Raw genomic sequence first — 57,671 nt, 5'->3', positions numbered from 1 at the left:
GTCTCATCGAGCCGTGATCCGCGCGCCCTGTCCATCCGGCACGCCGTCGGGCCGGGTGGACGGGGCTACGGTCAGCCGCAGTTGGTGAAGCGGCCGTTCCCGCCCCGAGCGAACTGCGCCTTGGTCGGGCGGTTGGCGATAGCGCCGGAGAACCGCACGCACATGCCCTTGCCCTGGAGCTTCACCGGGCCGGCGTAGAACTTGTAGCGGTTGGAGTCCTCAGCCTTCTCGGTGTACGGCGGGGTGTTGTTGGCGAAGGGGCGCGCCACCTCGAGCACCACCGAGGTGCGGGTGCTGACGCCCGTGTGCTTCGACTTGATGGTGACCGCGCAGTTGAGCCCGTTCCTGCGGTTGTACAGGAGGTAGACCGTGCCCCACGAGCCGACGGGAGCCCTGTTGACGACGGCGAACCCCTTCCCGCAGATGCCCTCGGGGGTGTAGCCCGCGGCGTTCGCGGCCGCGGGAGCCACCAGGATCCCGCCCAGGGCCAGCGTCGCCGCCAGAACCGACTTGATCACGCTCAGCTTCCTTTCGTCAGATCAAAGGGATCATCATGCCGGACATCTCCTGACAGCGGAGGAGATACGCGGAAAAAGGGGTGGTCAATTCCGCTAGGTTTTCTCCATGAACATCGCGATTACCAGCGGATACGTCGTGCCCGTCGACGGCGATCCCATTGACGGCGGCACTGTGCTCATCCAGGACGGCAAGATCGTGGCCGTCGGGCGGGACGTCGAGATCCCCGACGGGGTCCAGGTCGTCGATGCGCAGGGCCGCTGGGTGCTGCCCGGATTCGTCGAGGCCCACGGCCACCTCGGCGTCCACGAGGAGGCCGACGGCTGGGCCGGCCAGGACACCAACGAGATGACCGACCCCAACGGTGCCAGGTTGCGCGCCCTGGACGCGATCAACCCGGGTGACCTCGGCTTCGCCGACGCGCTGTCGGGCGGCGTCACGACGGCGGTCATCAAGCCGGGCTCGGGCAACCCGATCGGCGGCCAGACGGTGGCGGTGAAGTGCTGGGGCAGGACCGTTGAGGAGATGCTGGTCCGCGAGCCCGTCAGCGTGAAGAGCGCGCTGGGGGAGAACCCCAAGCGTGTGTACGGTGACCAGAAGAAACTGCCGTCCACCAGGCAGGGTGTGGCCGCGGTGATCCGTGACGCCTTCCGCAAGGCCCAGGACTACCAGGCCAGGCGCGACCATGCCGCCGGCGAGGGCAAGCCGTTCGACCGTGACGGCACGCTGGAGATCCTCGGCAGGGTCCTGGACGGCGAGCTGCCCTGGTGCCAGCACACGCACAGGGCCGACGACATCGCCACGGCGCTGCGCCTGGCCGACGAGTTCGGCTACCGGTTGATCATCAACCACGGCACCGAGGGACATCTGATCGCCGACGTGCTGGCCGAGCGGCAGATCCCGGTGATCATCGGCCCGCTGTTCACCAGCAGGTCGAAGGTGGAGCTGCGCAACCGCTCGCTGCGCAACCCCGGCATCCTGGCCAGGGCGGGCGTGGAGCTGGCGATCACCACCGACCATCCCGTGGTGCCGATCCACTTCCTGGTGTACCAGGCGACGCTGGCGGTGAAGGAGGGCCTCGACCGCGACACCGCGCTGCGCTCGATCACCGTCAACCCCGCGAAGATCATGGGCCTGGACGACAGGGTCGGCTCACTCAGGCCTGGCCTGGACGGCGACGTCGTGATCTGGTCCGGTGACCCGCTGGACATCATGAGCAGGGCGCTGCGCGTGTTCGTCGACGGGCGCGAGGTCTACGTGTTCTCCGACGAGCGCGGCGAGGGCGTCGTCGCCGACCCGTACTACCGCGAGTCCTGACCTCGCCTCCAGGCCGGAGGGCCCCCACCCCTCCGGCGCCCCTGCCCCTCGCCGGAGGTCAGGGGAGGGGGGTGAGCATGCGGTGCGGCTCGCGCAGGGCCACGCTGACCGCGTCGTCCCTCGAGCTCTCCAGCCCCGGGCCAGGCCGTACCTCGAGGTCCTCCAGCGGAGGCCGCGTGCCGCACGCCGGGCAGTACGCGGTGGGGTCGAGCCTGGTCCCGCACGTCAGGTGGAAGAACAGCCGCCGCGGCCCCGTGCCGCTGAGATGGCGCTCACCCCAGTGGGCCAGCGCCTGCACCGGCGGCCACAGCTCCCTGCCCACGTCGGTCAGCACGTACTCCTCCCTGGGCGGATGGTCCTGATAACGCCGCTTGTCGAGGATGCCCGCCTCCACCAGCGCGCCCAGTCGCTGTGACAGCACCGCGCGCGGGATGTCTAGGTGCGCGAGGAAGTCGCCGTAGCGCCGCACGCCGTACATCGCGTCTCTGATCACCAGCAGGGTCCAGCGCTCCCCGATCAGTTCCAGGGCCTTGGCCAGCGAGCAGTCCTGCCCCTCGTAGTTCTTTCCCAGCGCCATGCCCCCCACTTTAGTTCATTGATTGAACCGTGCTAGGTTCGTTCAATGAACCAACTGAACGCGGTGCCGTTCCTCGTGCTCGCCACCTACACGCTGCCGATGGTCACGCTGGCCGACACCGCGCGCGACCTCGGCGCGGGGCCCACGGGCCCGGTGTGGATCCTCAGCTCGATCGCGCTCGGACTGTCGGCGTTGTTGCTGGTCGCGGGCGGGCTGGCCGACGACTACGGACGCAAGAGGACGCTCGTCATCGGCACCGGCGTGCTCGCGGTGGCAGGCGTGGTGGCGGCGCTGGCGACCAGCGTGCCGGTGTTCGCCGGCGCGCGGCTGGTGCAGGGCGGGGCCGGCGCGGCGATGCTTGCCGCCAGCCTCGGCATCGTCGGCCACACTCATCCCGCGGGCGGGCCGCGGCTCAGGGCCACCGCCGCCTACGGCGCGATGATGGGCCTGGGCACCACGGTGGGGCCGCTGCTGTCGGGGATGCTGACGCTGGCATGGAGCTGGCGGACGGTCTACTGGCTGACGTCCGCGCTGGCACTGGCGCTGGCGATCGTTTCGGCCCTGACGCTGAAGGAGTCGCGATCCGCCGAGCCGCGCAGGCTCGACCTGCCCGGCGTGGTCCTGCTGACTCTGGGCGTGGCGGCGCTGGTCACGGGCGTGACCGAGGGGCGTCAGGGCTGGACGCGTCCGGTCGCGGCCGTCGCCTTCGTCGCCGCCGCGCTGCTGCTGGTCGCCTTCGTCGCGGCCGAACGCCGCCGCCATGAGCCGCTGCTCGACCTGGACCTGTTCAGGCGCCCCTCGTTCCTGGTCTCCACGGGCGGCGCGATGATCGTCGGCGTGACCGTGGTCGGCGTGCTCGGCTTCCTGCCGAGCGTGCTGCAGGCGGCGCACGGCATGACCCCGATGGGCAGCGCCTTGCTGCTCGCCATCTGGTCCGGCCTGTCGTTCCTGACCCCTCTGCTGGCAGGCAGGGTACGGCTCGGCGCCGGCTCGCGCCTCTCCCTCGGCCTGCTGCTGAGCGCCGCCGGATACGCGGGACTGCTCGGCGTGGCGGGCCACCTCTCGCTCCCGTTGACCGTCGCGGGCCTGCTCGTCAGCGGCGTGGGGAGCGGACTGATCAACTCCTCGCTGGCGCACCTGGCCATCGAGAGCGTGCCGCGGCATCGCGTCAGCATGGGGTCGGGCGCGAGCAACACCGCCCGCTACGTCGGCTCCTCCCTCGGTGCGGCGGCCATGGCCACCCTCGTCGGCACGCTGGGCCTGCAGATGGGGGTGCTCGTGACGCTGATCGCGTCCATCGTGCTAAAGCTCGCCGCGGCGGGCGCGGTGCAGGCGCACCTTCTCGCGGTTCCCGCACCGCTTCATCGAGCACCACTGCCTGGACCCCGCGTTTGACCGGTCGGCGAAGCGCAGCCCGCACGTGGGGGAGGCGCACACCCGCACCTGCCGCAGGTCAGGGCCGCCGATCAACTCGATCGCGTCGCAGGCGATCTCGGCCAGGGCCGCGACGACAGGGTCGCGCGGCGGGAGCCGTACGACCGAGAGGTCGGACGAGAGCCGCACCAGGGACGGCTGCCGCCGGGCGGCCCACCGGTTGATCGGCTCGGGGAAGCCGCGCTCGCCCGCCATCGCCGCGTCGAGGCAGCGGCAGATGGCCTCCCGCAACTGCCTGGCCTCCACCAGCAACGCACCGGCACCGCCTTCACCCGCTTCGCCGGCTACACCCCCGACGGAGTCGTCCCGGCCGTTCCCGTGTGCCTCGCTCGTCCCCGCCAAGGGTCCGGTCGCGGCGGGTCCCTCCCCTGGGGATGAGCGCGGGGCGCTTTCCGGCGGGGTGGGGGCGGCTGTGCCGGTGTCCAGGGGGAGGTCCTCGGGCAGGCCGAGCCAGGCCAGGAGGTCCGCGGGTTCGCGCAGCAGCTCCCGGCCTTCGCCCTTACGGTCTCGGTAGGTGTTGACGAAATCAAGCGAAGGTCGCCCGCCATCCCAGACCCAGTCTCGCGCTCGCATACCCCTAACCCTATGATGAGGTTAACCATGTAACCACACGATGGAGTTACACCATGGCGGAATCACGGATGGCCGACGTCGGCGGCCTGCGCATGCACTACCTGATCGAGGGCGAAGGACCGCTGGTGATGCTGGTGCACGGATGGCCGCAGACCAGTCATTGCTGGAGGCACCTCATCGGCCCGCTGGCCGAGCACTTCACGGTGGTGGCGCCTGACCTCAGGGGCTACGGCCGCACCGACAAACCGCTCACGGGCTTCGACAAGCGCACCATGGCCTCCGACGTACGGGAGCTGGCCAGGCAGCTCGGCCACGAGCGCCTCACGCTGGTCGGCCACGACAGAGGAGCGCGCGTCGCCCACCGCTACGCCCTCGACCACCCGGACGAGGTCGAGCGGCTGGTCGTCATGGACATCATCCCCACCAGGGAGATGTGGCGCCGCTTCGACATGAACTCAGGCATCGCGCTCGGCACCTGGCACTGGACCTTCCACCTGCAGCCCGACCTGCCCGAACGGCTGGCGGGCGCGGACGTGCGCGGCTACCTCGGCTACTTCTTCGAGAAGTGGACCGTGCAGCGGGCCGCGCTCGACGCCGAGGAGTACTACCGCGCCTTCTCCCAGCCCGGCGCGCTGAGGGCGGGCTTCGACGACTACCGCGCGTCCTTCCCCGACGACGCGGCGCACGACGACGCCGACTACGACGCTGGGAGGCGACTGGAGATGCCGGTGCTGGCGCTGTGGGGTGATGCGGGGCTTCCCGCGAGGGTGGGGGTGGAGGAGGTGTGGCGCGACTACGCCCATGACGTGCGGGGTGCGGAGATCCCCGACTGCGGCCACTTCCTGGCCGAGGAGCGCCCCGACCTGGTGCTCGATCACCTGCGCGACTTCCTCAAGCTCTGACCGGGGCCGGGCCGGCTGCGCGCGGGTCGGTGCGGAGGGCCGCCGGGGGGCCGCTGACGAGCGCTGCTACCAGCGTCTGGAGGCGCCCATCACGTGGAGCAGCGCCTCCCTCTGCGTCGTGAACTCCTCGGCGGGCATGGCCTCCCGCTCCGCCCGCAGGTGCAGCATGGCCAGTTCGGTGGCCGCCTGCTGGTAGTCGGCCATCGGCTTCGCGAGCCCGTGCCCCTTCGCCCACCGGCGGGCGTCCCTCCTCGCCCCGAGCGAGCTGAGCATGCCGACATCCTGAGGAGAGAGCACCCCCGTGGGCAGGTACGCGGGCAGGATGCCGCCGATCTTGGCGAGCACCGCCTTGCGCTCCCGTACGGTCACCACGACCAGCGCGATGATCACGCACAGGTCGAGCAGGTAGACCACGCCCAGCGCAGGGAGCGAGCCCAGGGTCGCCGCGCCGTTCCACAGTCCGTGCAGCACCACCGCGCCCAGGTAGCCGAGCGGGATGGCCAGGAACCTGACCGGGGTGCGGCGGGTGGCGGCGTAGGCCACACCGATGCCGATCATCGAGGTGTAGACAGGGTGGCCGAGCGGGGCGATCAGGCCGCGGAAGACGAACAGCCCCACCGCGCCGTCGGTCCCGTTCTCGGTGTAGGCGCTGAGGTAGTAGCCGACGTTCTCCACGGCGGCGAAGCCCAGCCCCGCCATGGCGGCGTAGATGATGCCGTCGGTCAGCCCGTCGATCTCCCTGCGCCTGCGCAGGAGCAGCAGCAGCGCCGCGCCTTTCAGGCCCTCCTCGATCACCGGCGCGAGGATGACGGTGCCGAAGTCGTCGGCCACCGTCTTGCCGTACCCCGCGCTCAGCACCAGCGCCTCGCCCGCCAGGCTGAGGGCGATTGCCACCACCACGGCCACGCCCGCACCCCACACGAAGGCGAACGACAGGTGGAGCCTGGGCTCGGGCTCCAGCCTGTCGAGCGCCAGCACCGCGGCCAGCAGCACAGGAAGCGGGGCCACGGCCATCACCGCCGACAGGCCGAAGCCCTTGGGATCGCTGGAGACCAGCATGAGGGCCAGCATGAGCAGGGCGCAGGCGCTCGAGATCACCAGGCCGATGATGAGCGCCTTGCTCGGCCGTGGCGAGAGCACAGGGGGGCGGGTCACCGCAGTCACATTGCCACACTGCGCCACCGCGATGGAAAGACGGTTGACGGCTGGTTGCCGCTCCGAGCGCGCGACCGCCTGCTCGGCCGCGCACCCTCGAATCCCTGTCACACCCGCGAGGGGCGCAGCATCGTGTGGATCCCTGCCGCCATCGCCAGCGTGATCAGAGCCACCGCCCAGAGCACGAGGTGGAAGGCGCCGGTGAACTGCTCAGGCGCGGCGCTCGTGCCCGCGGCGATCCTGTCGGCCAGCTCAGGGTCGCCCACGTCCGCCTGGACCAGGCTGACCAGCGCCGAGCCGTACACCGCGATGACGATCGCCTCGCTGCCGATCCGCATCGTGTTGACCAAGCCCGCGGCCATCCCCGCCCGCTCGGGCGCCACCATGCTCATCGCCAGTCCGTCGCCGACGCCGAAGGCCAGGCCCGCGCCCGCCCCTGCCAGCAGCATCGGCACGGCCGGCAGGGCCGCGTCCGTCGTCGCCAGCCAGGCATTGCCCGCGCCGAGCATCACCACCGCCGCGGTGACCAGTGTTCTCGGGGACACGCCGCGGTTCAGCAGCCAGCCGCCCGCGGGAGGGGTGAGCAGCACGGGCGCGGTGAGCACCAGCATCCACAGGCCCGCCTGCTGCGGCGTCGCGCCGTGGACGCCGACGAAGTAGGTGGGCAGGTAGGTTAGCAGCGTCACCATGCCGAAGGTGGTCGCGACCGGCAGGAGGCTGAGCGCGAGGAAGCGGCGGTCGCGTACCAGGGTGAGGTCGAGCACGGGATGGGGGCTGCGCCGCTCCGTCACCACGAACGCGCCGAGCAGCACGGCCGCCGCTCCTGCCAGTGCGAGCACGCCGGGGCTCGTCCAGCCCGACTGCGGTCCCTGCACCACCGCGATCGTCAGGACGGCCAGCCCGGTGACGAAGGTCAGCGCGCCTCGGACGTCCACCTTCTGCCGACGGGGCGCCCGTGACTCGCCCACGAAGGGCAGGCCGAGCAGGGAGACCACCAGAACCAGCGCGTGCGACACGAAGATCGCCCGCCAGCCCAGGCCGCCGACCAGCCAGCCCGAGATCGTCGGGCCGAGCGCGAGGCCGACCCCCGCGACGGTGCCGAGCAGGGCGAAGGCCCTGGTTCTGGCCTGGCCGTCGAAGGTCGTGGCGAGGATGGCCGCGCCGCTTGCCATCACGCCCGCCGCGCCCACGCCGGACAGGGCCCTGGCGGCGTCCAGAAGCCAGATCTCTCCCGCGAAGGCGGCGGCGACCGAGCCTGCCGCGAAGATCGCGGCGCCCGCGGCGAACACCCTGCGGCGGCCGGCGAGGTCGGCCAGCGAGCCCGCGACCAGGGTGAAGGAGGCGAAGGTGAGGTTGTAGGCGTTCATGACCCACTGCAGCGGCGCGCCGGCCGTGTGCAGGTCGGCGCCGATTCCCGGTAGCGCCACGGCGGCGCCCGAGATGGACATGGGGACGACGAGGAAGCCGAGCAGCACCACCGTGAGGGTGAGCGCGGAGCTCCGGGTCCGTAGTTGGATTGCCACTCGGCCGAAAATGCCACTTAGTGGCGTTAGCTGTCAAACGGCGATTGCGGATAGAGTGGGCCCATGGATCTGCGCGAGCTGCCGCTCAGGGAGCGAAAGAAGGCCCGCACCAGGCAGGCCCTGACGGAGACGGCGTTGCGGCTGTTCACCGAGAAGGGGTTCGACCAGACCACGCTCGACGAGCTCGTCGACGCCGTGGAGGTGTCCAAGCGCACCTTCTTCCGCAACTTCCCCTCCAAGGAGGACGTCGCGCTCGCCGCCGACACCGAGCTGTGGTCGACCTTCCTTTCCGAGGTCGACACGATGCAGGTGCGGGGCCTGGTGCTCGACGCCTTCCTGACGGCGCTGCGGGCGAGCCTGGAGCGGATGGACGACGGGTGGGACGCCCGCTTTCTCGCCACCAGGGCGCTGTGCGGGCTCACCCCCGCGGTGGAGGCGCACAGCCTGCGCTACTGCAACGAGACCACACAGGCCGCCTTCGCCAGGATGGGCGCCAGGCTCGGCGTCGACCCGGGCGACGTGCGGTTGAAGCTGGTCATCGAGGTCGCCGTGGCGGCCTGGCGGCACGCCGCCCTGAGCTGGGCGGCCGCGGGAGGACAACAAGGGCGGGCAGGGCTGCGCAGGCGGCTTGACGAGGCCTTCGCCGCCGTCCCCGAGAGCATCGCCCTCTCCTCGGGCGGCTGAGCGCGACCCCCGATGCCGGTGATGACCGTCCGATGGTCAAAGATGGGCAAGGCCGGACGAACTGCAGAGGGGATCGCATGGACTGGGCGGAGATCAAGTCCGAGGAAGAGCTGCGCGAGCTGCTCGGCGAGGTGATGCCGCGCGCCGTCACCAAGGAGCGGGCGGTCCTGCACGAGCGCGACAGGGAATGGCTGGCCAACTCGCCGTTCTGTCTCATCGCCACCGCCGACGCGAGCGGCGCGTGCGACGTCTCACCCAAGGGCGACCCCGCGGGCTTCACCCATGTCATCGACGACACCACGATCGCCATCCCCGACAGGCCGGGCAACCGCAGGGCCGACGGCTTCCACAACATCCTGCAGAATCCGTACGTCGGCCTGCTCTACCTCGTCCCCGGCAGGGGCGAGACGCTGCGGATCAACGGCAGGGCCAGGCTCGTCAGGGAGGCGCCGTTCTTCGACGAGCTGATCGTGAAGGGCAACCGTCCCAAGCTCGCGATCGTCGTGGAGATCGAGCAGATCTTCTTCCACTGCGCCAAGGCTTTTCTGCGCTCGAACCTCTGGAAGCCCGAGACCTGGAACCCCGACGCGCTGCCTTCGCACGCCGCCATCGTCAAGAGCGTGCAGAAGACGGAGGAGTCCCTCGAGGAGCTCGAGCGCTACTACGGGGACTCCTACGCCGAGAAGCTCTACAAGGTCTAGGCGGCGGGGGTGGGGCCCGAAGGCAGGCGGATCACGTTCCGGCCGCTGTAGGCCCCCAGGTCGACCACCTTCGGATCGGCCTTGCCGCTCTCGCGGCGGGCCGATCCGATGTCGCGCACCTTGTGCCGGGCCACATGCGCCGGCACCACCACCAGCCTCGTCATCAGAGCGCCCCCCAGCGTGATGTTTTCGTGACATCACATTACATATCGGGCACCGCGTAAAACCCTCGTAAAGATCACATCAGTAGGGAAGTTGCCGCCCCGACGGGGACCGCAGGTCAAGGTCCGGTGTGCGGGTCAGCCGCCGTCTGGCCGCCGTCCTGGCTCTCCTGATGCGTCGCATGGTCTGCCCCCCTTCCGCGTGCTCCCACTCTCTGCCCCGCCGCTTGACAGGAGCTTGGCGAATGGTTGCGAACCGCCATGCGCGCCAACCTACGGGGCCGCTCGCCCCCGTTCAATGCATTTTGACCGCTCGGCCATGACCTGACGCAGGAGCCGAGTGGCGGATGTAGTAGCAAAGGCGCATATATCAGCCAGGTTGGCCCCCTGCCGGCGGCCTGAGTTCAACCCGGCGGCTGCTGCCCGGCCACGCATCGAGGCCGCGGCGGGGCCCGTCGCGGCGACGAGATGGACGGCGCTCCTCCGACGTGGCGCTGATTCTCCTCGTGATCTGCCTCGTCTCCTTCCTCAGGGCAACTTCACCTCGGCGCGCGGCATCTAAATCCTCGTGGGGGATCCTGAGCGCATCGGTGACTACTGGCTGGCCGGACGACTGGGCGAGGGCGGCCAGGGGGTCGTCTACGAGGCCTACGACGGCGAGGGCCGCAGGGTCGCGGTGAAGGTGCTGCACGCCGCGGGGGCGGGACGGCTGGCCAAGGAGGCGAGCGCGGCCGAGCGGGTCGCCCCCTTCTGCACCGCCCGCGTCCTGCACGTCGAGACCGAGGGGCCCAGGCCGCACATCGTCTCCGAGTACGTGGAGGGCCCCAGCCTGCGCGCCGCCGGGCGCGTTTTCTCGGGCGACGACCTGCACCGCCTGGCGACCGCCGTGGCCACCGCGCTGACCGCCATCCACGAGGCCGGAGTGATCCACCGCGACCTCAAGCCCGACAACGTGCTGCTCGGCCCCGACGGGCCCAGAGTGATCGACTTCGGCATCGCCAGGACCACTGACATGTCGCTGACCAGGAGCGGCGAGGTCGCGGGCACGCCCAGCTACATGGCGCCCGAGATCCTCACGGGTGCGCGCGCCACTCCCGCGGTGGACGTCTTCGCCTGGGGCGCCGTCGTGCTCTTCGCCGCGACCGGCCGCGACCCCTTCCACGCCGACCACCTGGGCGGCGTCATGCACAGGGTGCTGTCGGACTCCGCCGACCTGAGCCCGCTGCCGCCCGAGCTGCGCACGCTGGTGGGCGCGGCCATGGACAAGGAGCCCGCCGCCAGGCCGACCGCGCGCGAGCTGCTGCTCGCCCTGGTCAGCGGCGGCGCCCGCGACACACCCGGCCTGCTGGCGGCAGGAAGCCGGACGGCCAGGGGCGTGCACGTCCACGACACGGACGATCCCTCGCTCGGCACCATCGCCGAGGACGCCTACACGGGGCTCGGCCCGCGCGAGCGCGAGCTGGCCGCCGAGGTCTTCCTCCGCCTGGTCGCCGTCGGCGACGACGGGCAGGAGACCGGCAGGTGGGCGCCCAGGGCCGAGCTCGTGGACGGCAGGCCGCAGGAGGCGGTCGAGCGCGTCCTGCGCGCCTTCTCCTACGTCGTCACCGAGAGGGACGGCCTGGTCGCGCTCTCCCGTCCGGCGCTGCTGCGCGCCTGGCCGAGGCTGCGCAGGTGGGTCGAGGCGGACAGGGAGGGCCTCGCCGTCCTCAACGGGCTCAGCGCCGCCGCCAGGCAGTGGGCCGAGCACGGGCGCCGCGACGGCGACCTGTTGCAGGGCAGCCGCCTGGAGAACGTGCTGAACTGGGCGGCCACCGGCCGCAAGCACGTCACCCTCACCCCCACCGAACGCGACTACCTGCGCGCAGGCACCGAGCTGACCAGGAGGCGGACCCGCCGCCGCAGGCTGACCACGCTCGCGCTCGCAGGGTCGCTGGCCGTGGCGCTGGTCGCGGGCGGCCTCGCGGTCTGGCAGGGCAGGAGGGCCGATGCCCAGCGCGACACGGCCACGGCCAGGAACGTCGCGCTGGAGACGGCCGCGCTGCGGGCGGGCGACCCGGTCAAGGCGATGCTGCTGGCCGTCGCGGCCTGGCGGATCTCGCCGGGCCCCGACACCCGCTCGGCGCTGATGTCGGCCTTCCAGCAGAGCGAGCGGGCGGCCTTCCGCGATCCGCCGGTCAACGGGGTGGCGCGGCGGGTGCTCAGCCACGACGGGCGCTCGCTGGTCAGCGTCAGCGAGAGCGGCGTGGCCGTCCACGACGTGCGGACCGGCGGGAGGACGGCAGGCTGGGTCGTACCCGGCCTGGAGAGCGAGCACCTGTCGGGCGTGTCGGTCAACGGCAGCGGACGCAGGGTCGCCGTGACGACCGACAAGTGGATCACCGTATGGGACGTCGCGACGGGCGGGCTCGTGGCGCGCAAGGCGATGCCCGAGGGCTCCGGCGGACGCTCGGCGGAGTACGGCGACAGCGAGTCCACGCTGGCGGTCAGCCTCACCGACGAGGTGATCCACCTGTGGGACCACGAAGCGGACCGCACGTTCGGCACGCTCCTCGACGAGGGGTACGTCGGGCGGCAGCACCCACTCGTCGACAGGACGGGACGGCTGCTCGTCGTGCCGGGCGATCCGCGCTTCTACGTGCGCCGCCTGCCCTCCTGGACCACCGACGACCGGCTGAGCGCCGCGTGCGGGGACCAGCCGTACGCGGCGGCCTTCAGCCCCGACGGCGCGACCCTGGCCTGCGCGGGCAGGGAGATCAAGCTCGTCGACCCCGCCACGGGACGGCAGCGCCCGCTTCCCGGAGGCGAGCACGAGTACTGGCCGGCCGCGCCGTCCTGCGAGCTGTGCGGGGCGACAGCCAGGGGACTGCGCTTCAGCCCGGACGGCCGCCACCTGGCCGCCTTCGCCGACCGCTCCCTGCGCGTCTGGCGGGTCGCCGACCAGCGAGAGATCCTCGCCTACCGGGCGGAGGGGGAGGTGAGCGACGTCCGCTTCGACGGGCAGGACCTGCGCTACCTGCTCGACGACACGGTCGTCACCCTCGACCTGACCCCGCGCGTCACCGACTTCCGCCTGGACCGCGCCCCGTACGGCACCCGGCTCAGCCCCGACGGCCGGTGGGCGGTCACCATGCCGGACGACCACACCACGGTGCTGTGGGACGTGGCCCGCCGCCGCAAGGTCTGGGTCCTCCCCGCCACCGGGCAGGCGACCTTCGCGCACTCGGGCGATCGGCTGCTCACCGTCGCCGACGACGGGCCGATGACGCTGTGGGACCTGAGCACCCGCCGACGGCTCTGGACGGCGCCCCAGCCGTACGGCATGCCGCCGTCCGGGACGCAGTTCACCCGCGACGGCGGCACGCTCGTCGTCACCACCGCCCTCACGCAGGCGCCCGTCGACTTCAGGCTGACCAGGATCGACGCCAGGACAGGTCGCCGGCTGGCCACCCTCAGGACCCGCAGTCCCGGGGGTGTGCTGACGCCCGACGGCAGGCGCGAGGCCTCCTTCGACGGCCGCTTCTACGACGTGGCCACCGGCAGGCCCCTCGGCGACGGGTTCGGCGAGGGTGTCCTGGCCATCAGCGGCAAGGGCGTCATGGCCGTCAGCGGCGACAGCATGGGAAGGATCGCGCTGCGCGCGATCGACGCAGGCGGCAAGCCGCCGCCGCCGCTCAGAGGCGTGGCCGAACGGGTCGCGCACCTGGCCTTCTCGCCTGGAGGCGACCTGCTGGCCAGCGTGGGCGACGCCCCCGGCACCCTGCAGGTGTGGGACGTGGGGGCGCGCAGGCGGCTCGGCGGCGCGATGAGCGCCTACTTCGCGGGCGTGCCGGGCGGCGGCGGGGTGGCCTTCAGCCCCGACGGCGGCCTGCTCTACGTCGCCGAGGCCGACGGCCTGGTCCACGAGTTCGTGGTGGACCCCGCCAGGATGACGCGGCTGGTCTGCGGGCGCGCGGGCAGGGAGCTCACCGAGGCCGAGTGGCGCGAGCACTTCGACGAGGTGCCCTACCGCGAGGTCTGCGCCGGATAGAGGAGCACCTGTCCTGGCTCCAGGCGGAGTGGCCCGCCGCCAGGGCCCGCGACGGTGTGCGGCAGGTCCGTGTGGTTGATCGCGAACACGGTGTCGCCGCGCCTGACCAGCTCGACGGGCGAGTCCGGCATCGCCAGCCCCGCCTGCCGCAGCACCCACGCGTATCCGGCGTCGTCGAGGCGGGTGGACAGGTAGAACGCGCCCTGCCTGCGGGTGATCGCGGGAGCCCCGTCGGGGTAGGCGGCCACGGCCGTCGCGCCCTCCAGGTGGACGACCTCGCTCCACAGCGTGCCGGTCAGGCCGTGCGTCAGCGACACCGGCGCGTCGAGGGGGCGCAGCTCCTCCACCCTGACGCCCAGCACGTCGCGCAGGGCTCCGGGGTAGCCGCCCAGCCGTACCCTGGCGTGCTCGTCGGCCACGCCGCTGAAGAAGGAGACGACCAGGGTCCCGCCCGCCTCGACGTAGCGGGCCAGATTGGCGGCGTCGGCATCGGAGAGCAGGTAGAGGCTGGGCACCAGGACCGCGCGGTAGCGCGACAGGTCGGCCGAGGGCGCGGCGAAGTCGGCGGTGTGGCCGTGGTGGTAGAGCACGCGGTGGGCCTGCCGCAGCGCGTCGAGGTAGTCGAGCTCGAGGGAGGGCAGGCCCGGCGATCCCAGCGCCCACCACGCCTCCGCGTCCCAGAGCAGCGCGACCTCGGCGGCGACCTCGCCGTCGGCCTCGGTGTCCGAGAGCAGCGCGCCGAGCTCGCAGATCTCGCCGAACAGGCGGGAGGAGGGGCCCGCGTGCGGCACCATCCCCGCGTGCCACTGCTCGGCGCCGCCCCTCGAGGCGCGCCACTGGAAGAACAGCACGCCGTCCGCGCCTCTCGCCACGTGCTGCATGCTGTGCCTGATCGTCTCGCCCTCGCGCTTGGCCGCCATCCGGGCGCCGGTGTAGACCACCCCCGCCGCCTGCTCCATCAGCAGCCACGGCCGTCCTCCCGCCCACGAGCGCGCCAGGTCGGCGGCGAACGCGCCCTCCTCCACGGCCGTCGTGCCGGGTCCCGACGGGTAGTGGTCGATCGCGACCACGTCCACCTCTCTCGCCCACCTGTGGTGGTTCACCGGCACCCAGTCGCCGAAGACGAAGTTCGTGGTCACCGGCAGGTGCGGCGTGAAGGACTTCAGCAGGTCCCGCTGCGCGGTGAAGTGGCCGAGCAGCTCGTCGGACAGGAAGCGCCTGAAGTCGAGGGCCTGCGAGGGGTTGGGCAGGTACTGGGTGGCACGCGGCGGCGTCACCTGCTCCCACGCCGAGTAGCCCTGGCTCCAGAACGCGGTCGTCCACGCCTCGTTCAGCGCCTCCAGCGCGCCGTACCTGGTCTCCAGCCATTGCCTGAACGCGGCGGCCACGTGGTCGCAGTGGCACCGCGTCCCGTACTCGTTGTGCACGTGCCACATCGCCAGCGCCGGATGCGCGTGGTAGCGCTCGGCCAGCGCCCTCGCGATGGACATCGAGGCCTGCCTGTACGGCGGCGCGCTGACGCAGTAGGTGTCCCTGCTGCCGTGCGTCAGGCGCGTCCCCTCGGCCGTGACCGGCAGCGCGTCCGGGTGCAGGAGTGAGAACCACGGAGGGGGAGAGGCGGTCGGCGTGGCCAGGTCCACCTGGACGCCGCCTTCGTGCAGCAGGTCCATGACGGTGTCGAGCCAGGTGAAGTCGTACACGCCCGGCGAGGGTTCGAGCCTGGCCCACGAGAAGACGCCCACGGTCACCAGGTTCACCCCGGCGCGCCGCATCAGCGCGACGTCCTCCTTCCAGACCTCCTCCGGCCACTGCTCCGGGTTGTAGTCGCCGCCGTAGAACATCGCACTCCCTGGGATTCCCGTTGACGTTTGTTGGTATAGCAAGCAAACTAATTAAAGCTCAACGCAGCCCCTCGAAGGAGTGCCCCATGCCGTACCGGCCCCCGCTGGTCCCCCACGAGTATTTCGTCGCCGACCCGCCCGAGTTGCCGGTCCGCGAGCGCGGCGAGGAGGGGCTGTCCGCGGTGACGCGCGCCGAGGTCGTCGCCGCCGACGGGGAGGGCGTCACGCTCAAGGCGTTCACCGGCGCGGAGGAGACGCTGGTGGTGCAGGTGGGAGCGGCGGGCGAAGGCGTGATCAGGGTGCGGCTCGCCCAGGACGCCGACGCCAGGACCCGCTCCTCCCACGCCATCGCCCTGGTCAGTCCCGGCGCCCACCCCGCCACACTGGAGGGGCTCGACGGCGGCTCCGGCCGGCTCGTCGTGGACGCGGGAGCCGTCCGCGCCGAGATCACGCTGGCCCCCTTCCACCTGCGTTTCACCGACGCGGCCGGCAGGCTGCTGACCGAGCAGGACCCTGGCCACACCGACATCAGCGGCAGGCTCAGGACCCTGCCCTTCGGCCGCTCCCTGGCCACGGGCCCCGTCGCCTACCACGAGAGCCTCGTGGCGGCGCCCGACGAGGCGTTCGCGGGCTTCGGTGAGTCCTTCACCCCGCTGGACAAGCGCGGCCAGCGCCCCCTGATGTGGAACTTCGACGCCTTCGGCGCCGAATCGCAGCGCGCCTACAAGAACGTGCCGTTCTACCTGTCGAGCAGGGGCTACGGGCTGCTGGTCGACAGCGGGCTGCCGACGGAGTTCGACGTCTGCCAGTCCACGCACAGCACCGTGCAGATCATCGTCCCCGACGACCTCATCGACTACTACGTCATCGCGGGGCCCACCCCCTCGGAGGTGCTCGACCGGTTCGACCTGCTGACCTGCCGTCCGGCGCTGCCGCCGAAGTGGGCGTTCGGCACCTGGATCTCCTCCGGCTTCTTCGTCGACACCCAGGAACGCGTGCTGGACAGGGCGAAGAAGATCCGCGAGCGCGGCATCCCCTGCGACGTGCTCCACCTCGACACCTACTGGCAGACCGAGGGCCACTGGTCCGACCTGCGCTGGGACCCCGACCGCTTCCCCGACCCCGACGCCATGCTGGCCGAGCTGGACGGCATGGGCTTCAAGGTCTGCCTCTGGATGAACCCCTACGTCTCCCACCTCAGCCCGCTCTTCGCCGAGGCCACCGACTACTTCCTGAAGAACCAGGAAGGAGAGGTGTACGTCGCGGACTGCTGGCACGGCTCCTACCCCGCCTGCGCCTTCGTCGACCTCACCAACCCCGAGGCGGTCGCCTGGTTCCAGGGACTGCTCAGGCCGCTGCTCCAGCAGGGCGTGCAGGTCTTCAAGACCGACTTCGCCGAGGGCGTGCCGCACGACGCGCGGGCGCACAACGGCATGAGCGGCCTCGAACTGCACAACGTCTACTCGCTGCTGTTCAACGACGCCGTGGCGGAGGTCACCAGGGAGGTGCACGGCCACACCCTGGTCTGGGCCCGCTCCTCCTTCCTCGGCGGCCAGCGGCACAGCGCGCAGTGGAGCGGCGACATCGCCACCAGCTACGCCGCCATGGGCTCGACCATCCGCGGCGGCCTGTCGCACGGCCTGTCGGGCATCCCGTTCTGGAGCCACGACGCGGGAGGCTTCACCGGCACCCCCTCCGACGACCTCTACGTGCGCTGGGCGCAGTTCGGCGCGCTGTCGCCGCTGGTCCGCTTCCACGGCACGACCAGCCGCGAGCCGTGGGAGTTCCCCGCCGTCGAGGAGGAGGTCAGGGCGGCGATCAGGCTCAGGTACTCGCTGATGCCCTACCTCTACTCCGCGGCCGTCGAGTCGGCACGCACCGGGGCGCCCATGATGCGCGCGCTGTGCGTCGACCATCCGGACGACCCCGTCGCCTGGCGCGCCGACCTGGAGTACCTGCTGGGCCGTGACCTGCTCGTGGCGCCCATGACCTCGCCCACCGGCGAGCGCCAGGTCTACCTGCCGCAGGGCGACTGGGTGGACTGGTGGAGCGGCGAGACGCTGACCGGCGGACGCTACGTGACCGTGGTCAAGCCGCTCGACCAGATCCCGCTGTTCGTCCGGCACGGCGCCCTGATCCCGACCGCCGAGCCCGGCGACACCGTGGGCGACCACCCCGAGATCACCGTCGTCTCCTTCGGGGACGGCGACGGCCGTACCACCATCCACGACACCGACGGGGAGACCACGGTCACCCGCACCGGCGGTGTCCTGACGAGCACGGGGCCCAAGCGGGTCTCGTTCAGGAGATGACGATGCGCAGACTAGCGCTGGCCGTCGCGGCCGCCCTGGTGCTGACCGCCTGCGGCGCCACGGCCGAAGCCCCCGCGCCACAGGAGGCCAGGACCCTCACCTTGTGGCACTACGAGGGCCCCGACAGCGCCATGGCCAAGGCGTGGGCCGAGGCGATCAAGAAGTTCGAGGCCACGCACCCGGGCGTGAAGGTGAAGTTCGAGGAGAAGGGGTTCGAGGCGATGCAGAAGACCGCCTCGCAGGTGCTCAACTCCGACGCCGCCCCCGACCTGACCGAGTACAACAAGGGCAACGCCACGGCGGGCGCGCTGGCCAAGGCCGGACTGCTCACCGACCTCAGCACCGAGGCGGCCGAGCGGGGCTGGGACAAGCTGCTGACCGGCAGCCTGCAGACCACCGCCAGGTACGACGAGCGCGGCATCATGGGGTCGGGCAACTGGTACGGCGTGCCCAACTACGGCGAGTTCGTCATGGTCTACTACAACAAGCAGCTCTTCGAGAAGGCCGGGCTCGAGGTGCCCACGACCTTCGAGGAGTTCACGAAGGTGATGGACGCCTTCGTGGCCAAGGACCAGACGCCGCTGGCCATGGCCGGCGCGGAGTACCCCGCCCAGCAGGTCTTCTACCAGCTCGCGCTCAGCAAGGCGCAGCGCCCGTGGGTCAACGCCTACCAGCTCTACCAGGGCAGGACCGACTTCAAGGGCCCCGAGCTCACCTTCGCCGCCCAGACCATGGCCGACTGGGTCAAGAAGGGCTACATCAGCAAGGACGCCGCCGGGCTCAAGGCCCAGGACATGGGCGACGCGTTCATGGCCGGCAAGTTCCCGATGATGGTGTCGGGCAGCTGGTGGTACGGCACCGTGCAGTCCACGGTGAAGGACTTCGAGTGGGGCACCTTCCTGTGGCCCGGCAGCCGCATGGCGCCGGGCTCCAGCGGCAACCTGTGGGTCGTGCCCGAGCGCGCGAAGAACAAGGAGCTCGCCTACGACTTCATCGACATCACGATGAGCAAGGAGATCCAGAACCTCCTCGGCAACTCGGGCGGCATCCCCGTGGCCGCCGACACCGCGGCCATCACCGACCCCAAGAGCAAGGAGCTGATCGAGAACTTCGGCAGGCTCGCGGGCCAGGACGGCCTCGCCTTCTACCCCGACTGGCCCGCTCCCGGCTACTACGACGTGCTCGTCGCGGGCGTGCAGGAGCTCATCAACGCCACCAAGACGCCCCAGCAGGTGCTCGACGAGCTGGCGGGGCCGTACAACGACAATCTCGCCGATGTCGGCGACTAGGGCGGGCAGGGGCTACTGGCTCTACCTGGCGCCCAGCGCGGTGCTGGTCCTCGCCGTCATCGTCGTGCCGTTCGGCATGAACGTGGCGGCGAGCTTCACCCGCTGGTCGGGGGTGGGGGCGCCGCGCTGGATCGGCCTGGACAACTACGCGCGGCTGCTGAGGGACGAGCGGTTCTGGCAGTCCTTCCAGCACAACGTGGCGCTGATCGTCGCCATGGCGGTCGTGCCGACGCTGCTCGGCCTGGTGCTGGCGGCCGCGCTGTTCACCCTGCGCGGCAGGCGCCTGCCCAGCGTGCTGCGCGCCGCCTACTACCTGCCCCAGGTGCTGCCGGTGGCGGTCGCGGGCGTGGTCTGGGGCTGGCTGCTCAACCCGTCGTACGGCGCGCTCAACGAGCTGCTCGGCCCGCTCGGCCTGGACCGCAACTGGCTCGGCGACCCCGGCTACGCCCTGCCCACCGTCATGGCCGTCATGGTGTGGTTCCAGCTCGGCTACCCCGTCGTGATCTTCATGGCCGGGCTCCAGCGCGTCGACCCCGCCCTCTACGAGGCCGCACAGCTCGACGGGGCCTCCTGGTGGCGCAGGTTCTGGCACGTCACGATTCCGCAGATCAGGCCCGAGATCTTCGTCGTGCTGCTGACCTGCACGATCGCCGCGCTGAAGGTCTTCGGCCCGATCTACGTGCTGACCAGGGGAGGGCCTGGCAACGCCACGATGGTGCCCTCCTACTTCTCCTATCTCAACTTCTTCGAGCGGCTCAACGTCGGCTACGGCTCGGCGATCGCCACCGTGCTCGCGCTGGTCATCCTGCTGGTGACCGTCGCCTTCCTACGCCTGCAGGAGCGCGAATGAGAAGGGGCGCCCTGACGGCCTCGCTCGCCGTGCTCGCGCTGGCCATGGTCGCGCCGTTCGTGATCGTCGCGCTGAACGCCGTCAAGTCCAAGCGCGACTACACCGCCAACGGCCCCTTCTCCCTGCCCGAGGGGCTCTCCCTCGAGGCGGTCGCCGACTTCTGGATCAGGGTCGACTTCGGGGAGAAGCTGTTCAACAGCGCGCTCATCAGCGGCAGCGTCGCCGTGCTCGCGGTGCTGCTGTCGGTGCTGAACGCCTACGCCATCGGCATCGGCAGGGTGCGCGGCAGGATGTGGGTGCTCGTGGTCTTCCTCGCGGCCAACACCCTGCCGCAGGAGGCGCTGGTCTACCCGCTCTACTACCTGGCCAAGGCGACGGGCCTCTACGACACCAGGCTGGCCGTGATCATCATCTTCACGGTGATCCAGTCGGCCTTCGGCACCTACCTGCTCAGCGCCGTCCTCGGCCAGTTCCCCAGGGAGATCCTCGACGCGGCCCACATCGACGGCGCGGGTCGTTTCAGGGCGCTGTGGTCGGTGGTGGTCCCGATCAGCCGCCCGACGCTGAGCGTCCTGATGATCTTCTTCTTCATCTGGACGTGGAACGAGTTCTTCCTGCCTTTGATCTTCCTGGTCTCCAACGACAACCAGACCGTGCCCGTCGTCCTCGGCCTGCTCCAGGGCGAGAAGATGATGGACGCCACGATGTCCAGCGCCGCCGCGCTGCTCGGGATCGTCCCCGCGGTCGCCTTCTTCCTCATCTTCCAGCGCACACTCACCCGCGGCGTCACCGTAGGAGCCCTCAAGTGAAGCGAGCCTTCCTAGCCCTTGCCCTCGTCGTGTCGTTATCGGCCTTCACGACCGACGCGCCCGTCTACCAGGATCCGTCCAGGCCGCTGGCCGAGCGGGTGGAGGACCTGCTCGGCAGGCTCACGCCCGACGAGAAGATCTCGCTGCTGCACCAGTCGCAGGAGGCGATACCGCGCCTTGGCCTGCCGTACCACAAGAACGGCACCGAGGCCCTGCACGGCGTGGGCTGGTCGAACGACCACGGCGACGGGTGGAAGCAGAAGTTCGCCAGCGGCACGATCTTCCCGCAGGCCGTGGGACTGGCCTCCACCTGGAACCCCGAGCTGATCAAGCGGGTCGGCGCGGCCACCGGCGACGAGGTGCGCGGCTACGCGGCCGAGAATCCCGAGCTGTGGGGCACGCAGGTGTGGGCGCCGGTGGTCAACCTGCTGCGCGACCCGCGCTGGGGGCGCAACGAGGAGGGCTACTCCGAGGACCCGCTGCTGACCGGCGCCATCTCCACCGCCTACGGCAAGGGGCTGTCGGGCGACGACCCCGTGTACCTGAAGACGGCCCCCGTGCTGAAGCACTACCTGGCCAACAACAACGAGTACCAGCGCTCCCTGACCTCCTCCAACCTGCCGCCCAGGGTCAGGCACGAGTACGACGAGGCCGCCTTCAAGCCCGCCATCAGCGCGGACGCCGCCACGGGGGTGATGGGCTCCTACAACCTCGTCAACGGCCGCCCGAACACCGTCAACCCCGACCAGGACGAGGTCGTGCGCACCTGGACCGACAAGGTCCTCTACAACGTCAGCGACGCGTGGGCGCCCCAGGCCCTCTACCAGGTCGAGAACTACTACCCCGACGAGCCGACCTCCTACGCCGCCACGCTCAAGGCCGGCCAGGACAGCTTCACCGTCGACGGCATGGACACCGCCCCGATGACCGCCTCCATCAAGGCGGCGCTGGAGCGCGGCCTGATCACGCAGGCCGACATCGACACCGCCGTACGGCACGTCCTGTCGATCAGGATCAGGCTCGGCCACGCCGACCCCGGTGGCGGCCCCTACGCGAAGATCACCAAAGAGGTCGTGGACTCGCCCGCGCACAGGGCGCTCAACAGGCGCACCGCCGCCGAGGCCATGGTGCTGCTGCGTAACGACGGCAGGCTGCCGCTCGACCAGGACAGGACCAGATCCGTGGCGGTCGTCGGACCGCTGCAGGACAAGCTGCACCGCGACTGGTACGGCGGCGCGCTGCCGTACCAGGTGACCCCGAAGCGGGCTCTGGCCGAGCGCGCCCAGGTGACCGGGCTCGACGCGCTCGACAGGGTCGCGCTCAGGCACACCGCCACCGGCAAGTACGTCACCGCCTCCGCCGACCTCGCGCAGGCCGTCACGGTCGGGGCCGACAGGACGGCCGCCGCCCAGTGGGACCTCACCGACTGGACGGGCGGCGTCTCCACCCTGCGCAACGCCGCCAGCGGCAAACTGCTGACCGGCAACTGGGGCACCTTCCTCGCCAACTCCGACGAGCCCGACGGCTGGTTCGTCCAGCAGCAGTTCCGCTTCGAGAAGCAGGGCGACGGCTCCTACCTGATCCAGTACGTCGGCTACGAGGTCAACGAGAGCTGGTGGTCGATCCCCGAGCACTACCTCACCGTCCGCGAGGACGGCACGCTGGCGATGGGGGCGAAGGCCGACGCGGCCCGCTTCGCCATGGAGGTCGTCTCCGACGGCGTGAAGCAGGCCGTCGAGGCGGCCAAGGGCGCGGACGCGGCGGTCGTGGTGGTGGGCAGCCACCCGTTCGTCGCGGGACGCGAGATCCACGACAGGGCCGACCTCACCCTCGGCGCCTCCCAGCTGCGCCTGATCGAGGCCGTGCAGCGGGCCAACCCGAACACGGTCGTGGTGCTGGAGACCGGCTACCCGGTGACGGTCACCGCCAAGGCGCTGCTGTGGACCACGCACGCCGGCCCGGAGACGGGGCACGCGGTGGCCGACGCGATCTTCGGCGAGATCAACCCAGCGGGACGGCTCACCCAGACGTGGTACCGCTCCAGCGACCTGCCCGACATCCTCGACTACGACATCACCAAGACCGGGATGACCTACCTGTACCACCGGGGCGACCCCCTCTACGCCTTCGGCCACGGCCTGTCCTACACCACGTTCGGCTACCAGGGACTGAAGGTCACCAAGGACGGGCAGGTCAGCGTCAGGGTCACCAACACAGGGTCGAGGGCGGGCGACGAGGTCGTCCAGCTCTACACCCACCAGCAACGCTCCCGCGTGGTCCAGCCGGTCAAGCAGCTGCGCGGCTTCCAGCGCATCTCGCTGCGGCCCGGCGAGAGCCGCGAGGTGCGGTTCACGCTCAAGAAGGAGGACCTGGCGCTCTGGGACGTCACCAGAGGCAGATGGACGGTCGAGAGCGCCACCCACGACGTGCTGGTCGGCGGCTCGTCCTCGGCGATCAGGCAGCGCGCCACCCTCCAGGTCGAGGGGGAGCGGATCCCTCCGCGGGAGCTGTCGAAGCCGACCAGGGCCATCGACTTCGACGACTACAAGGGCGTGCGGCTGGTCGATCTCAGCAAGGAGCGCGGCGAGGCCGTGGGCGGCAAGGCGGGGGACTGGCTGGCCTTCAAGGACTCCAGGCTGGGCTCGGCCTTCACCGCGCAGCTCGCCTCCGTGACCGGCGGCTCCGTCGAGGTGCGGCTCGGCTCGCCGACGGGCAGGCTGCTCGGCACGCTCCAAGCGCCTGCGACGGGTGATGTCTACACATACGCTACGGCCATGACACCGATCACTCCCGTCCGTGGCGTCCACGACGTCTACCTCGTCTTCACCGGCGACGTCAGGGTCGGCACCTTCACGCTCGCATGACGCTTGCCAGGCTCGTCGCGGTCTGCGCGGTCTGGGGTGTCTTCTGGGGGTCGTGGTCGGCGCTGCTGCCGGCCGTGCAGACCCAGGTCGGCGCCACCAACGCCGACCTGGGTCTGGCGCTGGCCGGTGTGCCCGTGGGCGCCATCCCCGCGATGGCGCTCACCGGCCGGCTGGTCAGGGGCAGGGAGCGGATCGCGCTGGCCGTCAGCACCGCGCTGTTCGCGCTGGCGGCGGCGGGCATCGGGCTGGTCACGACCCCGCTGGCGCTGGGCATGGCCCTGGTCGGGCTCGGCGCGGCCAGCGGCGCCCTCGACATCGCGCTCAACACCGCGACGGGCAGGGCCGAGCGCGAGTCCGGCGGCAGGCTCTTCCAGACCGTGCACGCCGCCTTCCCCGTCGCCGTGATCGTGGCCGCTCCCGCCACGGGGCTGGCCCGCTCTCTCGGGTACGGCCCCGCGCAGGTGCTGGCCGTGATCGCCGTCCTGGTGCTGGCCTGCGCGGCGCTGGCGATGGGGCTGCCGCTCGGCAGGGGCGTGCAGCCGGTGGCCGACAGCAGACCGAAGGGGGCCTGGCGGCACGCCCTGCTGCTCGGTGTGCTCGCCGCGTTCGCGCTGATCATCGAGAACTCGGTCGAGCAGTGGTCGGTCCTGCTGCTGGAGGACTTCCGCTCGGCCTCCGCGCTGCTGGCCAGCGCGGCGCCCGCCGCCTACATGGGCGCGCTCACCGCGGGCCGCCTGACGGCACAGGCCTTTCCCAGGCTCGGGCTGCGCCCCCTCTACGTGCTGGCGGGGCTCGGCGGCGGTGGCGGCATCGTCCTGGCGGGGCTGGCTCCCATGGTCTGGCTGTCACTGGTCGGGTTCGCGATCACCGGGCTCGCGCTCGGACCGCTGGTGCCCGCGATGCTCAGCAGGGCCGCGGTCGGCGACGAGGAAGGGAGGCTGGTCTCGGCCGTCTCGACCATCTCCTACACCGGGTTCGTCGTCAGCCCGCTGCTGGTGGCGGGGTTGAGCGCGGCGTTCTCGCTGCCTGTGGCGCTGGCGCTGCTCGGGGCGCTCGGCGTGCCTCTACTCCTCGGATATTTGACCGTTCGTTCTAGATAGGGCATATTCATGACCACTCGTTCTCGATAGGAGTGGTCATGCGTTTCAACGGCAAGGTCGTACTCGTCACCGGCGGCGGATCGGGCATCGGGAGGGCCGCCGCCCAGGCGTTCGCGGCCGAGGGGGCCACGGTCGTGGTGGCAGGGCGCGGCGCCGAGCCGCTGACAGGGACGGTGAAGCTGATCGAGCACGCCGGCGGGTCGGCGAGCCACGTGATCGCCGACGTGAGCACCTCTGGGGGCGCCGCGGCGATGGTCGAACAGACGGTCGCCAGGCACGGCCGCCTCGACATCGCCTTCAACAACGCGGGCGTCTTCGCCGGCGGGACGGTCACCGACCTGGACGAAGCGACCTGGGCCCGCGTCATGGACGTGAACGTGACGGGCGTGTGGCTGTCGATGAAGCACGAGATCGAGCACATGCGCCGCTCCGGCGGCGGCGTCATCGTGAACACCGCCTCCAACCTGGGCGCGCACAAGCGCTACAGCGGCATGGCCGCCTACATCGCCTCCAAGGCCGCGGTGAGCGCGCTGACCAAGGCCGCGGCGCTGGAGTACATCGCCGAGGGCGTGCGCATCAACGCCGTCAGCCCCGGCCCCGCGGCGACCGCGATGTCCATGCGCCCAGGGGAGAGCGTGGAGGAGCGCGACGAGCGGATGAGGTCGGCGGTGCCGGTGGGCAGGGTCGGCAGGCTGGAGGAGATCGCCGCGGCCGTGCTCTACCTGGCCTCTCCCGAGGCGGGCTTCACCGTCGGCACCGATCTGGTGGTGGACGGCGGCGCCACGCTCTAGCCCCGCCGGTAGATCATCGGCCAAGACTTCGCCGGAGGCACGCATGCGCCGCGCCACCTGGGTATCTCCGCTGGAGGATCCCTGATCGGAGGAGCGACATGGCCGTCTGCGAAGTGTGTGGAAACGACTACGACATGAGTTTCGAGGTGCACGCCCAGGGCGCGGTGCACACCTTCGACTCCTTCCAGTGCGCCATCCAGGCGATGGCGCCCATCTGCGAGCACTGCGGCCAGAAGATCATCGGTCATGGCGTCGAGGCGAACAGGCGCTGGTTCTGCTGCGCCCACTGCGCCAGGCAGGAGGGGGCGACGGCGATCGTCGACAGGGTCATGGCGGGAAGCTCGGCCTAGCCCGCCTGATCGGTGCCGTTCTCCCGGGCGTCCGCGCGTGTTGCAATGGAACTGCCGGCGGACCGCCGGGAGAGTCCATCGGCTGGGAGGCCTGCACCGATGTACGACTTCGATCTCCTTGTGCTCGGGTCGGGTCCCGGCGGGCAGAAGGCGGCCATCGCCGCCGCCAAGCTCGGCAGGCGCACGGCCGTCGTCGAGAAGACGCACATGCTGGGCGGGGTGTGCATCAACACCGGCACGATCCCGTCCAAGACGCTGCGCGAGGCCGTGCTCTACCTCACCGGCCTCAACCAGCGGGAGCTGTACGGCGCCAGCTACCGGGTGAAAGAGGAGATCACCGTCGCCGACCTCGGGATGCGCACCCAGCACGTGATGGGGCGCGAGATCCAGGTCATCCGCAGCCAGCTGGCCCGCAACCACGTCACCCTGCTGCAGGGGACGGGCCGCTTCCTCGACGCGCACACCATCGGCGTCACGGGCGAGGAGGAGCGGAAGGTCACGGCCGAGAAGATCGTGATCGCCACCGGCACGTCGCCCGCCCGTCCCTCCACCGTGGAGTTCGACGACCGCACGGTCATCGACTCCGACGCGATCCTGCACCTCGACCGGGTCCCCGAGACGATGGTCGTCGTCGGGGCGGGGGTCATCGGCATCGAGTACGCCTCGATGTTCGCCGCGCTAGGCACCAAGGTGACGGTCGTGGAGCGTCGCGAGCGGATGCTGGAGTTCTGCGACCTGGAGATCGTCGAGGCGCTCAAGTACCACCTGAGGGACCTGGCCGTCACCTTCCGCTTCGGCGAGAGCGTCGCCGCCGTCGAGCGCAGGCCGCGCGGGGCGCTGACCCTCCTGGAGAGCGGGAAGAAGATCCCCGCCGACTGCGTCATGTACTCCGCGGGACGCCAGGGCAAGACGGCCGAGCTCTGCCTGGAGGCCGCGGGCCTGTCCGCCGACGATCGCGGCCGGATCAGGGTCGACGCCGACTACGCCACCCCCGTCCCGCACATCTACGCCGTCGGCGACGTGATCGGCTTTCCCGCGCTGGCGGCCACCTCGATGGAGCAGGGCAGGCTCGCCGCGCAGCACGCCTGCGGCGAGCCCGTCCCCGACATGAGCGAACTGCAGCCGATCGGGATCTACACCATCCCCGAGATCAGCTTCGTCGGGAAGTCGGAGGACGAGCTGACCCGCGAGAGGATCCCGTTCGAGGTGGGCATCTCCCGCTACAGGGAGCTGGCCAGGGGCCAGATCATCGGCGACTCGTACGGCATGCTCAAGCTGCTGGTCTCCTCCGAGGACAGGCGGCTGCTCGGGGTCCACGTGTTCGGCACGGGCGCCACCGAGCTCGTGCACATCGGGCAGACCGTGATGGGCTGCGGGGCGACGGTCGACTACCTGGTCAACGCGGTGTTCAACTACCCGACGCTGGCCGAGTCCTACAAGGTCGCCGCCCTCGACGCCATGAACAAGATGCGCGCCATCGCCAGGCTCACCGCCGAGATGTGACCACCCGACCTCATTCGGGGTCGCCGTCCCCGACGAGCAGGCGGGGAACCCCGCCACGCCCCTCCCTCGGGGGGCCCGCGCTGGCCGCCTCCGGCTGAGGGGGCGGGGCCGGCGCGTGTCAGGATGGAGTGGTCCCTTGAGACGCGGGAGGAACGCCCATGACCGATCGCTTCGAGACGTTGATCGACAGGCAGATCCGCGAAGCGCAGGAGCGCGGCGAGTTCGACAACCTGCCGGGCGCGGGCAAACCGCTGCCCGACAGGAACGAGATCGCCGACGAGCTGTGGTGGGTCAAGAGGAAGCTGGCGGAGGAGAACCTGTCCATGCCGCTGCCGCCCTCCCTGGCCCTGCGCAAGGAGGCCCACGCCGCCCTGGCGCAGGCGCGGGAGGCCACCACGGAGGCCGAGGTCAGACGCATTCTCGAAGAGATCAACGAGAGGATCGTCGAGGGCAACCGCAAGGCGATGTCAGGGCCGCCGCTCAACCTGATGCCCTACGACATCGAGGAGTTCCTGGACGAGTGGCGCCTCAGCCCTTGATCGCCCCGATGATCACTCCCTTGGTGAAGTGCTTCTGCACGAACGGGTAGACCACCAGGACCGGCAGCAGCGCCACCACCACGATCGACATCTTGATGGCCAGGTCGGGCGGCAGCGCCCGGCCGGCGATCGTGGTGTCGCCGCCCTGGCCGACGAACATCGACTGGCCCTGCAGCACGTACTGCCTGAGCACCATCTGCAGGGGCCACTTGGCGTTGTCGTTGAGGTAGAGGACGGCGTCGAAGAAGTTGTTCCAGTACCCCACGGCGTACAGCATCGCGATCACCGCCGTGACGCCCTTCGACATGGGCAGCACGATCCTGCGCAGGACGGTGAACTCGCTCGCCCCGTCGATGCGGGCGCTGTCCATGACCTCCTGCGGGATGCTCATGAAGAACGCGCGCATCACCACCAGGTTGAAGGCGGCCACCGCGCCGGGCAGGATCAGCGCCCAGTAGGAGTCGATCAGCCCGATCGAGCTGACCAGCAGGTACTTGGGGATGATGCCGGGGCTGAACAGGAAGGTCAGCAGCACCAGGAACAGCAGCGGCCTGTGCATCACCGAGCCGGGCCGCGACAGGCCGTAGGCGGCCAGCGCGGTGACCGTGACGCTGATCAGCGTGCCGACGACGGTGATCCCGACGCTGACCATCGCCGCCCTGCTGACCACGCCGCCGGAGAACAGCTCCTGGTAGGCGCCCAGGGACAGCTCGCCTGGCACGGTCACCAGGCCGCCGGCCCTGGCCACCGCGTCCTGGGTGGACAGGCTGGTCAGCACCACCATGTAGAGGGGGAACAGCACGCAGACCGCGATGGCGGTGAGGATCGCGCCCTTCGCCAGCCGTCCGAGCCTCGAGGCCTTCTCTTCCCAGACATTCATGATCGCTTGTAGATTCCCTGCTCGCCGAAGCGGTGGGCCAGCTTGTTGGCCACCAGGATGAGGATCAGGCCGACCAGCCCCTTGACCAGGCCGGCCGCGGCGCCGTAGCTCCACTCGCCGGTCAGCATCGTGCGCCAGTAGACGAAGGTGTCGAGCACCTCGGCGGCGTCGCGGCCGACCGCGTCCCGCTGGAGGAAGAACTGCTCGAAGCCGACGTTCAGCGCGTCGCCCAGCCTGAGGATCAGCAGCAGGATGATCACCGGACGCAGCCCCGGCAGCGTGATGTGCCACAGGCGCCGCCAGCGGGAGGCTCCGTCCACGGCCGAGGCCTCGTAGAGGTTCTGGTCGATGGCGGCCAGGGCGGCCAGGAAGATGATCATCCCCCAGCCGGCGTCCTTCCACACCGACTCGGCGGTGACCAGCATGACGAAGGTGTCGGGGTTGGTCATGATGTCGACGCCCTGGTAGCCGTTGGCGCGCAGCGTCTGCGCCAGCAGTCCCGCCCCTCCGAACATCTGCTGGAACAGCGTGACGACCAGCACCCATGAGAAGAAGTGCGGCAGGTAGACGATGTTCTGGATGAGCATCCGCAGCCGCCTGCTGGCCACGCTGTCCAGCAGGATCGCCAGCGCGATCGGCACGGGGAAGTAGAAGATCAGCTGGAAGGCGGTGATGAACAGGGTGTTGAGCGTCGCCTGCCAGAAGCTCTCGTCCACGAGCAGCCACTGGAAGTTGGCCAGGCCCACCCAGGGACTGTCGCCGATGCCCACGTAGGGCGAGTACTCCTGGAAGGCGATCACGTTGCCGAGCAGCGGCACGTAATGGAACAGCAGCAGCAGCCCGATGGCGGGGAAGACCATCAGCAGCAGCTGCCAGTCGCGCCGCAGCCTGACCCGCAGCGCCGACGCCTTCCCCCGGCGGCGACCGGTGCCTGCGGGCGAGGTCAGGTCGCCCGCAGGCCCGGAGCGTTCGGCCTGCTCAAGCACGGCCGTTGTCCCGCAGGACCTTCATGTAGAACTCGCGCGCCTCGTCGCCTCCGTCGCGCTTCCATTCGGTCACGATCTGCTTGGCGTCGCCGACGGGGCGGCGTCCGCGCATGATGTCGGTGAACTTGTCCTCGGTCGGCACCTGCAGGCCCGAGTACTTGGAGGGCCGCTGCACCCTGATGCCGTCGAAGGGGGTCTTCTCGATGAAGGGGAAGGTGGCGTTCTGCCACTCCACGTTGGCCTTGGCCGCCTCGGGGAAGGGCCAGTCCACGTACAGCGGGCGTCCGCCGAGGAAGCCGTAGGTGTAGGCGACCTCCTTGGTGCCGAGCTCGGTCAGCTTGGGGGTGCCGGCGGCGTCGAGCTCGAAGTGCTTGCCCCTGACCCCGAAGTTCGACAGCTCGTACTCCTTGGTCCCGTACGGCGCCGCGCACCAGTTCAGGATCGACAGCAACTCCTCGACCTGCGCCTTGGGCAGACCCTTCCTGATGAAGGTGAAGATGCCGGCGGCGTTGTTGTGGTACATGATCGGCGTCCCGCCGTCGTGCGCGAACACGGGGAAGGCGCCCAGCTCGAACGACGGGTTCTTGGGTGTGTGCTGCTGCAGCAGCTCCTTCCAGCCGCCGAGGCCGTCGCGGTAGACCACGATCTTGCCGGCGGCGAAGAGCTCCTTCTCGTTGGCGCCCTTGCTGCTGGTCACGTCGGGATGGATGAGCTCCTCGGCGAAGAGCTTGCGCATCCACTCCAGCATGAGCTGCCACTCGGGCGTCTCGTACTTGTGCACGAGCTTGCCGCCCTCGAGCCGCCACTCCTGGGGTACCTTGAAGATCGGCCAGGCCATCTCGTGGATGTCGCCGAACGCCCAGCGTCTGGCCTTGGGGTCGGTGATCTCCTTGCCGAGCTGGTAGAGCTCCTCGGCGCTCTTCGGGCTCTGGTTCCATCCGTTCTTCTCGAACTCGTCCTTGCGGTAGAGCAGCGCGAAGGGGAAGGGCTCGGTGGGGTAGGGGACGCCCATGAGCTTGCCGTTCCACACCGACCACTGCCAGGCCGCCGTCGGCAGGTTGGCCAGCAGCGCGTACGGCTTGGCCTTGTCGCCCTGCAGGTAGGGGGTGAGGTCCTCGAAGGCCTTGTCGACGGCGGTGTTGAAGTCCGCCATCTTCTCGATTTCCCAGCTGGGGATGACCATGAGCTCGGGCACGTCGCCCGCCGCGAGCCTGGCGATGGCCTTGTCGGCGTAGGTGGTGCCGTCGGAGATCTGGAACTCGACCGTCGCGCCGATGTCGGCGTTGACCGCCTGGAAGTAGGAGTTGCCGGCCAGCCCAGGAGGAGGGGGACCCCACAGCGGGGTCATCGCCTTGTAGGAGCCGCCCTTGCCCGCCTTCTGCGTGAGCGCCGCCGCGGGACTGGCGGGGTAGCGGGTGAAGCCGCCGCTGATGTCGGGGACGCCCGGCAGGGTGGAGACGGTGCCAGGAAGGTCGGGCTTCACCCCCGCGAACGGGACGTAGGTCGGGGTGAGGGTCTTGAGCTTGTCGGCCGCTGCCGCGGTGGCGCCTCCGGAGCCTGGCTTGCGGGTGCTGGGCGTGGCGCAGCCGGCCAGGGCCAGGGCGCTCATGCCCACCAGCCCGAGGAATCCGCGGCGAGTGGTCACGGCGTGCTCCCTCCATGTAAGGTTAGTTCGTCTGCTAGCCAAACAAATTAGTCCAGTGGCACCGCTCCCACAAGGGAAAGGCGTCACGGATTGGTGAACGGGCGCGCTGTTGCGGCATGATGGGGCCTGCCAGGCCGATCGGGAACGGGGCTGATCTTGATCACTTCCTCAACAGGCCCTCGGCCTGCGGACTTCGGCGACGTCCGGGCGACCAATCTGGCCGTCGTGCTGAGGTTCGTGCGGGACAACGCGCCCTGCTCCAGGGCGGACATCGCCGCCTCGACGGGGCTCAACAAGGCGACGGTCTCCAGCCTGGTGGCCGACCTCATCGACCGCAGGCTCGTGCGCGAGACCGGCCTGACGGAGAACCGCGTCGGCCGGCCCGCCACCATGCTGGTCCTCGACGGCTCGCCGTACGCGTCGATCGGTCTCGAGGTCAACGTCGACTACCTCACCGCGGTCGCCGTCGACCTGTCGGGAGAGCGGCTGCTGTCGTGGCGGCGCGCCTTCCCCGGCGCCACCGCCACACCCGCCCAGGCGGTCGCCGCGGTCGCCGCCCTCACCAGGCGCGTGGTCAACCGCATGACCAAGGACCAGCGGCAGGTGCTCGGGGTGGCGGTCGCCGTACCCGGGCTGATCGGCACCGACGGCACGGTCAGGGTGGCGCCCAACCTCGGCTGGCACGAGGTCGACCTCGCCGGCGACCTGGCCAAGGCGCTGCGCGATCCCGGCTTCCCCATCCAGGTCGAGAACGACGCCAACCTGGCGGTCCTGGCCGAGCACCGCTTCGGGCCGCTCGGCGGCACGCCCAACCTGGTCTACCTGACCGGCGAGGTGGGCGTCGGCGCGGGCGTCATCCTCGACGGACGGCTGCGCCGCGGCGGCCAGGGCTTCAGCGGCGAGATCGGGCACATCCAGATCGACCCGCAGGGGCCGCGGTGCCGCTGCGGTCGTACGGGCTGCCTGGAGGCGGTGGCGGGCATCGGCGTGCTCGTCTCCACCACCGACCCCGCCGAGGTGGAGTCGGAGATCGACGAGGTCGTCCGCAGGGCGAAGGCGGGCGACGCGGCGACCCTCGACCAGCTCGCGACGGTGGGCCGCGACCTCGGCAGGGGCATCGCGATCGCGGCCAACCTGCTCGACCCCGACGCGGTGATCCTCGGCGGCTACTACGTGCCGCTCGCACCCTGGCTGCTGCCCGCGGCGGCCGATCAGGCCCGGGCGCTGAGCATCGCGGCCGGCTTCGGCGGCTGCGAGATCGTCGCCTCCACCCTCGGGTACGGCGCCGCCGCCCTGGGCGGGGCGGCGCGCGTGCTCGACTCCGTCGACTCGGGCCGCCTGCCCTCCCCGTGACTCGGTCATTAGGTTAGGCTTACCTTATGTTTGCCTGATCTTGGCGACCGGAGGGACGACGAAGTGCCCATCAACGGCCGTGACGTGCTGCGGCGCGCCGTCACCGGACAGTGGAAGCAGTCCGCGGCGGGCGCCCTGCTCGCCGCCGGCCACCAGACCGGGGAAGCCCTCGTCCCCGTCATGGTGGGCGTGGTCATCGACGAGGCCATCTCGCCGGGCGACGGCGGCGCGCTCCTGCTCTGGATCGCCGCGCTCGCCGTCGTCTTCGCAGGCCTGTCCTCCAGCTACCGCTTCAGCTTCCGCGCCGCCGAACGGGCCTCCGAGCAGGCCGCGCACCGGCTGCGGATCGAGCTGACCGAACGCGTCCTCGAGCCCAGGGGCGGAGCCGAGGCAGGGCGGCTGCCAGGAGAGCTGGTCGCCGTCGCCACCTCCGACGCCAAACGGGTCGGCGCCGTCAACGTCGCCATGGCAGCGGCCGTCGCGGCGCTGGCCGGCCTGCTGGCGGGCGGGATCGCGCTGCTGCGGGTCTCGCTCCCGCTGGGGCTGCTCGTCCTGCTGGGCATTCCGCCGCTGCTGATGCTCGCGCACCTGCTGGGCAAGCCGCTCGAACGGCGCAGCGGGGCCGAGCAGGAGCTCGCCGCCCGCGCCTCGGGCGTCGCGGCCGACCTGATCGCGGGGCTGCGGGTGCTCAAGGGCATCGGCGCGGAGAACGCGGCCGTCGCCAGGTACCGCCGCACCAGCAGGGACGCCCTGGCCGCCACTCTGCGGGCGGCCCGCGCCCAGGCCTGGCACGACGGCGGCATGCTCGTGCTGACCGGCCTGTTCATCGCCGTCGTCGCGCTGGTCGGAGGCCGGCTGGCCGCCCAGGGCGACATCACCGTCGGCCAGCTGGTGGCCGCGGTCGGCCTCGCGCAGTTCCTGCTCAGCCCTCTGTCGATCCTGGCGTGGGCCAACGGCGAGTTCGCGCAGGGAAGGGCGTCGGCCGCGCGGATCGCCTCCGTGCTGTCCTCGCCGCCCGCCGTGACGGGCGGCCATGCCGCCCCCTCGCGTCCGGTCAGGGGCGCGATCGCGCTGCGCGAGGTCTCGTACGGCGCGCTGCGGGCGGTCAGCTTCGAGGTGGCTCCTGGTGAGCTGCTGGGCGTCGTGACGAGGGACGCGGCGGTGGCGCACGCGCTGCTGCGGGTGCTCGGCAGGACGGCCGATCCGGACGCGGGGGTGGTGGAGCTGGACGGCGCGCCGCTGACCGGCCTCGACCCCGCCGAACTGCGCCGCGCGATCGTGGTCGCCGAGCACGACGCCGACCTGTTCGAGGGCACCCTCCTCGACAACATCACCGCCGCCATCCCGGCAACCGGCACCCCCGCAACCGGCACCCCCTCGGCGTCCGCGCCGCCGGAGACGCCGGCTCCCGAGACGGCGATGGTGGCCGCGGGGGCCGATGAGGTGGCAGGCGCGCTGCCGTACGGCCTGCTGACCCCGCTGACCGAACGGGGCCTGTCGCTGTCGGGGGGCCAGCGCCAGCGGGTGGCCCTGGCCCGGGCCCTGGCCGCCGACCCGCCCGTGCTGGTCCTGCACGACCCCACCACCGCCGTCGACGCCGCCACCGAGGCCAGGATCGCCGACGGCGTCAGGGCCGCCCGCCAGGGCCGGACGACGATCATGGTCGTCACCAGTCCCGCGCTGCTGGCCGCCGCCGACCGCGTGGTGTTCGTGGACGGCGGCGGCCCGCCCGCCTGCGGAACCCACGCCGAGCTCGTCGAAGGACACGAGACCTACAGGGCCACGGTCCTGACGTGAGTGCCACGAGGAGAGGACCCATGGCGACGTCCGAGGAGCGCGAACTGCTGCCCACCGCGAACGCGGCGCAGACCTGGGCGGCGGTGCGCGAGCTGGCCCGCCCCCACCGGCTGACGGCGCTCGGCGGCTTCGCCGTGCTGGTCGCGGCGACGGCGATCGGCCTGCTCACCGCCCCCGTGCTGGGCCACATCATCGACCTGGTAAGCCGGTCGAGCCCGGCGGCCGCGATCACCGAGCCCGTCACCTGGCTGGCGGCCATCGCGGTCGGGCACGGCGTGGCCACCGCGATCGGCGTCTCGCTGATCGCCAAGCTCGGCGAGGGCATGCTGGCCACGCTGCGCGAACTCTTCGTGGACAGGGCGCTGCGCCTGCCGCTCGACCAACTGGAGCGGGCCGGCTCCGGCGACCTGACCTCCCGCGTCACCGGCGATGTCTCGGTGATCACCAACGCGGTGCGCGACGCCCTTCCCGCCCTCGCCCGCTCGGTGCTGACGATCGGGCTCACGCTGGTGGGCCTGGCCGTCCTCGACTGGAGGTTCCTGCTGGTCGCGCTGCTGGCCGCGCCGATCCAGATCCACACGCTGCGCTGGTACGCCGGGCGCGCCGTCCCGCTGTACGCCGCGCAGCGCGTGGCCGTCGGCGCCCAGCAGCAGCAACTGCTCGGCACGGTCGGCGGGGCCTCGACCGTGCGGGCGTTCGGGCTCGGCGACGAGCACGTGGGCCTGGTCGCGACCAGGTCGTCGGCGGCGGTGGATCTCGTGCTGCGCGGCGCCAGGCTGGTGACCAGGTTCTACGCCAGGCTCAACCTCGCCGAGTTCGTCGGCCTGTCGGCGGTGCTGGTGACCGGGTTCCTGCTGGTGCGGAGCGGCGGCGTGAGCATCGGCACGGCAGGCGCCGCCGCCCTCTACTTCCACAGCCTGTTCACCCCGATCAACATCGCGCTCGGGCTGGTCGACGACGCCCAGGCCGCGGGCGCGGGCCTGGCGAGGCTGGTCGGCGTGGTCGGCGCCGCCGCCGAGCCCGCTCCCGTGCTGGCCTCGGGGGCGGCGGCCGAGGTCGGCGTCCGGGGCGTCGGCTACTCCTACAGGAGCGGACATCCCGTGCTGCGGGAGGTGGACCTCGACCTCGCGGCGAAGGAGCGCGTCGCGCTGGTCGGCGCGAGCGGCGCGGGCAAGACCACGCTGGCCAAGCTCATCGCGGGCATCCACCCGCCGGACAGCGGCTCGATCACCGTGGACGGCCCTGCCCGCTCGGTCGCCCTGGTCACGCAGGAGGTGCACGTGTTCGCCGGCACGCTGGCCGAGGACCTCAGGCTGGCCAGGCCGGAGGCGAGCGACGGCGAGCTGGCCGAGGCGCTCGACCGGGTGGGGGCGCTGGGCTGGGCGCGGGCGCTGCCCGACGGCCTGGCCACCGTCGTGGGGGACAGCGGGCACCGGCTGACGGCCGCGCAGGCCCAGCAGCTCGCGCTGGCCAGGCTCGTGCTGGCCGATCCTCCCGTCGTCGTGCTCGACGAGGCGACGGCGGAGGCGGGCAGCGCCGGGGCGAGGGCTCTGGAGGCGTCGGCGGCCGCCGCGATCGAGGGCAGGACCGCTCTCGTCGTCGCGCACCGGCTCACCCAGGCCGCCTCCGCCGACCGCGTCGTGCTGCTCGACCAGGGGCGGGTCGCCGAGACCGGCACGCACGACGAGCTCGTGCGCGCCGGAGGGCGCTACGCGGCGCTGTGGGCGGCCTGGTCGGGCCACCGCGCGCCCTAGTCAGCCCGCGGCCCCGCCCGCTTCCATGGCCTCCACGAGGCTGCGGGGCCGCAGGTCGGTCCAGTTCCGCTCCACGTACTCCAGGCAGGCGTCGCGGGCCTCCTCGCCGAACACCGTCTGCCACCCGGCGGGCACCTCGGCGAAGGACGGCCAGAGCGAGTGCTGGCCCTCATCGTTGACCAGCACCAGGAAGCGGCCCTCGGGGTCGTCGAACGGGTTGGTGCTCATGCGTCTCTCCTTGTCTCGGTCGTCAGGATGCGGACCAGGTCGTCCGCGAGGGACTGGATCGTGGACCTGTCGAACAGGCCGGTCGCGTACTCCAGCAGGCACACCACGGGAGCGTCGCCGCGCGGCTCGAAGTAGCTGAGCGTCAGGTCGGCGAGCAGCGCGCCCGTCGGGATCTGCTCGAAGACCAGCCCGCCGAGGTCGGCCTGCTCGTGGTGGACCAGCATCACCTGCGGGGCGGCCAGGCCGAGGGCCCTGGCCACCCTGTCGAAGGCGACGTCCTGCCGGTCGAGCGCGGCCAGGTCGGTCTCGCGCACCCGGGCGAGCAGCTCGCGGAAGCCCGGCTCGCCTGAGGTGTCGGTGCGCAGGACGACGGCGTTGAAGAAGCACCCCACCAGGTCGGCGAGGCCCTCCTCCGCGCGGCCCGCGACCAGGGAGGCGATCGGGAGATCGGTCCCCGCGCCCCTGGCGGTCAGCAGCGCGGCCAGCGCCGCGTGCAGCACCATGAACCTGCTCACGCCGGTCTCGGCGGCCAGCCTGTCGATGCCCGCCTGCAGCTCCTCGTCCAAGGCGACCCGCAGGAAGTCACCCCGCCGAGGCGCGCCGTCCGTGCGCGCGGTGCCGTTCGAGCCCGCCCTGTCGTACGGCAGCGCCAGCTCGCGCGGCAGGCCGCTCAGCGCTCGCCGCCAGTAGGCGAGCTGTCCGCCGTCGTCCGTCTCGTGCGCCCATCGCGTGTAGTCGGCGTAGCCGAAGGGCAGCGGCTCCCACGCGGGGGCGAGGCCCTCGGTCCTGGCCTGATAGGCGGTGGCGAAGTCGCGCAGCAGCGGCACCACGGACCACTCGTCCACGCCGAGGTAGTGCATCGTCAGCAGCAGCGCGCTGCCACCCGAGGGGTCGGTGAGCAGCCTGGCCCGCAGCGGCGGGCGGCCCTCCAGGTCGGCCGGCTCGGCCGCCAGCGTGTGGAGCGCCTCGTCGAGGTCGTCCACCCCGACGAGCTCCAGCCACTGGGCGGCGGGCTCCTGCACGAGCCGTCCGTTCCTCATCGCCACGGCCGTACGAAGGGGCTCGTGGCGGGCGGCGACGTCGGCCAGCGCCGCCGAGGCCGCGCCTTGGACGGGGGAGCGGAGCGCGAAGGCCATGTCGTAGGGGCGGCCCTCGCCCTGCCTGGTCCACTGCCACTCCTGGGCGGGCGCGGCGGGCAGCGCCCTCCGCCGCGGCACCCGCCGCCCTCCGCCGCCCCCCGCGCCCTCGCCCGCCTCTCGCCCGGTGCGAGCGCTCTCGTCCAGGCTCTCGAGCGTGTCCGCCGCGAGCCTGTCCGCCAGCGCGGCGACGGTCGGGGCGTCGAAGACGGCCCTGAGCGAGAGGCGGGTGTCGAACCGGGTCCTGATCCTGCCGATCAGCCGCATCGCGGACATGGAGTGGCCGCCGAGCTCGAAGAAGTTGTCGTGGACGCCCACCTCGGGCAGGCCGAGCACCTCCGCGAACAGCTCGGCCAGCACCCGCTGCCCGCCGGTGCCCGGACGGGAGCCGCCCGCGAGCGCCGACCAGTCGGGCGAGGGCAGCGCCGCGCGGTCCAGCTTGCCGTTGGGCGTGAGCGGCAGCGGTCCTTCGAGCACCACCACGACGGACGGGACCATCGCGGCGGGCAGCAGCCCTGCCACGTGCGCGCGCACCTGCGAGGGATCGAGCGCGCCGCGAGCCTGCGAGGAGCCCTCCGGCGGGCCCGCCGGCACGGCGTAGCCGACCAGCCGGGGCTCGGGGCCGCCGGTGTCGACGACGACGGCCGCATGGGCGACCGAGGGGTGCCTGGTCATGGCCGCCGCGACCTCCCCTGGCTCGATCCTGAAGCCGCGGATCTTCACCTGGTCGTCGGCCCTGCCGAGGAAGTCGAGTGAGCCGTCGGCCCTCCACCTGGCCCTGTCGCCGGTGCGGTACATCCTGCTGCCCGGCGGGCCGAACGGGCAGGCCACGAAGCGCTCGGCGGTCAGCGCCGCACGCCCGAGGTAGCCGCGCGCCAGGCCGTCGCCCGCGATGTACAGCTCGCCCCCCACACCTGGCGGCACGGGACGCAGGCGATCGTCGAGCACGTAGGCGCGCGTGTTGGGATCGGGCACCCCGATCGGCACCGCCCCGGTCCAGCCGGGACGCGCCTCCCAGAGCGTCGAGTTCACCGTCGCCTCGGTCAGCCCGTAGGCCGCCATGAGGCGCAGCCGTCCGGCCCACCGCTCGATCACGCCCGGCGGCACGGTCTCGGTGCCGACCAGCACCGTGCAGCCCTCGGGGAGCGAGCAGCCCTCGGGCAGCGCGGCCACCAGCGAGGGCGGCAGGATGGCGTGGGTGATCCGCTGCCGGGTCATGAAGTCGGTCAGCTCCCTGCCAGGCACCCTCGCCTCGTCGGGGATCAACACCAGCGTGCCGCCGTGGCACAGCGCCATGCACAGCTCGAAGACGGTCACGTCGAACCCGATGGAGGCGAAGTGCAGCACCCTGCTGTCAGGGGTGAGCCCCATCCTGTCGACGGCGGTGGCGAGCAGGCTGGCGAGCCCTTGGTGCGGAACGACCACCCCCTTGGGGCGTCCGGTCGAGCCCGAGGTGTAGATGACGTACGCGGCCTGGTCCCGCGTCACGGCCGGACGGGCGGGGGCGGGTCCGCCGGGCAGGTGGCGGGGGTCGAGCAGCAGCACGTCGAGCCCGTCGATCGGGGCGGCGGCGACCACCACCCGCGCCCCCGAGTCGGCGACCATGTAGGCAAGTCGGTCGGCGGGGTGGGCCAGGTCGAGCGGGAGGAAGGCGGCGCCCAGCTTGGTTACGGCGATCATCGTCGCCACGCTCTCCACCGAGCGCGGCAGCGCCACCCCGACCACGCTCTCGGCGCGCACTCCGTGCTCGGCGAGCAACGAGGACACCCGGTCCGACAGCGCGTCCAGCTCCGCGTAGGTGAGCGACCGCGCGCCGTCACCCGCCGTCTGGCCGCCCCCGGTGACCGCAGGGGAGTGGTCCACGATCGCGACGGCGTCGGGGCGCTCGGCGGCCATCCGCCCGAACAGCGCGGGAAGGCTCTCCTCGGTCACCGGGCGGTCGGTGCCGTTGAAGCCGGTGAGGACGCGCTCGCGCTCTCCCCCGACGAGCACCTCGACCGAGCCGACGGGGCGTGAGGGATCGGCGGCGACCTCGGCGACCAGCGCCGCCAGCCGCTCGCCCAGCGACGCGATGGTGGAGCGGTCGAACAGCTCGGTGCGGTACTCGATCACGCAGGTGAGGCCCTCGCCCTCCACGAAGGAGAACACGAGGTCGAACGTGGCGGTCGTCACCTCGAAGGGGTGCGGGAGCACCTCGAGGCCCTCCAGCGCGAAGTCGTCGCCCGCCCTGTTGCGGTAGCCGACCATGACCTGGAACAGCGGGTTGCGGTCGGGGGAGCGCACCGGATTGAGCTCCTCGACGACCGCCTCGAACGGCACGTCCTGGTGGGAGAAGGCGGCCAGGTCCAGCTCCCTGACGCGGTCGAGGAGCTCGGCGAAGCTCGGCTCGCCCGACAGGTCGGCGCGCAGCACGAGCGTGTTGACGAAGAAGCCCACCAGATCGTCCATGGCTTCGTCGGTCCTGCCCGAGATCGGCGCGCCGAGCGGGAGGTCGTCGCCCGCGCCCATGCGGTGCAGCAGCGCCGCGACGGCCGCGTGGCACACCATGAACATGCTCGCCCCCGCCCGCTGCGCCAGCGCCCTCAGCCGCCCGCAGGTCTCGGGGCCGAGCTCGACCGCCAGCCGCGCGCCCGCCGGGCTCGGCCTGGCCTGATGGGGACGGTCGACGGGCAGGTCGAGCCGTTCGGGCGCGCCGCGCAGCGTCTGCCCCCAGTAGGCGAGCTGGCGCGCGGCCAGGCTCTCAGGGTCGCTCCTGTCGCCGAGCAGCTCCCGCTGCCAGAGCGTGTAGTCGACGTACTGCACGGGCAGCGGCTCCCACGAAGGAGCCCGCCCCTCCCGGCGGGCGGCGTAGGCGGCGGACAGGTCGCGGAGGAACGGGCCGTCCGACCACTCGTCCGTGGCGATGTGGTGCAGCAGCAGCGCCACCACGTGCTCGTGAGGCCCGAGCCTGACGACGCCCGCCCGCAACGGCGGCTCGGCGGCCAGGTCGAAGGGGCGCTCGAGGAAGCTCTCCAGGGAGCCCTCGACCAGCTCCAGCGCGGGACGCGCCCGCTCGGCGGGCAGCACGCGCTGGAAGGGACGGCCCTCCCGCTCGACGACGAGGGTGCGCAGCGCCTCATGGCGGGCCGACAGGTCGGCCATCGCCGCGCCGAGCGCCTCCAGGTCGAGCTCTCCGCGCAGCCGCATCACCAGCGGGAAGTTGTAGAGCGCGGAGGCGCCCTCCAACTGCTCGATCAGCCAGAGCCGCTGCTGGGCGAACGACAGCGGAGGCTCGTCGGGGCGCGTCGAGGCGGGTGTCAGCGCCGGCCGCCGCCGCGAGAGCGTGACCCTCGCCGCCAGCTCGGCGACGGTGGGCGCCTCGAACAGGTCGCGGATCGCCAGCTCGGCGCCGAGCGCGGCGCGAGCCCTGCTGACCAGGCGGGTGGCCAGCAGGGAGTGGCCGCCCAGATCGAAGAAGTCGTCGTCGACGCCGACGTGCTCCACGCCGAGCAGGTCGGCGAACAGCTCGCACAGGACGCGCTCGCGCGCCGAGCCCGGAGGGCGGGCCGCGCCGCCGCCGGTGACGGCGGGCCTGGGCAGCGCCCGCACGTCCAGCTTGCCGTTGACCGTGAGGGGGAGCCTGCCGACCGCGACGAGCGCGGCGGGCACCATGTAACCCGGCAGCCTGGCCTTCAGCGAGAGCCGCAGCGCCGCGAGGTCGGCCGCCTCGTCGTGGAGCACGACGTAGCCGAGCAGCCGGTGGCCGCCGTCGGCGACGACCGCCGCGTGGGAGACCTGCGGGTGCTCCTCCAGCGCCGCCGCGACCTCGCCCGGCTCGACCCGGTGTCCGCGGATCTTCACCTGGTCGTCGGTGCGGCCGAGGAAGTCGAGGTTGCCGTCGGGGCGCAGCCGTACGAGGTCGCCTGTGCGGTACATCAGGGCGCCAGGCCGCATGCCGTACGGGTCGGCGACGAAGCTCGCGGCCGTCAGGCCGGGGCGGCGGTGGTAGCCGCGCGCCAGCCCCGCCCCGCTGATGTACAGCTCGCCGGGGGTGCCGGGCGGCACCTGGCGCAGCGCTCGGTCCAGGACGTACACGCGGGTGTTCCAGATCGGCCGCCCGACGGTGGGCGTCGGGCTGTCGTGCGTGGAGGCGCCCAGCGTGTTGATCGTGTACTCGGTCGGCCCGTAGAGGTTGTAGCCGAAGGTGCCCTGGGTGTCGCGCAGGGCCGTCCAGACGGTCTCGGCGACCGCCTCGCCGCCGAGCAGCACCAGCGCGGGCCTGTGCCCCTCGAGCAGGCCCTCCTCGATGAGGTGGTGGGCGTAGGTGGGCGTCACGTTGACGACGTCGACGCGCTCCCTGTCGCAGTAGGCGACCAGGGCCTCGGCGTCGCGGCGCAGGTTCTCGTCACAGATGTGCACCTCGTGCCCCTCGACCAGCCACAGCAGCTCCTCCCACGACATGTCGAAGGCGAAGGAGACCGTGTGCGCCACCCGCAGCCGCCTGCCGCCCGCGGCCGCGATCGTCGGCTCGAAGATGGCCTCGCGGTGGTTGAACTGCATGTTCGTCAGCCCGCGGTACGGCGTGACGACCCCCTTCGGCCGCCCTGTCGACCCCGAGGTGTAGATCACGTACGCCGGATGGTCGAGCCGGTGCGGCAGGCCGCGCGCGAAGCGGGGCCGCTCGTCGTCGGCAGGCTCGCAGGAGGGCAGGGCCGCGAGCCTGCGCGCGGTCGCCTGATCGTCGAGCACCACCCGCGGCACCCCCGTCTCGGGCAGCGCGACGGCGCTCGTGGTCACCACGCACACCGGCGAGGTGTCGCCGATCATGAACTCCAGCCGCTCCGCCGGGTACTCCAGGTCCAGCGGCAGGTAGGCGGCGCCCGTCTGGAGCACCGCGAACAGCGCGACGACCATGTCGGCCGAGCGCGGCAGCGCCAGGGCGACCACCTGCTCAGGCGCGGCGCCGTGCTGCAGCAGCAGCCTGGCCAGCCGGTTGATCCTGGCGCCGAGCTCGGCGTAGGTGAGGCTGCCCTCGCGCGAGACCAGCGCCACCTCGCAGGGCGTGCGCGCCGCCTGCTCGGCGAGCAGCTCGGCCACGGTCGCGGGAGGCAGCGGCCGGGATGAGTCCGCTCGCGAGCGCTCATCGTCCAGGAGCAGGTCGAGCGCGCCGACCCGGTCGTGCGGGCTCGCGATCAGGCGCTTCAGCACGGTCGTGAAGCGCTCCAGCGTTCTGTGGGCCTCGTCCCCGCCGATCACGTCGGGCCGGTACGACAGCGTCACCCGCAGCCTGGCGCCCTGGGTCACCACGAGGGTGAGGGGGTAGTGGGTGGCGTCCACCCCCGACACACCCACGATGCCGTTGCGGTGGGTGAACACGGCCATCCGCTCCTCACCGCCCGCGTCGCGCAGGACGAAGAGGGTGTCGAAGAGCCTGCGATGACCGCTGTGCCGCTGCAGCTCACCCAGGCCCAGATGCTCGTACGGCATCAGCGCCACCCGCTCGTCCTGCACCCGCCGCAGCAGGCCGAGCACGGACTCACGCGGGTCGAAGGCGATGCGCACGGGGACGGTGTTGAGGAACATCCCGATGATGTCCTCCACGCCGGGCACCTCGGCAGGACGGCCCGCCACGGCCGCGCCGAAGACGACGTCGTCCCTGCCCACCGCGGCGGACAGCACGAGGGCCCACGCGGTGTTGAGCAGGGTGTTGAGGGTCAGCCCGCGGTCGCGGGCGGTGGCGCGCAGCAGGTCGCACAGCCCCGCGGGCAGCACGACGTCGAGGTTCACCGCGATCGCCGGGCTCAGTCCGTCGTCGGCAGGCCGAACCAGGGTCGGTTCGGCCAGGCCCGACAGCGCCTCGCCCCACGCGGCCAGCGCCGCCTGGGGCGGCTGGCCGGCCAGCCACGCGAGATAGTCCCGGTAGGAGCCCGAAGCCGCGGCACCCGCCGCGCCGGGAAGGCCGCTCGGTCCGTCCTGGCCCGCCTGCCCGGCGCGGCCGCTCGGCCGGTCGGGGCTCGCGCCGTCGGCGAGGCCGCTCGGTCCTGCGGGGCTCGCGGTGTCGGCGAGGCCGTCGAACAGCTGCTCCAGCACCAGCCAGGCCGACCAGCCGTCCCACAAAATCAGGTGGTGGGTGAGCACCACGCGGTCACGGCCGCCCAGACGGATCAGCAGCAGCCGCATCAGCGGCGCCTCGGCGAGGTCGAAGCGGCGCGTCCTGTCCTCGGCCAGCAGCGCGGCCACCGCCTCCTCCTGCTCGGCGGGCGGCAGCCCCGACAGGTCGACCTCGCGCAGCGGCGGCTCCACCTCCGCGCGGATGACCTGCACCGGACGCGGCAACCCCTCCGCGGTGAAGGCGGCGCGCAGGCTCGCGTGGCGGGCCAGCAGCGCCGCGCACGACGCGCGCAGCCTGCCGGCGTCGAGCGGCCTGTCGAAGTCGAAGACGTCCTGCGAGGTGTAGACGTCGACCGCGCCGGCGTCGTAGCTGGAGTGGAAGAAGATCCCCTCCTGGAGCGGCGAGAGCGGCCAGACGTCCTCGACGGCGACGTCGCCGGCCGCGCGCACCAGCTCCATCTCCTCCTCTCCCAGGCCCAGCAGGCCGGGCCTGGCCCGCTCCTCTCCCACCTCGCGCGCGCCCTCCGCCAGCGCCGACGGCGTACGGCGGGCGAAGACGTCGCGCGGGCTGACCGCGAGACCCGCCGCCCGGGCGCGGCCCGAGACGGCGATCGCGGCGATGCTGTCGCCGCCGAGGGCGAAGAAGTCGTCGTCCGCCCCCGCCTCGACGCCCAGGACCTCGGTGAAGATCTCGCAGAACAGCCGCTCACGCGCGGTGCCAGGCGCGCGCACCTGACGGGGGAGCGCGTCGGGGACGGGCAGCGCCGCGCGGTCGACCTTGCCGTTGGGCGTCAGCGGCAGCCGCTCCAGCACGACGACCGCGCTCGGCACCATCGGCGCCGGCAGCACCGATGCCAGCGCGGCCCGCACCTCGCCGCCGTCCTCCACCGTCCCGCCCTCCGGCACGGCGTAGCCCACCAGCCTGGTCGCGCCGCCGTGCTCGCGGGCCACGACCACGGCCTCGGCGACGCCCCGCAGCCGCGCGAGCCTGGCCTCCACCTCGCCGAGCTCGACGCGGTTGCCGTGGATCTTCACCTGGTGGTCGGTCCTGCCGACGAAGTCGAGCGCCCCGTCCGCGCGCCGCCTCACGAGGTCGCCTGTGCGGTACATGCGGGTGCCCGGAGGGCCGTACGGGTCGGCGACGAACCTCCCGCTCGTCAGCGCGGCTCGCCCGTGGTAGCCGAGGGCGAGCTGGTCTCCCGCGACGTAGAGCTCGCCCTGGTGCGCGGGGCGCAGGCAGACGTCCAAGACGTACAGCCTGGTGTTCCACACGGGCCCGCCGATCGGCACGGTCGCACCGGCGACACGGGCGGCCTCGAGGGCCGGGGAGGCGGGTCGCGCGGAGCCGTCCTGCCAGGTGACCTGGACGGTGGCCTCCGTCGGCCCGTAGCAGTTGTCCACGGGCACGCCGGTCAGCTCACGCCAGCGGTCGGCGAGGTCGGCGTCCAGCGCCTCGGCCCCGCCGAAGACCCTGCGCAGGCTCGCGGCCCACGAGGGGTCGGCGGTGACCTCCTCCGTGCCGAGGAACGCCCTCACCATCGAGGGGACGATGTCGAGCACGCTGACCCGCTGCTGCCTGATGAGCGTGGCCAGGTAGGCGGGGTCGAGGTGCCCGCCCGGCTCGGCGAGCACCACGGCCGCGCCCGAGCACAGCGGCCAGAAGATCTGCCAGACCGAGGCGTCGAAGCCGGCCGAGGCCTGCTGGAGCATGCGGTCGGAGGCGTCCATGGCGAACTCGCCCTGCGCCCACGCCAGGTGGCTCACGATCGCCCGATGCGTGACGACCACACCCTTGGGCCTGCCGGTCGAGCCCGAGGTGTAGATGAGGTAGGCGGGGTCGTCAGGCGAAGCGGCCCGCGGAGCGTCCCCGTCCGCACCGCCGGAGGACACCTCCTCCAGGGGAACGCTCTCGTCGAGGGTGATGCGGGTCACGCCGTGCGGCGGGGTGAGGTCCCGGCCGCCGACGACGAGGCGGGCGCCGCTGTCGGAGAGCATGAAGGCCAGGCGCTCGGCCGGGTAGCCGGGGTCGAGAGGGACGTAGGCCGCGCCCGCCTTGAGCACGCCCAGCAGCGCGACGACCAGCTCGGGCGAGCGGGGCAGCGCCACCGCGACGAACGAGCCTGGACCCGCGCCGCGGGCGGCCAGTCGCCGAGCCAGCCTCTCGGCCCTGCGCTCCAGCTCGGCGTAGGAGAGCTCGGCGTGGGAGAGCTCGGCGTGGGAGATCAGAGCCGTCGCCTCGGGGGTGCGGGCGGCCTGGGCGGCGAAGGCGCCGGCCAGCGTCGCCGGTGGAACCTCCCTGACCGCGCCCACGAGCGGCGCGCCCTCAGGGCCGGCCAGATCGATCCGCCCGACAGGAAGCCCGGGGTCGGCGATGATCGCCTCCAGCAGGCGTCGCAGCCCCTCGGCGATCCTGAGCGCGGCCTGCTCGCCGATGGTGTGGTCGAGCCTGAACTCCACCCGCTCTCCCGGCACGACCGTGAGCGAGAGCGGGTAGTGCGAGCCGTCCCGCACCTCGACGCCCGCGATGCCCTGGATGTCCCCTTCGATGGGGTAGTTCTCCACCGCCACCAGGGTGTCGAACAGGCCGGTGAATCCGGTCAGCCGCTGGATCTCGGCCAGTCCGAGGTGCTGGTGGTCGAGCAGGTCGGCCTGCTCGTCCTGGAGCCGTGCCAGCAGCTCGGCCGGACGGTCGTCCGGACGCCAGGCCAGCCGTACGGGAACGGTGTTGACCAGCAGGCCGACCATCGACTCGACGCCGTCCAGGTCGGCCTGCCTGCCCGAGACCGTGGAGCCGAAGACCACGTCGTGGCCGCCGGTGAGACGGCCGAGCAGCAGCCCCCAAGCGCCCTGCGCGACCGTGCCGAGCGTCAGCCCCCGCGACCACGCCCACGGGAGCAGGCCGCCGACCTCGAAGCGCACCTGCCCTCCAGGTCCCTCCTGCGGGGCCAGCAGCGTCGGCCCTTCGAGCCTGTCCAGCGCTCGCCGCCAGGCCTCGCGCGCCGCCTCCCTGTCGCGTCCGAGCAGCCAGGTGAAGTAGTCGCGGTACGGCGTGACGCGAGCCCGGTGATCGCCCAGCAGCTCCCGCAGCATGATCGGCACCGACCAGCCGTCCGCGACCAGGTGATGCAGCGTCAGGACGAGCGTCGAGCCGCCGACCAGCGCCGCCCTGAGCAGCGGCGGCTCGGCCGGGTCGAAGGGCCGCGCCAGCTCCTGCGCGGCGACGGTCTCCACGTCCTGGTCGTGGACCTCCCGCCAGGGGACGGGCGCGTCGCGCACGACGAACTGCGTGACCCTGCCGTCGTCGCCGCGCAGGAACCCGGCGCGCAGCGGCGCGTGCCGTTCCACCAGACGGCGCAGCGCGGCGCGCAGAGCGTCCGCGTCGGCGGGGCCCGCCAGCTCGATGACCTGCTGGACGGTGTAGACGCCTGGGTCGGACAGCGAGTGGAAGTACAGCCCCTGCTGCAGGGGCGTGGCGGGCAGGACGTCCTCGAGCTCAGGGCCGAGCGCGTCGATCTCCTCCTGGGACAGCGCGACCATGGGGAAGTCGGAGGGCGTGTGCCCCCCGGCCCCGGGCTCGCCCGCGTGGACGGCGAGCGCGCCCAGCGCCTCCAGCCAGCCCTGGGCCAGGTCGGCGACGTCGGCGTCGGCGAGCACCCCGGCGGGCCACGACCATGTGGCGCTCAGCTCGGGCCCCTCCGCGCCGTCGCGGACGAGGGCGTTGATCTCCAGCGGGTGGGAGAGCGGCATGCCGGGGTCCCTCCCGGCGGTCAACGGCTCGGCGTCGTCGGCGGGCGCCCAGTCCGCGCCTTCACCGGACCTGAAACGGCCCAGGTAGTTGAACAGGATCGAGCCGGCGGGCCGGCCCTGGGCGGGTACGGCCCGCAGGCGCTCCTTGACCCGCTTGATCGCGCCGCCCGTCGTGGGAGCGTCGCCCAGCTCAAGGGGGTCGAGCACGACGGGGGCGATCGTGGTGAACCAGCCGATCGTGCGGGTGAGGTCGGCGTCGCCGTCGCGGCCGTGGCCTTCGAGGTCGACCTGGACGGGGTCGCGCCGTCCGCGCGAGAGAGCGTGGGCGAGCGCGGTGAGCAGCACGTCGTCGACGGTGCCGTGGTAGCGGGCGGGCAGCTCGGCCAGCAGCGGCGCGGTCTTCGCGACCGGCAGACAGACCGTGAGCGAGCGCTCGCCCGCCGCGGTGTCGAGCGAGGCGTCCAACGCCCGCAGCCCGAACGGCTCCCACCCGGAACCGGCGCCCGGGTCCCCGGCGGCCGGGGGCCCCACCACGCCGCCGGAGGCAGGATCGCTCTCCCTCAGATGGGACCAGCGGGTGAACGAGGTGGCGACAGGGGGGAGCTCCACATGGGCGCCGTCCGACAGCGCGCGGGCCGCCTGGGCGAGGTCGTCCAGCAGGATGCGCCACGAGATGCCGTCCACGACCAGGTGGTGGACCACCAGCACGAGCCGCCGCTCCGCCTCCAGCCACACCGCCCTCAGCATCACCCCCGCACGGGGATCCAGCCGCGCCGCCGCCCGCGCCCGATGCGCGGCGACCGTCCCCGATCCCGCGCGGGAGAGCACGTCGCCCGCGCGCACCGAGCCGGGCGGAGGCACCTCAAGCTCCCAGCCCTCGTCGCTTCCCAGCAGCCGCGCGCGCAGCATCCCGTGATGGTCGAGGACGGCCTGCAGCGCCCCCACGAGGACCTCGAGGTCCAGCTCGCCCGGCAGGCGCACCACCACCGACTGGTGGAAGCCGTCGATCGGCCCGCCCCGCCGCCTCAGCGCGGCGACGATCGGGGTCTCGGCCGCGAGGCCGACGCCGGGGTCGTGGGCGGGCGCGGCGGACGTCTGCGTCCTGCCCCTGGCCAGCGCCGCGACTGTCCTGTGCAGGAAGATTTCGCGAGGGGTGAGGGCCAGGCCCTCCCGCCTGGCCCTGTTCACCAGCTGGATCGCGACGATGCTGTCGCCGCCGAGCTCGAAGAAGCTGTCGTGGACGCCCACCGACTCCAGGCCGAGCACCTCGGCGAAGACCCGGGCGAGCGTGCGCTCGGCCGGGGTGGAGGGGGCGGCGCCGCCCACCGGCGCGGTCCAGGAGGGATCGGGCAGCGCGCGCCTGTCGAGCTTGCCGTTCGGGGTGAGCGGCAGCGGGCCTTCCATCACCACGATCGCGCTCGGCACCATGTGCTCGGGCAGCGCGCTCGCCGCGCGCCCGCGCAGCCGTCCCGCGTCGAGGTCGCCCGAGCCTGTCACGTAGCCGACCAGCCGCTTGGCGCCGCGGTGGTCCTCGACGGCGACGACCGCGGCCTGGGCGACAGAGGGATCGGCCATCAGGACGCTCTCGACCTCGCCCGGCTCGATCCGGTGACCGCGGATCTTGAGCTGGCCGTCCTCGCGGCCGAGGAAGTCGATGTTCCCGTCGGGGCGCAGGCGCGCCCTGTCCCCTGTGCGGTACATGCGCTCGCCCGGCGCGCCGAACGGGTCGGGGACGAACCGCTCGGCGGTCAGCCCTGGCCTGCCGAGGTAGCCCCTGGCCAGCCCGCGGCCCCCCACGTACAGCTCGCCCGTGACGCCCGGCGCCACGGGGCGCAGCGCGGAGTCGAGGATGTGACAGCGGGTGCCGGGGTCGGGCAGGCCGATCGGCACCGGCCCCCGCCAGCCCTTCTCCGCCTGCCAGAGCGTGGAGTTGACGCTCGCCTCCGTCAGCCCGTAGGCGACCACGATGCGAAGCCGCTCCGCCCACCTGGCCACCAGCTCGGACGGCACGGTCTCGGTGCCCACGACGAGCACCGCCCCCTCGGGCAGCTCGCACTCGGCGGGCAGCGCGGCCACCAGCGAGGGCGGCAGGATCATGTGGGTGACGCGGTGCTCGGCGAGGTAGCCGGTCAGCTCCACCCCCGCCACCCGCCGCTCGGCGGGCACCACGACGAGCGTGCCGCCGACGCACAGCGACATGATGAGGTCCCAGACGGCGACGTCGAAGCCCGCGGAGGCGAACTGCGCGACCCTGCTGGTGTCGTCGACGCCGAGACGTCCGGTGGCGGTGGCGATGAGCGCGCCGACGCCGTCGTGGGTGACCACCACACCCTTCGGACGGCCGGTCGAGCCCGAGGTGTAGATCACGTAAGCGGCGCGGTCCCCGCCCGCGTCGGGCAGGTTCGGCGCGGGCTCGGGGCCGAGCTCGTCCATCAGGAGGCGGGGCAGCGGCAGCTCCTCGGCGTGGCCGGCCACGGAGACCACCAGGCGCGCCCGCGCGTCCCGCACCATGAAGGTCAGCCGGTCGGCCGGATGGTCGGGGTCGAGGGGCAGGTAGGCGGCGCCCGCCTTCATGACGCCGAGCAGCGCCACGACCAGGTCGGCCGAGCGCGGCACGACCACCGCGACGACGTCCTCGACGCCGATCCCTCTGGCGCGCAGCAGATGCGCGAGCGCGTTGGCCCTGCCGTTCAGCTCGGCGTAGGTGAGCCGCTCGCTCTCGCACACGACCGCGACCTTGCCGGGGGTGCGCTCCGCCTGCTGTTCGAAGGCGGAGGTCCACGAGAGCGCGGGCAGGTCGGGCAGCGGGGCGAGCGGCGGGGCGGTGGACAGCTCGATGCGGCCGAGCGGCAGGTGGGGCCGCTCGGCCATCGCCTCCAGCACGAGCAGCAGGCGCCGTTCGTGCTCGGCGAGCTCCTCCTGGCCGCAGACCGACGCGTCCGCGTCGAGGTCGATGCGCAGCCCGTGTCCCGCGGGCCTGTCGTAGACCGCCACCGACAGGTCGCTGACAGGTCCGAGCGACAGGTAGTGGATGGCGGCGGCGCTCTCGCCGAATCTGATGCCCTCGTGGAAGGGCATGACGTTCACCGTGGGCCCGATGAGCGAGCGCAGCCCTTCTGGGTGGCCGAGCTCTCTGGCCAGGTCCTCGCCCCGGTAGCGGGCGTGCGCGGCCAGCCGCCCGATCTCGTCAGCCACCGCCGCGACCAGCTCGGCGGCGGTGGTGGCCTGGCGCACGGCGAGCCGCAGCGGCAGGACGTTGGACATCAGCGCGGGGGAGTCCTCGCCCCTTCGCCTGGCCGTCACGGGGAGCCCGAGCACGATGTCGCGCTCGCCGCTCGACCGGTGCAGGTAGGCGCCGACGGCGGCGATGGCCAGGCGCGACAGGCGGGTGCCCATGGCGGCGGCGGCCTCGCGCAGCAGGTCGGAATGCTCCACCGAGAGCTCGACGGTCCTGCGCACGGCGTCGCGCGCGGGGACGGGCGTGCACTCGACCAGCCTGGCGGGTTCGTCGGGCACGCCCTTGAGCCTGCCGTGCCAGAAGTCGCGGTCGGCCGCGTGCTCGGCGGAGGCGCGGTAGGCGGTGTCCGCCGCGACGAGCCCTTCCAGCGACCAGTCGCCTGCGGATCCCTTCGCGCCGCCGTACAGCTCGGCGGCGCGCTGGATGATCCGCAGGATGCCGAAGCCGTCGGTGACCAGGTGGTGGTAGCGCTGGTACCACCACAGCCTGCCGTCGTCGAGCCGTAGCAGCGCGTGCCCGTACAGCGGGCCTGTGGCGAGGTCGGCGACGGTCGCCATGTCGGCGGCCATCCACGCGCGGGCCCGCGCCTCGGTCAGCTCGAGCACGGGAGGCGACCAGCCGGCGGGCGGGGGCGCGGGCGTCTGGACGGGGCCGTCCCCGCGCTCGGCGACGACCACGTGCAGGCTCTCGGCCTCCTCGACGGCCCGCCGCACCGCCGACGCCAGCACGGAGGCGTCGGCGGGCGGTGCGGCGGGCAGTTCGACGTAGCAGCCGATGGTGTAGGCCGGGCTGTCCGGCTCGAACTGCTGGGCCAGCCAGATGCCCCTCTGGGCCCCGGTCAGCGGAAGGACGGACATCTGGCAGCCTTTCGGTGGGTCACTTCTTGAGCAGCGGGACGACCTGGTCGATGGCGTACGGGATGCTGAGCACGGTGTTGAAGGACAGCGCCGCGCCGATCGGCGGGTCCTGGTAGGTCAGGAAGAGGTCGCGGCTCTCCTTGGCGACCTTCAGCTGCTTGTAGACGCTGTCGTTCTTGATCCGCTCCCACGGCTGCTTGCCGGTGGTGAGCCAGACGAGGCGGTCCACCTCGAGCAGGTCCATGCGCTCGGAGCCGAATTCGACGCCGTTGAGCTTGCCGGCCTCCTTGGTGATCCCCTCGGGGACGGTGAAGCCCAGCTCGGCCAGGAACGCCGACTTGGGGTCGCCCTTCTGGAAGGCGAAGTACTGGCCCGCCTTGAAGCTGTCGGCGGCGACCGCGGTCAGCCCCTTCCACTGCGGGTTGGCGGCGCGGGCCTGGGCGAACCTGTCCTTGATGCCGGCGATGAGCCGCTCGGCCTTCGGCTCCTCGCCCAGCGCGCGCCCCGCCAGCAGCGTCATCTCCTGCCACGGCGCGGCGTAGGGGTCGTAGCCCTTCGGCTGCGCGACCACGGGAGCGATCTTCGACAGCTGGTCGTACTGCTCCTTCTGGATGCCCGAGTACATCGCGAAGATCAGGTCGGGCTTGAGCGCGAGGAGCTTCTCCATCTTGACGCCGTCCTCGCGCAGTCCGAGCACGGTCGGCTCGGCGCCGCCCCACACGCCCGTGGTCCAGGGCCAGTCGGTGAAGGGGGTGCGCTGGAACCAGTCGACCACGCCGATGGGCTTGAACCCGAGAGCCAGGACGGGCTCGTGGTCGCTGAGGCCGATGGTGACGATGCGCTCGGGTCGCCTGGCGATCTCGGTCGTGCCGTGCAGATGCTCGACCTTCACGCGGAAGGCCGCGGCCGGGGCCGAGCCCGAGGCGGCGGGGGCGGGCGTCGCGGCCGTACCGGCGGGGGTCTGGCCGCCGCAGGCCGTGATGACGGCCAGCGCCAGGACGGCGAGCACCATCGACAATCGTGTGGACATGGTTCCCTCTTCTTGATCTGAGTACTAAGGTAAGCCTTACCTATCTTGATCCCCGTGAAAAGCCTTGTATGTCAGGCTTAAGTGAGGTATGCCTAACCTAATGAAGAGGTTGATCGTGGGCAGCGCCGCCGTCCTGGCCGTGCTCTGCCTGCTGTCGCTGGCGATCGGCAGCCGGGCGATCCCGCTCGACGAGGTCGCGCGCGCCCTCGTGGATCCGGCGAGCGTGGATCCCGAGGTGGCCGCCATCGTCGGCGGCACGCGGCTGTTCCGCACACTGGTCGCCGTGCTGGCGGGGGCGGCGCTCGGCCTGGCGGGCGCGGTCATGCAGGGCCTGACCCGCAACCCGCTGGCCGATCCCGGGCTGCTGGGCGTCAGCGCGGGCGCCGCGTTCGGCATCGTCCTGGCGGCGGGAGCGCTGGGCGTGAGCGGGCTGCTGCCGTCGATCTGGTTCGCCTTCGCCGGGGCCGCTGCCGCCTCCGTGGCGGTCTACCTGCTGGGCAGCAGGGGCAGGGGCGGCGCCTCCCCTGTCAAGCTGGCGCTGGCCGGCATCGCGGTCACCTACCTTCTCGACTCGCTCACCGGCGGCATCGCGCTGACCGACCCCGAGGCGCTCGACCGCTACAGGTACTGGTCGTCGGGCTCCCTCACCGGCCACGACGGCGGCACGCTCCTGGCCGTCGCGCCGTTCCTGGCCGCCGGCACCCTTCTCGCGCTGAGCACCGCGCCCGCGCTCAACAGCCTCTCGCTCGGCGAAGACGTCGCCGCCGCGCTCGGCCGCAGGCTCGCCCTGGTACGGCTGGGCGGCGCGCTGGCGATCACCCTGCTCACCGGCGCGGCCGTGGCGGTCACCGGCCCGATCGTCTTCGTCGGCCTGGTCGTGCCGCACCTGGTCAGGACCGTCACAGGGCCCGACCACCGCTGGCTGCTGCCGTCCTCGATGCTGGTGGCCCCCTGCCTGCTGCTGGCGGCCGACATCCTCGGCAGGGTCGTCGTGCGCCCGAGCGAGCTGGACGTGAGCCTGGTCGCCGCCTTCCTCGGAGCGCCCTTCTTCATCGCGCTCGTGCGCCGTCGCAGGCTCGCGGAGCTGTGACCGTGCTCGAACTCTCCCGAGGGCGCCTGCACTTCCGGCTGACCAGGCCGCCCGTCTCCGGCATCCTGCGCCTGCGCCTGGCGGTGGTCTGGCTGGGCGCGGGCCTGGCCGCCCTGCTCGCCCTCTGCCTGACCGTCGCCATGGGCTCGGGCGACTACGCCCTCAGTCCCCACGGCCTGCTGAACGCGCTGCTGGGCGCGGGTGAGCGGGCCGACCTGTTCGTGGTCTGGGAGCTGCGCCTTCCCAGGGCGACGGTGGCCCTGCTGGCGGGCGCGGCCTTCGGCCTGTCGGGGGCGATCTTCCAGTCCGTCACCCGTAACCCGCTGGCCAGCCCCGACATGCTCGGCATCACCCAGGGAGCCGGCACCGCCGTGGCCGCGGGCGTGGTGCTCGGCACGGGAGCGGGACTGGCCCCGCAGACGCTCGGCCTGGCGGGCGCGCTGGCGTCCGGGCTGGCGATCTACCTGCTGGCCTGGAAACGCGGCACCACGGGCTACCGGATCGTGCTCGTGGGCATCGGGGTCAGCTGGATGTGCGTCAGCCTCACCTCCTACCTGCTGAGCAGGGCCGAGCTGTACCAGGCGCAGAAGGTGCTCGGCTGGCTGGTGGGCAACCTCAACGACAGAGGGTGGCAGCACGCGGGGCCGCTGGCGCTCGCGCTGGCGGTGCTGCTTCCCGCCGTGCTGCTGCTCGGGCGGTGGCAGCGGACGCTGCGTCTCGGCGACGAGGTCGCGGGACGGCTCGGCACGCCCGTGCAGCGCGCCAGCCTCGCGCAGCTGCTGTGCGACGCGGCGCTGGCCGCCTTCGCCACCGCCGCCGCCGGGCCCGTGCTCTTCGTCGCGCTGGCCGCGCCGCAGATCGCGCAGCGCACCGCCCGCGCGGGCAGCCCGCCGCTCACCGCCTCCGCTCTCACCGGCTCGACGATCGTGCTGGTGGGCGATCTGATCAGTCAGCGCCTGCTGGCCGACTCCGTCCTGCCCGTCGGGGTGGTGACGGGCGTCCTCGGGGCGCCGTTCCTGCTGTGGCAACTGGCCCGCGCCAACAGGACGGGCACGGGAGGGTGAAAGACGTGACCAATCCGTCGCTGACGGCCACGGGGCTGCGGCTGGCCTACGACGACAGGCTCGTCGTCGACGGGCTCGACCTGGCCGTGCCGCCCGGCAGGATCAGCGTCATCATCGGCGCGAACGCCTGCGGCAAGTCGACCCTGCTGCGCGCGCTGGCCAGGTTGCTGTCCCCGCGCGGCGGCGCCGTCCACCTCGACGGCCGCTCCATCCACGCGATGCCGACCCGCCAGGTCGCCCAGCGGCTCGGCATCCTGCCCCAGTCGCCCGTCGCGCCGGAGGGCCTGACGGTCGGCGACCTGGTCGGGCAGGGCAGGTCGCCGCACCAGACGTGGTGGCGGCAGTGGTCGGCGGCCGACCAGGACGCGGTCACGGCGGCGCTGGTCGCCACCGGGATGCTCGAACACGCGGGCAGGCCGCTCGACCAGCTGTCGGGAGGGCAGCGCCAGCGGGCGTGGATCGCCATGGCGGTCGCCCAGAACACCCCGGTGCTCCTGCTGGACGAGCCGACCACCTTCCTCGACCTGGCCCACCAGATCGACGTCCTGGACCTCGTCGTCGATCTCAACAGACGGCAGGACCGCACGGTCGTCATGGTCCTGCACGACCTCAACCAGGCCTGCCGCTACGCCGACCACGTGATCGTGATGAAGGAGGGCCGCGTCGTCGCCGAGGGCCCGCCCCTCGAGGTGGTCGACGCGGCGCTGGTCGAGGAGGTCTTCGGCCTGCGCTGCGTGGTGACGGCCGACCCGGTCAGCGCGACCCCGCTGGTCATCCCGATCGGCCGCCACCACGTCGGGCCCGTCAGCGGGGGAGCGCGTACGACCGGTTCATGCTGACCGAGGCGGCGATCTCGCCCGCCCTGAGCGCGGTGTTCGACAGCAGGGTGGAGGTGAGGCCGTGGGTGTGCTCGGTGGCGCCCTGCACGTAGACGCCGCAGCGCATCTCCTCCTTGGTGGCCACGCGGTAGTCGCGCCCGATCCGCAGGCCGCCGTCCGGCAGGAGCTCGCACAGCTCGCCCGCCTCGCCCAGCAGGGTGAGCGGGTCGCCCGAGCGGTAGCCGGTGGCGTAGACGACGGCGTCGGCGTCCAGGACGGTGCGCTCTCCCGTGGGGAGGAACTCCACGGTGACCCTGGGGCCGCGCGCCACCTCCACCACGCGGGAGGCGTTGAAGATGCGCAGCCGCTCGGTCCCCCGCACCTTCTCCTGGTAGTGGCGCCGGTAGAGCTCGTCGATGAGCTCGAGGTCCACCACCGAGTAGTTGGTCGAGGCGTGGTAGGCCAGCAGCATCCTCTTCACCTCCTCGGACGCGCCGTAGAAGTGGTCGACGGCCTCGGGGTCGAAGATGCGGTTGGCGAAGGAGCTGTCGTCGGCGGGGGTGTAGCCGTACTTGGAGAAGACGGCGCACACCTCGGCGCCGGGGAAGGCGCCGTGCAGGTGGTCGGTGACCTCGGCGGCGCTCTGTCCCGCCCCCACCACGACCAAGCGCCGGGGGTCGCGCAGCGAGGGAAGGCGGTCGAGCAGCTCCTCGCTGTGCCAGACGCGTTCGCCGCTCACGACCCCCGGCGGGAGCACGGGCTCCAGACCGGCGGCGATGACCACGTTCCTGGTGCGCCTGGTCGTCAGCTCGTCGGCGCAGCCGCCCTGCCGTACGACCACGTCGAGGTGGTCCACCACGCCGTCGACGCTCACCGGGGTGACCCCGACCACCTCGGACCTGTACTCCACCTGGTCGGCGAAGGGCGTCGCCGCCCACTCGAGGTAGTCGTGGAACTCCAGGCGCGAGGGGAACATCGTCTTGTGGTTGATGAAGTCGGCCAGGCGCCCCCTGTCGCGCAGGTAGCTCAGGAAGCCGAACTCGCTGGCCGGGTTGCGCATCGTGACCAGGTCCTTCAGGAAGGAGACCTGCATCGTCGTGCCGTCGAGCAGCATGCCGCGGTGCCAGCCGAACGTCGCCTGCTTCTCGAAGAAGACCGCGTCGACCGGTCCGTTCTCCTTTAACGCGATCGCCAGCGCGAGGTTGGAAGGGCCGAATCCGATGCCGATCAGGTCGTGAACCCGCATTGAGCGCCTTTCGAGGTTAGGTTAGCCTCTCCTAATTAAGGGGAGCCTAACCCGTTCCGATCCCCCCTACAAGGAGACGCCATGCGGATCGTGATGTTCGGCTACCAGACCTGGGGCCACCGCACACTGAGGGCGCTGCTCGACTCCGGCCACGAGGTCGTCCTCGTCGTGACGCACCCCAGGAGCGAGCACGCCTACGAGCGGATCTGGAGCGACTCCGTGGCCGACCTGGCCGAGGAGCACGGCGTGCCCGTGCTCCTGCGCAACCGCCCCGACGACCAGGAGCTCATGGCCAGGCTCAAGGAGGCCGATCCCGACCTCATCGTCGCCAACAACTGGCGCACCTGGATCCCGCCGGAGATCTTCACCCTGCCCCGCCACGGCACGCTCAACGTGCACGACTCGCTGCTGCCCGCCTACGCGGGCTTCTCCCCGCTCATCTGGGCGCTGATCAACGGAGAGAAGGAGGTGGGCGTCACCGCGCACATGATGGACGAGGACCTCGACGCGGGGGACATCGTGCTGCAGCGCGCGGTGCCCGTGGGGCCCGACGACACCGCCACCGACCTGTTCCATCGCACCGTCGACCTGATCGCCCCCATCGTCACCGAGTCGCTCGCCCTCATCGCCTCCGGACGCACCGACTGGACGCCCCAGGACAGGTCCATGGCCAGCTTCTTCCACAAGCGCTCGATCGAGGACAGCGAGATCGACTGGAGCTGGCCGGCCGAGGACATCGCCAGGCTCGTGCGGGCGCAGTCCGACCCGTACCCCAACGCCTTCACCCACTACAACGGCGCCCGCGTGCGCGTGCTCAAGGCGTCGGTCTCCACCGGCAGGTACGGCGGCACGCCCGGCCGCGTCTTCATCCGCGAGGGAGACGGCGTCGTCATC

38 protein-coding genes (2 of these 38 only partly in view) are annotated in these 57,671 nt (G+C 72.0%); 24 read left to right on the top strand and 14 right to left on the bottom strand.

What is annotated here, in order from left to right; genetic code table 11:
• A protein-coding gene (soxR, locus tag ABFX50_RS17090; RefSeq protein WP_346147489.1) for a redox-sensitive transcriptional activator SoxR crosses the window boundary here: on the top strand, positions 1-17 show its end. It extends 424 nt beyond the left edge of the window; 17 of the gene's 441 nt are visible here — the last part of the coding sequence; its start codon lies beyond the left edge, outside the window; the stop codon is at positions 15-17.
• A 54-nt stretch (positions 18-71) separates the two neighbouring features.
• Here the strand turns inward: soxR and ABFX50_RS17085 are convergent, their stop codons facing one another.
• Positions 72-518: a hypothetical protein gene (locus ABFX50_RS17085; RefSeq protein WP_346147487.1), complete on the bottom strand. Its 447-nt coding sequence runs from the start codon at positions 516-518 to the stop codon at positions 72-74.
• A gap of 106 nt (positions 519-624) precedes the next feature.
• Here ABFX50_RS17085 and ABFX50_RS17080 point away from each other — a divergent pair, with 106 nt between their 5' ends.
• Positions 625-1,833 (top strand): amidohydrolase, encoded by a 1,209-nt coding sequence (locus tag ABFX50_RS17080; protein ID WP_346147485.1) that lies wholly within the window; start codon positions 625-627, stop codon positions 1,831-1,833.
• Positions 1,834-1,891: 58 nt separating this feature from the next.
• Here the strand turns inward: ABFX50_RS17080 and ABFX50_RS17075 are convergent, their stop codons facing one another.
• A complete protein-coding gene (locus ABFX50_RS17075; protein WP_346147483.1) occupies positions 1,892-2,410 on the bottom strand; it encodes a winged helix-turn-helix transcriptional regulator in 519 nt (172 codons plus the stop codon).
• 45 nt (positions 2,411-2,455) lie between these two features.
• Between ABFX50_RS17075 and ABFX50_RS17070 the strand changes: the two genes are divergently transcribed.
• Positions 2,456-3,805, top strand: a complete 1,350-nt coding sequence (locus tag ABFX50_RS17070) for an MFS transporter (protein WP_346147481.1) — start codon at positions 2,456-2,458, stop codon at positions 3,803-3,805.
• Here the strand turns inward: ABFX50_RS17070 and ABFX50_RS17065 are convergent.
• A complete protein-coding gene (locus ABFX50_RS17065) occupies positions 3,713-4,417 on the bottom strand; it encodes a CGNR zinc finger domain-containing protein (protein ID WP_346147479.1) in 705 nt (234 codons plus the stop codon). The genes ABFX50_RS17070 and ABFX50_RS17065 overlap by 93 nt on opposite strands.
• Positions 4,418-4,470: 53 nt before the next feature.
• Here ABFX50_RS17065 and ABFX50_RS17060 point away from each other — a divergent pair, with 53 nt between their 5' ends.
• A complete protein-coding gene (locus tag ABFX50_RS17060) occupies positions 4,471-5,319 on the top strand; it encodes an alpha/beta fold hydrolase (protein WP_346147478.1) in 849 nt (282 codons plus the stop codon).
• Positions 5,320-5,385: 66 nt separating this feature from the next.
• On the opposite strand, the gene ABFX50_RS17055 is transcribed toward ABFX50_RS17060, so the two are convergent.
• On the bottom strand, positions 5,386-6,474 hold the full coding sequence (locus ABFX50_RS17055; RefSeq protein ID WP_346147476.1) for a PrsW family intramembrane metalloprotease: 1,089 nt from the start codon (positions 6,472-6,474) through the stop codon (positions 5,386-5,388).
• A gap of 107 nt (positions 6,475-6,581) precedes the next feature.
• Positions 6,582-7,997 (bottom strand): MFS transporter, encoded by a 1,416-nt coding sequence (locus ABFX50_RS17050; protein ID WP_346147474.1) that lies wholly within the window; start codon positions 7,995-7,997, stop codon positions 6,582-6,584.
• Positions 7,998-8,060: 63 nt separating this feature from the next.
• Between ABFX50_RS17050 and ABFX50_RS17045 the strand changes: the two genes are divergently transcribed.
• Both ABFX50_RS17045 and ABFX50_RS17040 read left to right on the top strand, forming a co-directional pair.
• Complete coding sequence (locus ABFX50_RS17045; protein WP_346147472.1) at positions 8,061-8,681, top strand: TetR family transcriptional regulator; 621 nt, start codon at positions 8,061-8,063, stop codon at positions 8,679-8,681.
• 77 nt (positions 8,682-8,758) lie between these two features.
• Positions 8,759-9,382 (top strand): pyridoxamine 5'-phosphate oxidase family protein, encoded by a 624-nt coding sequence (locus ABFX50_RS17040; protein WP_346147470.1) that lies wholly within the window; start codon positions 8,759-8,761, stop codon positions 9,380-9,382.
• Here ABFX50_RS17040 and ABFX50_RS17035 read toward each other — a convergent pair.
• Positions 9,379-9,546 carry a hypothetical protein gene (locus tag ABFX50_RS17035; protein WP_346147468.1) on the bottom strand — a complete coding sequence of 56 codons (168 nt, stop codon included), beginning with the start codon at positions 9,544-9,546 and terminating at the stop codon, positions 9,379-9,381. The two genes, ABFX50_RS17040 and ABFX50_RS17035, sit on opposite strands and share 4 nt — an antisense overlap.
• A gap of 565 nt (positions 9,547-10,111) precedes the next feature.
• On the opposite strand from ABFX50_RS17035, the gene ABFX50_RS17030 reads away from it, so the two are divergent.
• Complete coding sequence (locus ABFX50_RS17030; protein ID WP_346147466.1) at positions 10,112-13,570, top strand: protein kinase domain-containing protein; 3,459 nt, start codon at positions 10,112-10,114, stop codon at positions 13,568-13,570.
• Here the strand turns inward: ABFX50_RS17030 and ABFX50_RS17025 are convergent.
• A complete protein-coding gene (locus tag ABFX50_RS17025) occupies positions 13,546-15,411 on the bottom strand; it encodes a beta-galactosidase (protein ID WP_346147465.1) in 1,866 nt (621 codons plus the stop codon). The genes ABFX50_RS17030 and ABFX50_RS17025 overlap by 25 nt on opposite strands.
• An 86-nt stretch (positions 15,412-15,497) precedes the next feature.
• Here ABFX50_RS17025 and ABFX50_RS17020 point away from each other — a divergent pair, with 86 nt between their 5' ends.
• The 10 genes from ABFX50_RS17020 (at position 15,498) to ABFX50_RS16975 (ending at position 27,818) form a co-directional block, all read left to right on the top strand.
• Entirely contained in the window at positions 15,498-17,723 is a 2,226-nt protein-coding gene (locus ABFX50_RS17020) for a TIM-barrel domain-containing protein (RefSeq protein WP_346147463.1), read from the top strand.
• A gap of 2 nt (positions 17,724-17,725) precedes the next feature.
• Positions 17,726-19,012 (top strand): ABC transporter substrate-binding protein, encoded by a 1,287-nt coding sequence (locus tag ABFX50_RS17015; protein ID WP_346147461.1) that lies wholly within the window; start codon positions 17,726-17,728, stop codon positions 19,010-19,012.
• A complete protein-coding gene (locus ABFX50_RS17010) occupies positions 18,999-19,862 on the top strand; it encodes a carbohydrate ABC transporter permease (RefSeq protein WP_346147459.1) in 864 nt (287 codons plus the stop codon). Before ABFX50_RS17015 ends, ABFX50_RS17010 begins: the two co-directional genes overlap by 14 nt.
• A complete protein-coding gene (locus ABFX50_RS17005) occupies positions 19,859-20,671 on the top strand; it encodes a carbohydrate ABC transporter permease (protein WP_346147458.1) in 813 nt (270 codons plus the stop codon). Before ABFX50_RS17010 ends, ABFX50_RS17005 begins: the two co-directional genes overlap by 4 nt.
• Positions 20,668-23,535, top strand: coding sequence for a glycoside hydrolase family 3 protein (locus ABFX50_RS17000; RefSeq protein ID WP_346147456.1), 2,868 nt, complete (start codon positions 20,668-20,670; stop codon positions 23,533-23,535). Before ABFX50_RS17005 ends, ABFX50_RS17000 begins: the two co-directional genes overlap by 4 nt.
• The gene (locus ABFX50_RS16995; RefSeq protein ID WP_346147454.1) at positions 23,532-24,635 is read left to right on the top strand and encodes an MFS transporter; all 1,104 of its coding nucleotides are present in this window, start codon (positions 23,532-23,534) and stop codon (positions 24,633-24,635) included. The genes ABFX50_RS17000 and ABFX50_RS16995 overlap by 4 nt, the downstream gene beginning before the upstream one ends.
• Before the next feature lie 38 nt (positions 24,636-24,673).
• On the top strand, positions 24,674-25,426 hold the full coding sequence (locus tag ABFX50_RS16990; RefSeq protein WP_346147452.1) for an SDR family NAD(P)-dependent oxidoreductase: 753 nt from the start codon (positions 24,674-24,676) through the stop codon (positions 25,424-25,426).
• Positions 25,427-25,524: 98 nt separating this feature from the next.
• Positions 25,525-25,776, top strand: a complete 252-nt coding sequence (locus ABFX50_RS16985; protein ID WP_346147450.1) for a hypothetical protein — start codon at positions 25,525-25,527, stop codon at positions 25,774-25,776.
• 99 nt (positions 25,777-25,875) lie between these two features.
• Positions 25,876-27,279, top strand: coding sequence for a Si-specific NAD(P)(+) transhydrogenase (gene sthA, locus ABFX50_RS16980; protein ID WP_346147449.1), 1,404 nt, complete (start codon positions 25,876-25,878; stop codon positions 27,277-27,279).
• Positions 27,280-27,437: 158 nt separating this feature from the next.
• Complete coding sequence (locus tag ABFX50_RS16975) at positions 27,438-27,818, top strand: DnaJ family domain-containing protein (RefSeq protein WP_346147447.1); 381 nt, start codon at positions 27,438-27,440, stop codon at positions 27,816-27,818.
• Here the strand turns inward: ABFX50_RS16975 and ABFX50_RS16970 are convergent.
• The 3 genes from ABFX50_RS16970 to ABFX50_RS16960 are packed head-to-tail and all read right to left on the bottom strand — an operon-like array spanning position 27,808 to position 31,329.
• Positions 27,808-28,698 carry a carbohydrate ABC transporter permease gene (locus ABFX50_RS16970; protein WP_346147445.1) on the bottom strand — a complete coding sequence of 297 codons (891 nt, stop codon included), beginning with the start codon at positions 28,696-28,698 and terminating at the stop codon, positions 27,808-27,810. The genes ABFX50_RS16975 and ABFX50_RS16970 overlap by 11 nt on opposite strands.
• Positions 28,695-29,684, bottom strand: a complete 990-nt coding sequence (locus tag ABFX50_RS16965; protein ID WP_428834695.1) for an ABC transporter permease — start codon at positions 29,682-29,684, stop codon at positions 28,695-28,697. Before ABFX50_RS16965 ends, ABFX50_RS16970 begins: the two co-directional genes overlap by 4 nt.
• The gene (locus ABFX50_RS16960) at positions 29,677-31,329 is read right to left on the bottom strand and encodes an extracellular solute-binding protein (RefSeq protein WP_346147443.1); all 1,653 of its coding nucleotides are present in this window, start codon (positions 31,327-31,329) and stop codon (positions 29,677-29,679) included. Before ABFX50_RS16960 ends, ABFX50_RS16965 begins: the two co-directional genes overlap by 8 nt.
• Before the next feature lie 156 nt (positions 31,330-31,485).
• Here ABFX50_RS16960 and ABFX50_RS16955 point away from each other — a divergent pair, with 156 nt between their 5' ends.
• The 3 genes from ABFX50_RS16955 (at position 31,486) to ABFX50_RS16945 (ending at position 36,233) form a co-directional block, all read left to right on the top strand.
• Positions 31,486-32,682 carry an ROK family protein gene (locus ABFX50_RS16955; protein WP_346147441.1) on the top strand — a complete coding sequence of 399 codons (1,197 nt, stop codon included), beginning with the start codon at positions 31,486-31,488 and terminating at the stop codon, positions 32,680-32,682.
• A 63-nt stretch (positions 32,683-32,745) separates the two neighbouring features.
• Positions 32,746-34,479, top strand: coding sequence for an ABC transporter ATP-binding protein (locus ABFX50_RS16950; protein ID WP_346147439.1), 1,734 nt, complete (start codon positions 32,746-32,748; stop codon positions 34,477-34,479).
• Positions 34,480-34,499: 20 nt separating this feature from the next.
• Entirely contained in the window at positions 34,500-36,233 is a 1,734-nt protein-coding gene (locus tag ABFX50_RS16945; protein ID WP_346147437.1) for an ABC transporter ATP-binding protein, read from the top strand.
• On the opposite strand, the gene ABFX50_RS16940 is transcribed toward ABFX50_RS16945, so the two are convergent.
• Genes ABFX50_RS16940 through ABFX50_RS16930 form a run of 3 tightly spaced genes read right to left on the bottom strand, consistent with a single transcriptional unit; the run spans position 36,234 to position 52,559 of the window.
• Positions 36,234-36,461, bottom strand: a complete 228-nt coding sequence (locus tag ABFX50_RS16940; protein ID WP_346147435.1) for an MbtH family protein — start codon at positions 36,459-36,461, stop codon at positions 36,234-36,236.
• Entirely contained in the window at positions 36,458-51,529 is a 15,072-nt protein-coding gene (locus tag ABFX50_RS16935; protein ID WP_346147433.1) for an amino acid adenylation domain-containing protein, read from the bottom strand. The genes ABFX50_RS16940 and ABFX50_RS16935 overlap by 4 nt, the downstream gene beginning before the upstream one ends.
• A 19-nt stretch (positions 51,530-51,548) precedes the next feature.
• Complete coding sequence (locus tag ABFX50_RS16930; protein ID WP_346147431.1) at positions 51,549-52,559, bottom strand: iron-siderophore ABC transporter substrate-binding protein; 1,011 nt, start codon at positions 52,557-52,559, stop codon at positions 51,549-51,551.
• Positions 52,560-52,659: 100 nt separating this feature from the next.
• On the opposite strand from ABFX50_RS16930, the gene ABFX50_RS16925 reads away from it, so the two are divergent.
• The 3 genes from ABFX50_RS16925 to ABFX50_RS16915 are packed head-to-tail and all read left to right on the top strand — an operon-like array spanning position 52,660 to position 55,552.
• Positions 52,660-53,649: a FecCD family ABC transporter permease gene (locus tag ABFX50_RS16925; RefSeq protein ID WP_346147427.1), complete on the top strand. Its 990-nt coding sequence runs from the start codon at positions 52,660-52,662 to the stop codon at positions 53,647-53,649.
• Entirely contained in the window at positions 53,646-54,713 is a 1,068-nt protein-coding gene (locus tag ABFX50_RS16920; protein WP_346147425.1) for a FecCD family ABC transporter permease, read from the top strand. Before ABFX50_RS16925 ends, ABFX50_RS16920 begins: the two co-directional genes overlap by 4 nt.
• Positions 54,714-54,718: 5 nt before the next feature.
• Positions 54,719-55,552, top strand: coding sequence for an ABC transporter ATP-binding protein (locus tag ABFX50_RS16915; RefSeq protein ID WP_312895531.1), 834 nt, complete (start codon positions 54,719-54,721; stop codon positions 55,550-55,552).
• On the opposite strand, the gene ABFX50_RS16910 is transcribed toward ABFX50_RS16915, so the two are convergent.
• Positions 55,518-56,777, bottom strand: a complete 1,260-nt coding sequence (locus ABFX50_RS16910) for a lysine N(6)-hydroxylase/L-ornithine N(5)-oxygenase family protein (RefSeq protein WP_346147423.1) — start codon at positions 56,775-56,777, stop codon at positions 55,518-55,520. The two genes, ABFX50_RS16915 and ABFX50_RS16910, sit on opposite strands and share 35 nt — an antisense overlap.
• A gap of 81 nt (positions 56,778-56,858) precedes the next feature.
• Here ABFX50_RS16910 and ABFX50_RS16905 point away from each other — a divergent pair, with 81 nt between their 5' ends.
• Positions 56,859-57,671 carry the 5' portion of a methionyl-tRNA formyltransferase gene (locus tag ABFX50_RS16905; RefSeq protein ID WP_346147422.1) on the top strand. It continues 135 nt past the right edge of the window, so 813 of the gene's 948 nt are visible here — the first part of the coding sequence; it begins with the start codon at positions 56,859-56,861; its stop codon lies off the right edge, out of view.

The organism is Nonomuraea recticatena, from assembly GCF_039533245.1.
Classification (GTDB): domain Bacteria; phylum Actinomycetota; class Actinomycetes; order Streptosporangiales; family Streptosporangiaceae; genus Nonomuraea; species Nonomuraea roseola.
The sequence above is the reverse complement of the archived record's forward strand: the minus strand, read 5'-3'. Positions and strand labels throughout refer to the sequence as shown.

What these genes read in the sequence shown, in the direction of transcription:
- ABFX50_RS17065 (WP_346147479.1), bottom strand. Translation starts at nt 4,417, where the DNA reads ATGCGAGCGCGAGACTGGGTCTGGGATGGCGGGCGACCTTCGCTTGAT.
- ABFX50_RS17045 (WP_346147472.1), top strand. Translation starts at nt 8,061, where the DNA reads ATGGATCTGCGCGAGCTGCCGCTCAGGGAGCGAAAGAAGGCCCGCACC.
- ABFX50_RS16910 (WP_346147423.1), bottom strand. Translation starts at nt 56,777, where the DNA reads ATGCGGGTTCACGACCTGATCGGCATCGGATTCGGCCCTTCCAACCTC.
- ABFX50_RS16995 (WP_346147454.1), top strand. Translation starts at nt 23,532, where the DNA reads ATGACGCTTGCCAGGCTCGTCGCGGTCTGCGCGGTCTGGGGTGTCTTC.
- ABFX50_RS16925 (WP_346147427.1), top strand. Translation starts at nt 52,660, where the DNA reads ATGAAGAGGTTGATCGTGGGCAGCGCCGCCGTCCTGGCCGTGCTCTGC.
- ABFX50_RS17070 (WP_346147481.1), top strand. Translation starts at nt 2,456, where the DNA reads ATGAACCAACTGAACGCGGTGCCGTTCCTCGTGCTCGCCACCTACACG.
- ABFX50_RS16990 (WP_346147452.1), top strand. Translation starts at nt 24,674, where the DNA reads ATGCGTTTCAACGGCAAGGTCGTACTCGTCACCGGCGGCGGATCGGGC.
- ABFX50_RS16945 (WP_346147437.1), top strand. Translation starts at nt 34,500, where the DNA reads ATGGCGACGTCCGAGGAGCGCGAACTGCTGCCCACCGCGAACGCGGCG.
- ABFX50_RS17010 (WP_346147459.1), top strand. Translation starts at nt 18,999, where the DNA reads ATGTCGGCGACTAGGGCGGGCAGGGGCTACTGGCTCTACCTGGCGCCC.
- ABFX50_RS17020 (WP_346147463.1), top strand. Translation starts at nt 15,498, where the DNA reads ATGCCGTACCGGCCCCCGCTGGTCCCCCACGAGTATTTCGTCGCCGAC.
- ABFX50_RS17080 (WP_346147485.1), top strand. Translation starts at nt 625, where the DNA reads ATGAACATCGCGATTACCAGCGGATACGTCGTGCCCGTCGACGGCGAT.
- ABFX50_RS16985 (WP_346147450.1), top strand. Translation starts at nt 25,525, where the DNA reads ATGGCCGTCTGCGAAGTGTGTGGAAACGACTACGACATGAGTTTCGAG.
- ABFX50_RS16940 (WP_346147435.1), bottom strand. Translation starts at nt 36,461, where the DNA reads ATGAGCACCAACCCGTTCGACGACCCCGAGGGCCGCTTCCTGGTGCTG.
- ABFX50_RS17025 (WP_346147465.1), bottom strand. Translation starts at nt 15,411, where the DNA reads ATGTTCTACGGCGGCGACTACAACCCGGAGCAGTGGCCGGAGGAGGTC.
- sthA (WP_346147449.1), top strand. Translation starts at nt 25,876, where the DNA reads ATGTACGACTTCGATCTCCTTGTGCTCGGGTCGGGTCCCGGCGGGCAG.
- ABFX50_RS17075 (WP_346147483.1), bottom strand. Translation starts at nt 2,410, where the DNA reads ATGGCGCTGGGAAAGAACTACGAGGGGCAGGACTGCTCGCTGGCCAAG.
- ABFX50_RS16935 (WP_346147433.1), bottom strand. Translation starts at nt 51,529, where the DNA reads ATGTCCGTCCTTCCGCTGACCGGGGCCCAGAGGGGCATCTGGCTGGCC.
- ABFX50_RS16930 (WP_346147431.1), bottom strand. Translation starts at nt 52,559, where the DNA reads ATGTCCACACGATTGTCGATGGTGCTCGCCGTCCTGGCGCTGGCCGTC.
- ABFX50_RS17040 (WP_346147470.1), top strand. Translation starts at nt 8,759, where the DNA reads ATGGACTGGGCGGAGATCAAGTCCGAGGAAGAGCTGCGCGAGCTGCTC.
- ABFX50_RS17060 (WP_346147478.1), top strand. Translation starts at nt 4,471, where the DNA reads ATGGCGGAATCACGGATGGCCGACGTCGGCGGCCTGCGCATGCACTAC.
- ABFX50_RS17005 (WP_346147458.1), top strand. Translation starts at nt 19,859, where the DNA reads ATGAGAAGGGGCGCCCTGACGGCCTCGCTCGCCGTGCTCGCGCTGGCC.
- ABFX50_RS16975 (WP_346147447.1), top strand. Translation starts at nt 27,438, where the DNA reads ATGACCGATCGCTTCGAGACGTTGATCGACAGGCAGATCCGCGAAGCG.
- ABFX50_RS17015 (WP_346147461.1), top strand. Translation starts at nt 17,726, where the DNA reads ATGCGCAGACTAGCGCTGGCCGTCGCGGCCGCCCTGGTGCTGACCGCC.
- ABFX50_RS17035 (WP_346147468.1), bottom strand. Translation starts at nt 9,546, where the DNA reads ATGACGAGGCTGGTGGTGGTGCCGGCGCATGTGGCCCGGCACAAGGTG.
- ABFX50_RS16970 (WP_346147445.1), bottom strand. Translation starts at nt 28,698, where the DNA reads ATGAATGTCTGGGAAGAGAAGGCCTCGAGGCTCGGACGGCTGGCGAAG.